Source organism: Salinimicrobium terrae DSM 17865 (assembly GCF_000424665.1).
Classification (GTDB): domain Bacteria; phylum Bacteroidota; class Bacteroidia; order Flavobacteriales; family Flavobacteriaceae; genus Salinimicrobium; species Salinimicrobium terrae.
On the sequence record NZ_AUKI01000016.1, the window covers coordinates 288,358 to 346,028 of the forward strand.

At 41.4% G+C, this 57,671-nt stretch carries 54 protein-coding genes (2 of these 54 only partly in view); 28 read left to right on the plus strand and 26 right to left on the minus strand.

The annotated features are described in order from the left end of the window. Nucleotides 1-797 carry the end of a M14 metallopeptidase family protein gene (locus H148_RS0106845; RefSeq protein WP_029034145.1) on the plus strand. The gene continues 1,801 nt to the left of window position 1, outside the view, so 797 of the gene's 2,598 nt are visible here — the last part of the coding sequence; the start codon falls outside the window, past its left edge; its stop codon occupies nucleotides 795-797. A 32-nt stretch (nucleotides 798-829) separates the two neighbouring features. Here the strand turns inward: H148_RS0106845 and H148_RS0106850 are convergent, their stop codons facing one another. Then, a complete protein-coding gene (locus tag H148_RS0106850; RefSeq protein WP_029034146.1) occupies nucleotides 830-1,705 on the minus strand; it encodes an NmrA family NAD(P)-binding protein in 876 nt (291 codons plus the stop codon). 382 nt (nucleotides 1,706-2,087) lie between these two features. Here H148_RS0106850 and nrfH point away from each other — a divergent pair, with 382 nt between their 5' ends. The 3 genes from nrfH (at nucleotide 2,088) to H148_RS0106870 (ending at nucleotide 7,646) form a co-directional block, all read left to right on the plus strand. Then, on the plus strand, nucleotides 2,088-2,753 hold the full coding sequence (gene nrfH / locus H148_RS0106860) for a cytochrome c nitrite reductase small subunit (protein ID WP_029034147.1): 666 nt from the start codon (nucleotides 2,088-2,090) through the stop codon (nucleotides 2,751-2,753). Between the two features lie 39 nt (nucleotides 2,754-2,792). After that, nucleotides 2,793-4,289, plus strand: coding sequence for an ammonia-forming cytochrome c nitrite reductase (gene nrfA / locus H148_RS0106865; protein ID WP_029034148.1), 1,497 nt, complete (start codon nucleotides 2,793-2,795; stop codon nucleotides 4,287-4,289). Between the two features lie 120 nt (nucleotides 4,290-4,409). Beyond that, a complete protein-coding gene (locus H148_RS0106870; protein WP_037324719.1) occupies nucleotides 4,410-7,646 on the plus strand; it encodes a cytochrome c biogenesis protein in 3,237 nt (1,078 codons plus the stop codon). Nucleotides 7,647-7,696: 50 nt separating this feature from the next. On the opposite strand, the gene H148_RS18590 is transcribed toward H148_RS0106870, so the two are convergent. Together H148_RS18590 and H148_RS17385 are read right to left on the minus strand one after the other, a co-directional pair. Further along, entirely contained in the window at nucleotides 7,697-7,888 is a 192-nt protein-coding gene (locus tag H148_RS18590) for a hypothetical protein (RefSeq protein ID WP_156877219.1), read from the minus strand. An 833-nt stretch (nucleotides 7,889-8,721) separates the two neighbouring features. Then, entirely contained in the window at nucleotides 8,722-9,117 is a 396-nt protein-coding gene (locus H148_RS17385; protein WP_051286255.1) for a hypothetical protein, read from the minus strand. A 173-nt stretch (nucleotides 9,118-9,290) separates the two neighbouring features. Between H148_RS17385 and H148_RS18820 the strand changes: the two genes are divergently transcribed. The 8 genes from H148_RS18820 (at nucleotide 9,291) to H148_RS0106925 (ending at nucleotide 18,668) form a co-directional block, all read left to right on the plus strand. Continuing rightward, nucleotides 9,291-10,106, plus strand: coding sequence for an OFA family MFS transporter (locus H148_RS18820; protein WP_245583394.1), 816 nt, complete (start codon nucleotides 9,291-9,293; stop codon nucleotides 10,104-10,106). A 9-nt stretch (nucleotides 10,107-10,115) separates the two neighbouring features. Further along, nucleotides 10,116-10,586, plus strand: a complete 471-nt coding sequence (locus tag H148_RS18825) for an MFS transporter (protein WP_245583395.1) — start codon at nucleotides 10,116-10,118, stop codon at nucleotides 10,584-10,586. A 297-nt stretch (nucleotides 10,587-10,883) separates the two neighbouring features. Then, nucleotides 10,884-13,121 (plus strand): formate C-acetyltransferase, encoded by a 2,238-nt coding sequence (pflB, locus tag H148_RS0106900; RefSeq protein WP_029034150.1) that lies wholly within the window; start codon nucleotides 10,884-10,886, stop codon nucleotides 13,119-13,121. 100 nt (nucleotides 13,122-13,221) lie between these two features. Beyond that, entirely contained in the window at nucleotides 13,222-14,010 is a 789-nt protein-coding gene (gene pflA / locus H148_RS0106905) for a pyruvate formate-lyase-activating protein (protein ID WP_083961603.1), read from the plus strand. Nucleotides 14,011-14,143: 133 nt separating this feature from the next. Further along, nucleotides 14,144-15,766 carry an aspartate:alanine exchanger family transporter gene (locus tag H148_RS0106910; protein WP_029034152.1) on the plus strand — a complete coding sequence of 541 codons (1,623 nt, stop codon included), beginning with the start codon at nucleotides 14,144-14,146 and terminating at the stop codon, nucleotides 15,764-15,766. A 290-nt stretch (nucleotides 15,767-16,056) separates the two neighbouring features. Then, nucleotides 16,057-16,446 carry a DUF4383 domain-containing protein gene (locus H148_RS0106915; protein WP_029034153.1) on the plus strand — a complete coding sequence of 130 codons (390 nt, stop codon included), beginning with the start codon at nucleotides 16,057-16,059 and terminating at the stop codon, nucleotides 16,444-16,446. 9 nt (nucleotides 16,447-16,455) lie between these two features. Continuing rightward, nucleotides 16,456-17,805 carry a serine hydrolase domain-containing protein gene (locus H148_RS0106920; protein WP_029034154.1) on the plus strand — a complete coding sequence of 450 codons (1,350 nt, stop codon included), beginning with the start codon at nucleotides 16,456-16,458 and terminating at the stop codon, nucleotides 17,803-17,805. Nucleotides 17,806-17,897: 92 nt separating this feature from the next. Further along, the gene (locus tag H148_RS0106925) at nucleotides 17,898-18,668 is read left to right on the plus strand and encodes a PepSY-like domain-containing protein (protein ID WP_029034155.1); all 771 of its coding nucleotides are present in this window, start codon (nucleotides 17,898-17,900) and stop codon (nucleotides 18,666-18,668) included. A 461-nt stretch (nucleotides 18,669-19,129) separates the two neighbouring features. Here H148_RS0106925 and H148_RS0106930 read toward each other — a convergent pair whose 3' ends face one another. The 5 genes from H148_RS0106930 to H148_RS0106950 form a co-directional block, all read right to left on the minus strand. Further along, on the minus strand, nucleotides 19,130-19,711 hold the full coding sequence (locus tag H148_RS0106930) for a DUF1989 domain-containing protein (protein ID WP_029034156.1): 582 nt from the start codon (nucleotides 19,709-19,711) through the stop codon (nucleotides 19,130-19,132). Further along, nucleotides 19,695-20,306: an FMN-binding negative transcriptional regulator gene (locus H148_RS0106935; protein WP_029034157.1), complete on the minus strand. Its 612-nt coding sequence runs from the start codon at nucleotides 20,304-20,306 to the stop codon at nucleotides 19,695-19,697. The genes H148_RS0106930 and H148_RS0106935 overlap by 17 nt, the downstream gene beginning before the upstream one ends. A gap of 2 nt (nucleotides 20,307-20,308) precedes the next feature. Next, nucleotides 20,309-20,989, minus strand: a complete 681-nt coding sequence (gntA, locus tag H148_RS0106940; RefSeq protein ID WP_029034158.1) for a guanitoxin biosynthesis heme-dependent pre-guanitoxin N-hydroxylase GntA — start codon at nucleotides 20,987-20,989, stop codon at nucleotides 20,309-20,311. 105 nt (nucleotides 20,990-21,094) lie between these two features. Next, nucleotides 21,095-21,361, minus strand: coding sequence for a SemiSWEET family sugar transporter (locus tag H148_RS0106945; protein WP_037324721.1), 267 nt, complete (start codon nucleotides 21,359-21,361; stop codon nucleotides 21,095-21,097). Continuing rightward, the gene (locus H148_RS0106950; protein WP_029034160.1) at nucleotides 21,362-22,219 is read right to left on the minus strand and encodes an SDR family oxidoreductase; all 858 of its coding nucleotides are present in this window, start codon (nucleotides 22,217-22,219) and stop codon (nucleotides 21,362-21,364) included. Between the two features lie 136 nt (nucleotides 22,220-22,355). Between H148_RS0106950 and H148_RS0106955 the strand changes: the two genes are divergently transcribed. Next, on the plus strand, nucleotides 22,356-23,582 hold the full coding sequence (locus H148_RS0106955) for a BaiN/RdsA family NAD(P)/FAD-dependent oxidoreductase (RefSeq protein WP_037324724.1): 1,227 nt from the start codon (nucleotides 22,356-22,358) through the stop codon (nucleotides 23,580-23,582). Here the strand turns inward: H148_RS0106955 and H148_RS0106960 are convergent. Further along, the gene (locus H148_RS0106960) at nucleotides 23,557-24,378 is read right to left on the minus strand and encodes an SDR family oxidoreductase (RefSeq protein WP_029034162.1); all 822 of its coding nucleotides are present in this window, start codon (nucleotides 24,376-24,378) and stop codon (nucleotides 23,557-23,559) included. The two genes, H148_RS0106955 and H148_RS0106960, sit on opposite strands and share 26 nt — an antisense overlap. A 95-nt stretch (nucleotides 24,379-24,473) precedes the next feature. On the opposite strand from H148_RS0106960, the gene H148_RS0106965 reads away from it, so the two are divergent. The 9 genes from H148_RS0106965 to H148_RS0107005 all read left to right on the plus strand — a co-directional run bounded on the left by H148_RS0106965 (nucleotide 24,474) and on the right by H148_RS0107005 (nucleotide 32,964). Further along, nucleotides 24,474-25,559 carry a diphosphomevalonate decarboxylase gene (locus H148_RS0106965; RefSeq protein ID WP_029034163.1) on the plus strand — a complete coding sequence of 362 codons (1,086 nt, stop codon included), beginning with the start codon at nucleotides 24,474-24,476 and terminating at the stop codon, nucleotides 25,557-25,559. A gap of 77 nt (nucleotides 25,560-25,636) precedes the next feature. After that, nucleotides 25,637-25,783: a DUF4160 domain-containing protein gene (locus H148_RS19030; protein ID WP_083961595.1), complete on the plus strand. Its 147-nt coding sequence runs from the start codon at nucleotides 25,637-25,639 to the stop codon at nucleotides 25,781-25,783. Nucleotides 25,784-25,865: 82 nt separating this feature from the next. Then, a complete protein-coding gene (locus tag H148_RS0106975) occupies nucleotides 25,866-26,126 on the plus strand; it encodes a DUF2442 domain-containing protein (RefSeq protein ID WP_029034164.1) in 261 nt (86 codons plus the stop codon). Continuing rightward, nucleotides 26,123-27,061, plus strand: coding sequence for a mevalonate kinase family protein (locus H148_RS0106980; RefSeq protein WP_029034165.1), 939 nt, complete (start codon nucleotides 26,123-26,125; stop codon nucleotides 27,059-27,061). The genes H148_RS0106975 and H148_RS0106980 overlap by 4 nt, the downstream gene beginning before the upstream one ends. 11 nt (nucleotides 27,062-27,072) lie before the next feature. Beyond that, nucleotides 27,073-27,978, plus strand: a complete 906-nt coding sequence (locus H148_RS0106985; protein WP_029034166.1) for a geranylgeranylglycerol-phosphate geranylgeranyltransferase — start codon at nucleotides 27,073-27,075, stop codon at nucleotides 27,976-27,978. Between the two features lie 515 nt (nucleotides 27,979-28,493). After that, entirely contained in the window at nucleotides 28,494-29,396 is a 903-nt protein-coding gene (locus H148_RS0106990) for a pseudouridine synthase (RefSeq protein WP_029034167.1), read from the plus strand. Nucleotides 29,397-29,656: 260 nt separating this feature from the next. Continuing rightward, nucleotides 29,657-31,054, plus strand: a complete 1,398-nt coding sequence (locus H148_RS0106995) for a type III PLP-dependent enzyme domain-containing protein (protein ID WP_029034168.1) — start codon at nucleotides 29,657-29,659, stop codon at nucleotides 31,052-31,054. Between the two features lie 64 nt (nucleotides 31,055-31,118). Continuing rightward, entirely contained in the window at nucleotides 31,119-31,994 is an 876-nt protein-coding gene (gene speB, locus H148_RS0107000) for an agmatinase (RefSeq protein ID WP_029034169.1), read from the plus strand. Continuing rightward, the gene (locus H148_RS0107005) at nucleotides 31,987-32,964 is read left to right on the plus strand and encodes a deoxyhypusine synthase family protein (RefSeq protein WP_029034170.1); all 978 of its coding nucleotides are present in this window, start codon (nucleotides 31,987-31,989) and stop codon (nucleotides 32,962-32,964) included. The genes speB and H148_RS0107005 overlap by 8 nt, the downstream gene beginning before the upstream one ends. A 382-nt stretch (nucleotides 32,965-33,346) precedes the next feature. On the opposite strand, the gene H148_RS0107010 is transcribed toward H148_RS0107005, so the two are convergent. The 12 genes from H148_RS0107010 to H148_RS0107065 form a co-directional block, all read right to left on the minus strand. Then, complete coding sequence (locus H148_RS0107010; RefSeq protein WP_029034171.1) at nucleotides 33,347-34,702, minus strand: MptA/MptB family glycosyltransferase; 1,356 nt, start codon at nucleotides 34,700-34,702, stop codon at nucleotides 33,347-33,349. Nucleotides 34,703-34,714: 12 nt separating this feature from the next. Continuing rightward, nucleotides 34,715-36,217: a cellulose synthase family protein gene (locus tag H148_RS17395; protein ID WP_051286257.1), complete on the minus strand. Its 1,503-nt coding sequence runs from the start codon at nucleotides 36,215-36,217 to the stop codon at nucleotides 34,715-34,717. Next, a complete protein-coding gene (locus tag H148_RS0107020; RefSeq protein WP_029034172.1) occupies nucleotides 36,217-36,906 on the minus strand; it encodes a glycosyltransferase family 2 protein in 690 nt (229 codons plus the stop codon). The genes H148_RS17395 and H148_RS0107020 overlap by 1 nt, the downstream gene beginning before the upstream one ends. A gap of 30 nt (nucleotides 36,907-36,936) precedes the next feature. Further along, on the minus strand, nucleotides 36,937-38,535 hold the full coding sequence (locus H148_RS17400; RefSeq protein WP_051286259.1) for a 4Fe-4S binding protein: 1,599 nt from the start codon (nucleotides 38,533-38,535) through the stop codon (nucleotides 36,937-36,939). 6 nt (nucleotides 38,536-38,541) lie between these two features. Continuing rightward, nucleotides 38,542-39,840, minus strand: a complete 1,299-nt coding sequence (locus H148_RS0107030) for an NAD(P)/FAD-dependent oxidoreductase (protein WP_037324727.1) — start codon at nucleotides 39,838-39,840, stop codon at nucleotides 38,542-38,544. After that, nucleotides 39,840-40,670 carry a purine-nucleoside phosphorylase gene (locus tag H148_RS0107035; RefSeq protein WP_029034174.1) on the minus strand — a complete coding sequence of 277 codons (831 nt, stop codon included), beginning with the start codon at nucleotides 40,668-40,670 and terminating at the stop codon, nucleotides 39,840-39,842. The genes H148_RS0107030 and H148_RS0107035 overlap by 1 nt, the downstream gene beginning before the upstream one ends. A 13-nt stretch (nucleotides 40,671-40,683) precedes the next feature. Further along, nucleotides 40,684-41,244 (minus strand): peptide-methionine (R)-S-oxide reductase MsrB, encoded by a 561-nt coding sequence (msrB, locus tag H148_RS0107040; protein ID WP_211222979.1) that lies wholly within the window; start codon nucleotides 41,242-41,244, stop codon nucleotides 40,684-40,686. Between the two features lie 8 nt (nucleotides 41,245-41,252). Further along, complete coding sequence (locus tag H148_RS17405) at nucleotides 41,253-41,876, minus strand: TIGR04282 family arsenosugar biosynthesis glycosyltransferase (RefSeq protein WP_037324731.1); 624 nt, start codon at nucleotides 41,874-41,876, stop codon at nucleotides 41,253-41,255. A gap of 1 nt (nucleotide 41,877) precedes the next feature. Continuing rightward, nucleotides 41,878-42,933 (minus strand): arsenosugar biosynthesis radical SAM (seleno)protein ArsS, encoded by a 1,056-nt coding sequence (gene arsS, locus H148_RS0107050; protein WP_029034176.1) that lies wholly within the window; start codon nucleotides 42,931-42,933, stop codon nucleotides 41,878-41,880. A gap of 220 nt (nucleotides 42,934-43,153) precedes the next feature. Next, the gene (locus H148_RS0107055; protein ID WP_029034177.1) at nucleotides 43,154-43,489 is read right to left on the minus strand and encodes an arsenosugar biosynthesis-associated peroxidase-like protein; all 336 of its coding nucleotides are present in this window, start codon (nucleotides 43,487-43,489) and stop codon (nucleotides 43,154-43,156) included. Nucleotides 43,490-43,581: 92 nt separating this feature from the next. Beyond that, on the minus strand, nucleotides 43,582-43,770 hold the full coding sequence (locus tag H148_RS0107060) for a hypothetical protein (RefSeq protein ID WP_029034178.1): 189 nt from the start codon (nucleotides 43,768-43,770) through the stop codon (nucleotides 43,582-43,584). Nucleotides 43,771-43,870: 100 nt separating this feature from the next. After that, nucleotides 43,871-44,764, minus strand: a complete 894-nt coding sequence (locus tag H148_RS0107065) for a sulfotransferase domain-containing protein (protein WP_029034179.1) — start codon at nucleotides 44,762-44,764, stop codon at nucleotides 43,871-43,873. 142 nt (nucleotides 44,765-44,906) lie between these two features. On the opposite strand from H148_RS0107065, the gene H148_RS0107070 reads away from it, so the two are divergent. From H148_RS0107070 to H148_RS0107080, 3 genes are all read left to right on the plus strand, one after another. Then, complete coding sequence (locus H148_RS0107070) at nucleotides 44,907-45,377, plus strand: DUF4168 domain-containing protein (protein WP_029034180.1); 471 nt, start codon at nucleotides 44,907-44,909, stop codon at nucleotides 45,375-45,377. A gap of 225 nt (nucleotides 45,378-45,602) precedes the next feature. Then, nucleotides 45,603-46,757 carry a zinc-dependent alcohol dehydrogenase gene (locus tag H148_RS0107075; protein WP_029034181.1) on the plus strand — a complete coding sequence of 385 codons (1,155 nt, stop codon included), beginning with the start codon at nucleotides 45,603-45,605 and terminating at the stop codon, nucleotides 46,755-46,757. Between the two features lie 29 nt (nucleotides 46,758-46,786). After that, on the plus strand, nucleotides 46,787-47,305 hold the full coding sequence (locus tag H148_RS0107080) for a hypothetical protein (protein ID WP_029034182.1): 519 nt from the start codon (nucleotides 46,787-46,789) through the stop codon (nucleotides 47,303-47,305). 116 nt (nucleotides 47,306-47,421) lie between these two features. Here the strand turns inward: H148_RS0107080 and thrC are convergent, their stop codons facing one another. The 3 genes from thrC to thrA are packed head-to-tail and all read right to left on the minus strand — an operon-like array spanning nucleotide 47,422 to nucleotide 52,088. Continuing rightward, on the minus strand, nucleotides 47,422-48,717 hold the full coding sequence (gene thrC / locus H148_RS0107085; RefSeq protein WP_029034183.1) for a threonine synthase: 1,296 nt from the start codon (nucleotides 48,715-48,717) through the stop codon (nucleotides 47,422-47,424). Beyond that, nucleotides 48,714-49,637 (minus strand): homoserine kinase, encoded by a 924-nt coding sequence (locus H148_RS0107090; protein WP_029034184.1) that lies wholly within the window; start codon nucleotides 49,635-49,637, stop codon nucleotides 48,714-48,716. The genes thrC and H148_RS0107090 overlap by 4 nt, the downstream gene beginning before the upstream one ends. A gap of 3 nt (nucleotides 49,638-49,640) precedes the next feature. Then, nucleotides 49,641-52,088: a bifunctional aspartate kinase/homoserine dehydrogenase I gene (gene thrA, locus H148_RS0107095; RefSeq protein WP_029034185.1), complete on the minus strand. Its 2,448-nt coding sequence runs from the start codon at nucleotides 52,086-52,088 to the stop codon at nucleotides 49,641-49,643. A 528-nt stretch (nucleotides 52,089-52,616) separates the two neighbouring features. Between thrA and H148_RS18300 the strand changes: the two genes are divergently transcribed. After that, entirely contained in the window at nucleotides 52,617-53,426 is an 810-nt protein-coding gene (locus H148_RS18300; protein WP_051286261.1) for a DUF7282 domain-containing protein, read from the plus strand. A 231-nt stretch (nucleotides 53,427-53,657) separates the two neighbouring features. Next, the gene (locus H148_RS0107110) at nucleotides 53,658-54,752 is read left to right on the plus strand and encodes an alanine racemase (RefSeq protein ID WP_029034186.1); all 1,095 of its coding nucleotides are present in this window, start codon (nucleotides 53,658-53,660) and stop codon (nucleotides 54,750-54,752) included. Nucleotides 54,753-54,775: 23 nt separating this feature from the next. On the opposite strand, the gene H148_RS17415 is transcribed toward H148_RS0107110, so the two are convergent. Further along, nucleotides 54,776-56,029, minus strand: a complete 1,254-nt coding sequence (locus H148_RS17415; protein WP_051286263.1) for a DUF418 domain-containing protein — start codon at nucleotides 56,027-56,029, stop codon at nucleotides 54,776-54,778. A gap of 195 nt (nucleotides 56,030-56,224) precedes the next feature. Then, nucleotides 56,225-57,100 (minus strand): DUF808 domain-containing protein, encoded by an 876-nt coding sequence (locus tag H148_RS0107120; RefSeq protein ID WP_029034187.1) that lies wholly within the window; start codon nucleotides 57,098-57,100, stop codon nucleotides 56,225-56,227. Between the two features lie 219 nt (nucleotides 57,101-57,319). On the opposite strand from H148_RS0107120, the gene H148_RS17420 reads away from it, so the two are divergent. Then, a protein-coding gene (locus H148_RS17420; protein ID WP_051286265.1) for an amidohydrolase family protein crosses the window boundary here: on the plus strand, nucleotides 57,320-57,671 show its 5' end (the start). 947 nt of this gene lie beyond the right edge of the window; the window shows 352 of its 1,299 coding nt (coding positions 1-352); it begins with the start codon at nucleotides 57,320-57,322; its stop codon lies off the right edge, out of view.

Sequence of the window (57,671 nt, forward strand, 5' to 3'; positions counted from 1 at the left end):
TCAGCAGCACCGGAATTGATTTGGGCAGCGGGAATTTTGAAAAAATTATAAAACCCAAACCTTTAATGCTCGTTGGGGAAGGAGTTTCCCTTTATGAAGCGGGAGAAGTATGGCACCTGCTGGACAGCAAATTGAACATGCCGCTTCCAAAGGTCGACTTACTGGATTTCAATCGTATAAAACTTCAGAATTACAATGAATTGATCATGGTCAACGGAAGTTACGGCCTGCTGAAGGAAAAAGAGGTAGAAAAGATCAAGACCTGGGTAGAGCAGGGAGGAACGCTGATTGTTCAGAAAGGCGCCGTTAAATGGGCTGCGGAAAAAGGCCTGCTTCCCGAAGATCTTATCATTAAAAAAGACAGCCTTGCTAAGGAGGAAATAAAAAAGCAACGGTTTGACTTCGCCAGTGCAGCCGAAAGAGAAGGTTCTAAATTAATTGGAGGATCCATTTACCGCACAGATCTGGATACAAGTCATCCCCTCGGTTTTGGATATAAAGACAGGGAACTTCTCGTTTACCGCAACAGCAACCTGTTCGTTAATCCGGCGGAAAATCCTTACAGCACAGTGGCGGTGTATAAAGGAAACCCGTTGGTGAGCGGATACATTTCAGAAGAGAACCTGGAGAAATTACCGGGTACGGCCTCCATTTTTGTTCATGGTCTGGGTGCGGGAAGAGTGATCTCTTTTGTTGATAATCCTAACTTCAGGGGGACCTGGTATGGTACAAACAAACTGTTTTTTAATGCGCTGTTCTTTGGGCCGCTTATCGATGTTCCAAATTTGGTGGAGTAAATAACTGCAGAAAAGGGCTTTTTTGAGATGCCTCAGGATTTTTCGAAAAGCCCCTTTTCTCTCTCTATAAAATCCTCAAGCTTCGTCGGTTTCCTGCCTGTGAGCTGCTCATAGACATTGGAGATTGGCGGTTCTTTCTGAAAGCGGGGCAGAAAATGCAGCATGATCATTACCAGGATCATTCCCGTTGGCATTCCCTCTCTTTTTTTAACCCTGAAGAATTTCAGCGGATTCACATTCCTGTAGCTAATGGGGTGATTTAGATTATTGTTCATTATAGAACTTATCTCTTTAAAATTCAGATTCTCCTTTCCGGTGATCTCCAGAATTCTGTTTTTATAATTCTGGAAATTATCCAGTACAATGGCTCCCACCTCAGCTATATTATCAATATCGATCCAGTTGAATTTCGCATCTCCTGCAGGCAGAATAATCTCCCGCTTTTGTTGAATGTCATCAAGAAGGGTGGTGGTAAGGTTCTGCATAAAATAGGAGGGGCGGAGGAAGATGTAGTTAAGGCCGTTTTCTATGATTAGCCGTTCCATCTTGTTATGCGGAATAACTTTACTTTTTTCAGCTCCCTGAACTGATAAAAATACGATCTCCAAAATACCCTTTTTGAGCATCAAATTAATTAAAGGTCTGAAGTGTTTATCTACATTAGAGAGGTGTGGCGGGCGCAAGAGGAAGACCCTGTCAATTCCGGTAAGAGCATTATCAAAAGTTTCGGGGTCTTCAAAATCAAAGGGAACGTAATCGAGTTGCGGGTATTTCTGAAAGATCCTTTTGGCCCTGTCGATATTCCGCACCCCTGCAATGATCCTGTTTTGGGTGTTTTGCTCAAAGAGATACCGGATGACTTCAGAACCTATATTTCCGGTGGCTCCTGTAATTAAAATATTGCTCATTTGTAAGTGCTTTACAGGTAATTAACTTTCCTCAATATGGCAGGAAAAGCTTCCCGGTACTTCGTGTAAAATTAAATAAAAATTGTTCCTGGGGGTTTTTCAGAAAGCAGAGCTTCCGCAGAAGCGGTGCCAAAAGTGGCACTATTAAGAGGTATTTTTTCTTTGTTGCTGCACACTTCCGGAGTTATCATTCTGTTCTTCGCGGTAATTCCTTATCTGTATAAATCGGCTTCAGATTGTATCTGCAGTTAAATTGTGAGGCTTCTTTTAATACTCATAGAAAAGAACATTAAAAAATTTCAGAATTCTTTTCGGAATATGACAAGTATCATGTTATAAATTTTGAGTTGAATATACTTTTACATGGTAAAATAGTGAGGTTATGACCAAACCTTCCAGAAAGAAGTCTTTATTCCGTCGTCTTTTGCCTCCCAAAAAGTGGGGGTTAGCTGCGGCCTTATCAATGGGGGCTTTCCTTGGCCTCGGGTTTTACGTGTTAAAGCTTAGTAATGCCACTTCTTACCTTTCCGATGATCCAAAAGCCTGTATTAACTGTCATGTGATGGTGCCTCAATACCTCACCTGGAACAAAAGTTCTCACCGGGAGGTAGCCAGCTGCAACGATTGTCACGTGCCGCAGGACAATGTCTTTAACCAATATTATTTCAAGGCCATGGATGGCCTTTATCATTCTACCATTTTTACCCTTAGAGCAGAACCTGAAGTGATCGTAGCCAGGGAAACTTCTGCAGAAGTGATTCAGAACAACTGTATTCGCTGCCATGATACACGTATTACAGATCCTAAGCTCATGGCAACGGTAGACAATCACGATTTTCACAGGACAGACCGCACCTGCTGGGAATGTCACCGGGAGGTGCCTCACGGCCGCGTAAAGAGCCTTTCGGCAGTAGGATACCAGATAGAACCTGTAGAGATGCATGTGCCCGAAGACAGGGATGTAATTCCTTCCTGGCTCAAGGATTACATAGCCGAAGAGGAGGAGCAGGATACTGTTCCTTCATTACAACCAACCACTCCCAATTGATATTAATCGCCTTTATGTTTAGATACTAACCTTAGACTTATGAAAAACTGGATCATTTTTATAGTAACTGTTATAGCCGTTTTCCTCCTGGCGATGCTTGAATATACCATCATGGACAGGAGAGCTGAAGCACGTTTTGCTTATCAGCCAAAGGTAGAGATTGAGGGTATTGAACCCCGGGATTCTGTGTGGGGACTTAATTATCCACGACAGTACCAATCCTATAAAAAAACAGCCGATACCACATTTAGGGGGTTGTACAGTACCAGTGGTTTTGCCGATGTTCTGGATGATCAACCCGAACTTGTGATCCTTTGGGCAGGATATGCTTTTGGTAAGGATTATAATCAGCCACGGGGTCATGCGCACGCTTTAACAGACATACGGGCTACTGCCAGAATTGGTTCTCCATGGGATAAAGGCGAAGGTCCCATGCCCAGCACTTGCTGGACCTGTAAAAGTACAGATGTGCCAAGGCTTATGGATGAAATAGGTGTAACTGAATTTTACAGCCATAAATTGTCCGATTTTGGGAGTGAAATGATCAACCCAATTGGTTGTGCAGACTGCCATGATAGTGAAACCATGAACCTTACCATTACCCGCCCGGCTCTTGTTGAGGCTTTTGAGGCAATGGATAAAAATATTAGTGATGTCTCACATCAGGAAATGCGTTCCCTTGTTTGTGCACAATGCCACGTGGAATATTACTTCGCTAAGGATTTACCCGGCAAAGAAGGAGCAGCTTACCTTAAGTTTCCATGGGACGGTGGGCTAACAGTAGAAGCCATGGAAGAATATTACGACAATATCGAATTTGCAGATTGGGTACACCCATTAAGCAGGACACCTATGATAAAAGCTCAGCACCCCGATTATGAAATTTTCTCAATGGGAGTACATGCCAAAAGAGGAGTGTCCTGTGCAGATTGTCATATGCCGTACAAAACGGAAGGCGGTCAAAAATTCACAGACCACCATATAGGTTCTCCCCTTTCTAATGTTGAAAATTCATGTTTTGTGTGTCACCGGGAAGATAAAGAAGACTTAATTACCGATGTTTATGAGCGTCAACGTAAGATCAAGGAAGGAACGGGGTATTTGCAAATACAGCTTGCAAAGGCACATATAGAAGCAAAAAGAGCCTGGGAACTTGGAGCTACAGAAGAACAAATGGAAGATATCCTCCTTAAAATAAGACATGCCCAGTGGCGTTGGGACTTCTCTGTAGCCTCTCACGGAGCAGCTTTTCATGCGCCGCTTGAAACCAGCAGGATTGTTACTTCTGCTACCGGAAAGATCCAGCAGGCTCGTATTGAACTCACACGAGTACTCGCGGAACTTGGGCAAATTGAACCTGTTGACATGCCCAATCTAAATGATAAGGATATACTTCAAAACTACATAGGATTAGATATGCCTGAAGAACTGGAAACCAAGGAGAAATTTTTACGGGAAGTAATTCCTCACTGGATCAAGGAAGGTAAGGAAAGGGAAGCTAAAACCTTGCCCGTAAAGAGGGTAAGTAGTAGATAAATATAAAGTTTGTAGTTGCCGGCCGGCCTGAAGATAACAGTTACCGGAATTTTCAGGCCGGCCTTTTTTATGAAAATTTTTGGCAGTTCCTCTGCCGTTGATATTTAAAAATTGCCTGTGATGAAAATAGGAAAAATTCTGTTGTCCACGAAAGTGTCTTTTTTACTCATTATTGCTTTTGCAGGTGCAATGGCAGCAGCCACTTTCATTGAAAATGATCATGGTACGTCCGTAGCCCGCGAACTTGTATATGAAGCCTGGTGGTTTGAAGTAATTATGGTATGGCTTGCCATAAATTTTATTGCCCATATTGGGAAATACAAATTATTTACAAAAAAACGCTGGCCTCTGGGGGTATTTCACATTGCTTTTGTGCTCATGATCCTGGGCGCCGGAGTTACCAGGTACTTCAGTAATGAGGGGATTATCCATATTAGGGAAGGAGAAACAAAACACACCTATTTCTCGGCAGATAAGTATCTGCAGTTAAGTGAAGCCAAAATGGAAGGACACAATCTGCGGTTTGAGAAACCTCTTGAAATAAGTTCCTATGATTTTGAACCTCAAACGGTAACTGCTACTCTTAATGATAAAACTTTTAAGGTTTCTCTCGATAGATATGTCAAAGGAGCACGGGAAGAATATCTTCCCGGAAAAGATACCCTGGTAGATATTGCCCTTGCATTTGGGGCAGACCGGGAAGATCACCTCATTCCGGTGGGAGAAGATCTTCCGTTTGGAAAAATGATGCTGTCTACTTCCAAGGAGGGACCGGGAAATATAAAAGTTTTTAAGGAAAATGGGGAATGGATGATCTCCAGTGAAGGCAATATGCATGTGGTAGAGATGACCACCCAGGCTATGGGAGTGCTAAGAGCGGGAGAGGTTTCTCCGCTTCAAATAAGACATCTTTATCAGGCAGACAGTTCGGCATTTTTAATCCAAGGGATCTATGAGGGCAGGCAGCTTGTGTACTTTGCCGAAGAGGATGAAGCGATAGCAGAAGAGCTTCCAAGTATGGTAAGGTTAGAAGTGGAAGATGGAAATGGAAAAGAATTGTTGAGCACTTATACCCCTATAGTAAACAGAGAAACACAAAAGCACGTATTCTTTGCAGAAGGGGAGAAATATACACTTGCTTTTGGTCCCAGAGAAGAGGTTTTACCCTTTGCACTAAAACTTCGCGCCTTTGAACTGGAAAGATATCCCGGTAGCCAGAGTCCTTCCAGCTATGCCAGTGAATTGCAGGTGATTAATGAGGCCTCAAGTTTTCCATACAGGGTCTATATGAATAATGTACTTGATCATAAAGGCTACCGCTTTTACCAGGCTTCTTATGATACCGATGAAAAAGGAACAGTGCTTTCCGTGAGTCAGGATCGTCCCGGGACTTACATCACCTATTTATCCTATACTTTGCTCACCATTGGAATGTTCTTTACCTTCTTCGTGAAGGGCAGTAGATTTAGTATTCTTAACCGCAGGATCAAAACGCTGAACGAAAAAGGGCCGAAATTACCTGGTGGTATTAAAACTTCTGAAGAAAAGTCTGTCCCGGAAAATGAAGTGATGCCCGGCTTTAGGATTCCAAAAGCAACTGCTCTTACGCTACTGGCCATACTCCTTTCTCTTTTTTTGGGGGTAAGTGTCTACGGACACGGGCAGGTGCCCGATGTAAGACAGGCAGTAGTGCCACTTTCACAGGCCGAGGCTTATGGTAATCTTGTGGTTCAGGATCTGGATGGACGAATGAAGCCTCTCAATACTCTGGCTAATGAGATCACCAGGAAATTAAGTGGCCGTTCTACCATCAGCATTGAACAACCGGAAGGAGAGATCACCCTTACCGCCGAACAATTTTTACTTGCCGTGCAGCTTGATCCCGGTAGATTTAGTGCGCTACCATTGATCAAGGTAGATGAGAAAAAGGGGGCAGCGATTTTTGAAACCCTGGGACATGCTCCGGTACAAAGTATTAGTTTTCAGGAATTAATTGATCCCGATGGGAAATATCGCCTGCAGGGAATGGTAGAGGAGGCTAACAGGCTCAAACCTTCAGAAAGGAATGAGGCAGATAAAGAATTATTAAAGGTGGACGAACGCTTTAATATTTTCTATGCCATACTGAGAGGGGATTTCCTCAAGCTATTTCCCAACAGGCTGGACGAAAATAATACCTGGTTTGCCGCCAACCAGCACAACATGGGATTTGATGAAGAGGATGCGCTGTTCGTAAGAAGTATAACGCCCATATACCTGTCTGCACTCAATAAAGGGATCGCTTCGGGAAATTATGGAGAAGCAAGTGAAGTGCTTTCTTATATACGTTTGTTTCAGGAAAAGGCGGGAGCAGAGGTTCATCCTGGAGAGGATAAATTAAATATTGAAATCTTATATAACAAACTGAATCTTGGAAACCGACTCTTTGGAATATTCTGGATCCTTGGAACGGTCATGTTAATACTGGCAATCATAAAATTATTTTCCCAGCCAAAATGGGTACGCTATACCTGGATTGGAGGTCTCGCGGTGGCGTGGGCCGGATTGGCCCTGTTTACCATTCATCTTGGACTGCGCTGGTACATCGCAGGCCGTGCTCCCTGGAGTGACGGCTTTGAGATGCTGGTTTTTGTCGCCTGGTGTATTCTCCTCTTCGGATTGATCTTTGAGAAAAAATCACATTTTACAGTACCGCTCGGAATCTTGTTCTCCGGGACCCTGCTCTTTGTGGCCTTCCTGGATTGGCTTAATCCCGAGATCACGAACCTTATGCCTGTATTACATTCATACTGGCTAAAGATACATGTGGCAGTAATTGTAAGCGGATACGCCCCGCTGGCACTGGCAGCTTTACTGGCACTTTTAAGTTTACTATTGTTGATTTTCAAACCTCTGAAACCTTCAGCAAAATGGTGGAAAAGTATGCAGGAATTGAGCATGGTGAACGAAATGTCCATTACTATAGGGCTATTCCTTTTAGCAGTAGGAACCTTTTTAGGAGGAGTTTGGGCGAACGAAAGCTGGGGCCGCTATTGGGCATGGGATCCAAAAGAAACCTGGGCCTTGATTTCAATCATGGTTTATGCTTTTGTTTTACACCTGAGGCTTATTCCCAAATTAAAAAATTCCCTGGTGCTAAACATCGCAAGTCTATGGGCTTTTTCATCAATTATTATGACCTCCTTTGGTGTAAATTATTATCTCTCTGGCTTACATTCTTATGCTTCGGGAGATCCTGTTCCTATTCCGCAATGGGTTTACTGGATGACCGGAATTCTGCTGGCCATAACTGTAATTGCCATTGTACGTTATTATAAAATGTCAAAGCAGGAGCGAAAGAATTTATTAGCTGTCTAAAATGGCACTTTTGAAAAGAACAAACCTTCCATACGGGAAGGTTTTTTCTTTTAGTATTTGAAGATATCCTGCTCTTCTTCGTCTGCTTCATCTTCATCCTGCCTTTCGGTCTTGGTTTCGATGCGGTCTTCCTTTCTCGCTACAGGGATGGGAATTCCACCGCCAATACTAACGCCTATAGCCGCCAGCAGCATGAATGTCAGCAGCGAGAAAAGCCGCAGCATCCTCTTAAAGTTGCTCATTTATTCTGAATTGAAGGTTTATCCGCTGCCGGGTTGTTCAGCGGAAATCGTTTCTTCTAAACCGGTTCAGAAAAAAGAGGAACTTCAGTAGAAATTTTTATAAGTGCCCTAAAATGGCATTTTTGGAGAGAATTTTTGTAATTGGTGTAGTTGAAATTCTGAAGATTTTGTCTCAGCTGCAGCAGTTGTTCCTCCGATTTAAGTATTACAGAAAAATCAGAAGCGATGTAGCGGGACCTCTGGAAATCTGCACCTGAAAAGAATGCCAAAAAAACCTGCTGTTTTCCCCTTTTTTGGTGTCGATTTCTCTCCTACCCATTCGGTTTGAGCAATAGCAGCAACGGTGTCCGGATAATAAGGCTGAAAGGATACGGAAGCCAGGAGGAGCAACAGCCTCAGTAAGGGCTTAAAAAAGCACATGGTCTCTTTGTTGGACCTCATGTTTTAAAATTAAGCTTATTTTTTCAGTTTAAATAATGCAGGTCTTATAAAAGGTTTCACACAAAACATAAAGAGACAAAAGAAGAGCATTAAGAAAAGTGTTGTGAAAATCTCATGATGGGCTATGAAATTTTATGCAAGGACGGACCGCCAATGTTTCGTCAAGACCGTGAAGAAGATCTAATTGAAAAAGTTTCCCGCAGATTCCGCTGATCATCGCAGAACAACCATTTTCACTTACCTTTTTGGAATTTGGTGCTTGTAAATTGGAATTTTTTTTGCGCTAGCAGGAATGGATTTGTATTGAGAAAACCAATCACGAAAGAACTATCTGGAACCTCTTTGGGTAAAAAATCGTGTAGCCACTGATCACTGACCACTAACCACTAACTTCACATGCTTCCCATCAGCAACATGAAAAACACCAAAGCAATTCCCACCGAAATTAAAATGGGCTTGATCCAGCTTTTCTTTTTATAGGGAAAGTCGCTCCCAATAAATTTATTCCAGAAGAACTCATTTAAAATAGCGGCACCAATAACATTTGCTATAATGGTCATGGAGGGGGAGAGGCTAAAAGCCTGCATTACTAGTGCAGTGGCAATAATATACACAATCCCAAACAGCAATACCCATCCGGCTTCTTTTTTCTTTCCAAGGATCCTGAGATTTACGACCAGAAGAGCAGCTGCAAAAATGGTGGAGAAAAGAATGGCAAAAATAAGAATTAAGGTTTTTGAGTATAAGCCAGGTAATTTATGATCGTGATTCTCTTCCTCTGGGATCATTATTGTGGTTTTGATTAAAGACGGTAAATTTAAAGGTTTTTCACTGAAAAGCTTTTAAAAGGAACTATTTCTGCCATTATTTAGAGCATTTTTCTCTAACTGACGTTCATCATATTTTTCCTCATGCGGGTAGTATTATTTTGTCTTTTCTAATTACTTCAAATCTTTCTCTCATGGGAAAAATAAAAAACAGGTGGCTTATAGCCGCATCTGCAGTTGGTATCCATATTTCCATTGGTTCTGTTTATGCCTGGAGTGTTTTTACAAAACCTTTGATCCAGCAATTTGGATGGGAACTTGCCGATACTCAATTCACTTTTAGTCTCGCAATTTTCTTTTTGGGAATTTCAGCGGCTTTCCTTGGGCATTATCTTGAAAAGAAAGGTCCACGAAAATCTGGGCTGTTAGCTGCAATCTTCTTTGGGATCGGTATCGCCGGTTCCGGTTTGGCTATTTATCTTGAATCTATTTACCTGCTCTATCTTTTTTATGGCGTCTTTGGAGGTATAGGTCTTGGGTTAGGATATATTACCCCGGTATCCACCCTGGTAAAATGGTTCCCCGATAAACGTGGACTGGCTACAGGTCTTGCCATAATGGGCTTTGGTTTTGCTGCGCTTATTAGTAGTCCGGTGATAGTTTATCTTATAGATGTAGTAGGAATCGCCAATACGTTCTTTATCATGGGAAGCGTTTATTTCATCATCATACTTCTTTCCTCTTTATATCTTGCGCCGCCACCTAAAGGGTGGGTACCGGAAGGTTTTCATGCTGCCGCAGCTTCAGGGAAGAAAAAGGTGCAACAGGATCTTTCTCAGTTAACAGCAAATGAAGCTGTGAAGACAAAGCGCTTCTGGTATTTGTGGCTTATGCTTTTCATCAATATTTCCTGCGGAATTGCAATTATCTCTGTTGCTTCCCCTATGGCGCAGGAATATGCAGGCATGACAGTTGTAGCAGCGGCAACAATGGTGGGGATTATGGGATAGTTTAATGGAGTGGGACGCATTGGGTGGGCGAGCTTATCAGATTTTATTGGAAGACCCATGATGTACACCATCTTTTTCTCCATTCAGGTGGTAGCTTTCTTTTTGCTTCCCACTGTTTCAAATGCACTTGTTTTCCAGGGGCTCATATTTCTAATCCTATCCTGTTACGGAGGTGGGTTCGCTACTATCCCTGCCTATATTGGTGATGTCTTTGGGACCAAACAGCTCGGAGCTATTCATGGCTACATTCTAACTGCATGGGCAGCAGCAGGAATGGCAGGTCCATTGTTTGCAGCCTGGACCCGAACAATATCCGATAACTACAATGTTACTTTATACTTTTTTGCCGGCTTGCTTGTCGTTGCTTTGATCTTTTCTTTCCTCATCCGGATTGATATCAAAAAGCTTAGAGAATTCAATACAAACAAGAGTATTTCGGCAGAGCCGGCCTCTCCCATTTTGGAACCTGTGGAAACCTAACTGTTCAATAAATAAATTACCTAAAGGAGCGGGAAACCGCTCCTTTTTTTGCTCTTTTTCACAAGTATAATTTCCTGGTGAGAGCTCTTTAATTCTGTGGTCAAAACCTTCAGGATCAATCTTTGAAAGTTATTTATTAACTAAAACGTTTGAAAATATTTCTTAGGTTCTGGCCGGCGTAAATTATGATTTTCGTCATGTTAACAGATGGATTTCTGTCGGTAATTTGCGTAGAAATTAAACAGAAGAGAATCTTTTAATATACTGGAGAATTCTCTTCAGCTAAAAACAAAAACTATGCTTAACCTATCTCAAGAAGTACTTGCGCTTCGCGAAGGAGCCTGGAACAAAACGATCGATGTCAGGGATTTTGTGACATTAAATGTAAGTCCATATTACGGAGACGCTTCTTTCCTTGTTGGGGCCACAGAAAGAACAAAAGAACTGTGGAGAATATGCCTTCAGGCTATGAAAGAGGAGAGGGATAGGAATGGCTGTAGAGCTATTGACACAGAAACGATTTCAGGTATTACCAGTCATGGGCCTGGATATATTAATAAGGACCTCGAGGTAATTGTAGGTTTGCAAACCGATGAGCTTTTAAAAAGAGCCATGAAGCCTTTTGGCGGAATTCGTGTGGTAGAAGGAGCTGTGGCCGAAAAAGGTCAGCAGGTAACACAGCGTGTTAAGGAGATCTTTGATTATACCAAAGACCATAACAACGCTGTGTTTGCTGCATACGATGACGAGATAAGAAATTATCGTTCCCAGGGAATACTTACCGGCTTACCCGATAATTATGCCCGCGGAAGGATCATTGGAGATTACCGCCGTCTCGCCCTCTACGGAATTGATCGTCTTATCGAAGCTAAAGAAGAGGATAAACGACTGGTGGACGGCGAAATGACAGAACACAAAATTCGTCTTCGTGAAGAGATCACAGACCAGATCATTGCTCTTAAAGACATCAAAAAAATGGGCAGCATGTACGGGCTCGATCTTAGCAGGCCGGCACAAAATTCCCGTGAAGCTGTACAATGGGTTTACATGGCCTATCTTGCCGCGGTTAAAGAGCAGGATGGAGCAGCCATGTCTCTTGGGAATGTTTCTTCCTTCCTGGATATCTTTATCGAAAGAGATCTTGCTGAAGGTTTTATTACCGAAGAGGAGGCCCAGGAATTCATTGACCAGTTCGTAATGAAACTTAGAATGGTACGCCACCTTCGTCCTGAAGCTTATGATGAGATCTTTGGGGGAGACCCTACCTGGGTGACCGAAGCTATTGGCGGACAATTCAACGATGGAAGAACAAAAGTATCTAAAACCTCTTTCAGATTTCTGCAAACGCTTTATAACCTTGGTGCTTCACCGGAACCCAACCTTACGGTGCTATGGTCACAGGACCTGCCTGAAGGTTTCAAGGAATTCTGTGCACAGGTTTCCATAGACACTTCTTCCATTCAGTACGAAAATGATGACTTAATGAGGCTCGTAAGAGGCTCTGATGACTACGGAATTGCATGTTGTGTTTCTTACCAGGAACTTGGGAAACGTATCCAGTTCTTTGGAGCAAGGGTGAACCTGCCAAAGACCCTTTTAATGGCTCTTAATGAAGGGCGGGAAGAGAACTCTGGTCAGACTTTACTGGAAGGTATTCCTTCTATGGAAGATGAATATTTGAATTACGATGAGGTAATGTCAAATTTTAAAAAGTCAATGGTTGAAGTGGCCAGGGTATACTCCAAAACCATGAACATCATTCACTACATGCACGACAAATATTACTATGAGAAAGCACAACTTGCATTTGTAGATTCAGATCCGGGGATTGAAATGGCTTATGGAATTGCAGGAATTTCTATCATTGCCGATTCCCTTTCAGCAATAAAATACGGAAAAGTCAAAGCCATCCGAAACGAAGAAGGTCTTACTGTAGACTTTGAAGTGGAAGGAGATTATCCCAAGTTTGGAAATGACGATGAGAGAGTAGATGAAATAGCCCGTGAGATTACCCGTTTCTTTTCACAGGAACTGGCTAAACACAAATGTTATAAGAATGCCTTCTCTACACTTTCTCTGCTCACCATCACCTCCAATGTGATGTACGGCAAGAAAACCGGAGCCACCCCCGATGGCAGAAAAGCAGGCGAAGCTTTTGCTCCCGGAGCAAACCCAATGCACGGCCGCGATGAACATGGAGCTATAGCCTCCATGAACTCTGTAGCAAAACTGGATTACCGGGATGCGCAGGACGGAATTTCCAATACTTTCTCTATTGTTCCAAAATCTCTTGGTAGTGACAGGGAAGCACAAGTCGAGAACCTGGTAGGTTTACTGGATGCGTATTTTGGACTAGCCGGGCATCATCTCAACGTTAACGTGCTAAATCGTGAAACTTTAATGGATGCCTATGAACATCCCGAAAATTATCCTCAGTTGACTATAAGAGTTTCAGGTTACGCGGTGAATTTCATCAGGCTCTCAAAAGCACACCAGCTGGAAGTGATCGCAAGGACCTTCCACGAAAGAATGTAGATTTGAGTTTTTGTTTTTAATTGAGCATCAGGAGATTTTCGCCTTCCCCCAAACGAGATCTCCTGATGTTTTTTTATTAATTTTCATAAAAGAATTTGACATGATAAAGGACGGTTTATTGATCCCTCAGGAAGTAGCACAGTTGAATTCCCCAACTTCCCAACAGCTTAGGGTACATTCCATAGAATCTTTCGGAACTCATGACGGTCCCGGAATAAGAATGGTGATCTTCGTACAGGGATGTCAGTTTCGATGCCTTTATTGCGCCAATCCCGATACTATGGATGTTAGGGGAGGCCATTTCCTGGATATCGAAGAATTAGTAAACCGTGCTGTAAAACAGAAGCCTTATTTCAGGAAAGCCGGGGGAGTAACAGTTTCGGGTGGAGAACCCCTTTTACAGCGTACAATTCTTAAAAAACTGTTTGACAGGCTGCACGAGGAAGGAATAAACACTGTACTCGATTCTAACGGCCGACTTATAGATCAACATGCAAAAGACCTGCTGGAGGTGACAGACCTGCTAATGCTGGATGTAAAGCATTTCAATAATGAATGGCACAAAAAGCTCACCGGATTATCAAATACCAGCACCTTTAAGGTTGCCGCACACCGGGAATCTACAGGAAAGCCTATGTGGTTAAGGTATGTTCTCGTTCCCGGCTGGAGTGACCAGGAGGAACATCTCCATGAACTTGGAAACCATTTCAAGAATTATAAAACCATTGAGCGTGTGGAAATCCTGCCTTATCACCAATTAGGCGTTCATAAGTGGGAAGCTCTTGGCATGGAATACAAGCTGAAGGATGTAAATCCACCCAATGCCCAAAAACTGGAAAAAACTGCTTCGATCTTCCGCAGTTACTTTAAGGATGTGCGGGTGAATTAATAGATTTATTTCGTAGGTCTTCATGAGATATACTTTTAAATAAGTAATCTTTGCAACGGCAAATTACTTCCGAAAAATGCCATTTTTGAAAGATTTTTTGTAGCTGATAAATTAATTAAATTTAGATATTTAAATGTCTTCACTTCTCGACTTCCTAAGCATTGATTATGTTGCTCTTTTTATAATCATTGGGTTAGGAATCATCCTGGGAAAGGTTTCTTATAAAGGCATGTCTCTGGATTCTTCTGCCGTAATTTTTGTGGCGATGTTCTATGGATACATGATGTTTTCCCAAGGGGTGGAGTTTGCCCTCCCTGGAATTATTCAGCAAACGGGACTGTTACTTTTTATTTTCACCATAGGAATGCAGGCCGGACCCACTTTTTTTGAGGTTTATAAATCCCAGGGCATGAAACTAATAAGTATGGCATTTTTGACGGTGCTGGTGGGTGCCATTTCCACCTTTGTTCTGGCAAATATTTTCGATGTTGACCACAGAATCTCTGTAGGATTGTTTGCAGGAGCTTTGACCAGCACTCCCGGTCTTGCCGCTGCTATTGAAGCTACCGGTTCCTCCCTGGCATCTATTGGATATGGTATAGCTTATCCCTTTGGAGTTGTAGGGGTAATTCTTTTTGTAAGGCTGGCACCTAAAATCTTTGCTACCAACATGGCTAAAGAAGAACAAAAATATACAGAAGAAACCCAGATCAAGATCCCGGAGGTAAGCCATCGAAATTTTATTGTAACCAATGAAAATGCCGATGGAAAAACTATTAAAGAATTAGACATTAGACTTATGACCAAGGCGAATATTTCCCGGGTGATGAGAGCAAATGAAACTTCTATCCCTCCGGCAGCAGATCTTGTGCTGCGCAAGGGTGACCTGGTAAGGGCTGTGGGCACAAAGAAAGCACTTAAAAGAGTGGAGTTGCTTCTGGGGAAACCAACGGATATCGATATCCCCGAAAGCGGGATGTTTGAGGTAAGATGGTATGTGATCTCCAAGCGAAACGTAGTAAACAGAACTTTGGGGGAATTGAATTTAAGGGAGAATTATAGAGCAACTGTTACAAGAATTCGGAGAGCAGGTATTGATCTACCTGCCAGGCCGTCGGTTAAACTGAGATTTGGAGATCGTCTATTAGTTTCATCAACTAAAGGAAATGTCAATGGTCTCAGTTTACTTTTCGGCGATAGTATGAAGGAAGTGGAAACAACAAGTTTTTTACCTGTGGCGCTGGGAATTGTAATAGGATTGATCCTGGGCGCGATTGAAATACCACTTCCCGGAGGCACTAATTTTTCCCTGGGGATCACAGGAGGTGTATTACTGGCGGCCCTTGTATTAAGCAGAATCGGAAAAACAGGACCAATCCTGTGGAATCTTCCCGGTACCGGCAATCACATCCTCCGGCAGTTTGGGCTTCTGCTCTTTTTAATTCCGGTGGGCCTGGCAGCCGGGAGCCAACTGGGACCTACTATTCAGGAATATGGTCTGAGCCTATTTGCCATTGGGGCGGGAATTACCCTGATTCCTATGATCACCGTGGTCCTGGTAGCGAGAATTCTTCTTAAAATGAACTTTCTGTCAGTATTAGGATCTTTGACGGGCGGAATGTCGAGTACTCCCGGGCTGAGTGCTGTTGATTCTATGACCAGTAGTGAAGGTCCGCAGGTAGCTTATGCTACTGTTTATCCATTTGCATTGGTTGCAATAATTATTTTTACTCAAATCCTGGGCTACATTTTGTAAAAACCGGTGCAAAAGGATTTTTTGGCCGTCGGTGGATTTTATAAATAGAGGAATTTAATTTAAGAATCCAATTCTTTGTTACTGGATTTTTGTGCTCCAGGTGGGGGTATTAGTCATCTTTGATAACCTTCTTATTTCCTGTTAGAAACCGGCCAGGAAATCCTGCAGCAGATCCTTTAACACGATTATGATGAAGAGGATAAACATGAATTGCTACAAGTATATTAGAATTAAGAGGAAAAATTCCTACATTTAAAAACCTGCAGTATTGACAAATCAAAATATTGAATATGACAAGACCTTTCAACACCGTAGATATGTTTGCTCTTTTGGTGGGTTTTCTTTTTTTAATACAGGGCATATGGAATTTAATTGATCCTCCGTTCCTTGAAATTTTTACATCAAACCTGCTGCATGCGATAATTCATGTTGTGTTGGGGATCATTGGTATCTGGACCGGTTTAAGAAGTGGTGCGTATATTTTTCTTTTATTCCTGGGAATACTTTTACTTACATTAGGTATTCTATATTTCCTTGAGCCCGCAAAGGAACTTCTTATCGAGCTTTTCAACGTCAATGTGGCAGTAGCCTGGCTCAACATAGGGGTAGGAGGATTATCTCTATTAGCCGTTATGGTGGGAGGAAAACCTCCTCAAAAAGTAAGTCCACGCAGTTACTAAATCTTTCACATGAAAAAGTCCCTCGGTATAATTGGGTTTCTGCTCGTGTTGGCCTTAGGAGTCATTATTTATATTTATTATCCCCGGCTCAATTTGATCACAGGTTTTGCAGCAAAGAACATTTGTTCCTGTGTCTATGAAGCAGAACGGGAGCCAGAATCTGTAGCTGCGCAGGATAATAATTTTGATCCTGTGAACCTTAGTGAATTTGAGGTGATGCCGAAAAAATTGGCTGCATCGGCCACTGTTTTTGGATTAAAGGAACGCACCGCTGTTTTTAATCCCGGATTGGGTTGTACTTTGCTTCCTCCGGGTGCGACCGTGAATGACCTGCCGGAAGAAGAACCACAACGGTTCAAAAATTCCAACTCAGATCCCTATCCATATGGTCACGGAACACCTTTAGATACTACATTTTCTGAGGTCAATTATGACCAACTGGAATTAGCTCTGCAAAATGCTTTTTTAGAGGATCATAATACCAGGGCTGTTGTGATCCTTCACAAGGATCATCTTTTAGCAGAAAAGTACAGCGGGGAATTTTCAGAAACCACTAAACTTTTGGGTTGGTCCATGACCAAAAGTGTAACTAGTGCAATGCTTGGGGTGCTTGAGAAACAGGGAAGGATTTCCCTGGAAGAAGATCACTTGTTCCCCGAGTGGCATGAAGATGCACGGTCACAAATAACCATCAACAATCTCCTGCACATGAACAGCGGATTAGCCTGGGAGGAAGATTACACAAAAATTTCTGATGTTACCAAAATGCTCTTTCTTGCCGAAGATATGTCCCAGGTGCAGCTTCATAAACCTCTTAAAGGGGAACCGGGCATTATCTGGAAGTATTCTTCCGGGACATCCAATCTTCTGTCGGGTTTAATTCGGGATCAGTTTGAAACTTATCAGGAGTACCTGGATTTTTGGTACAGGGAGTTGATCGATAAAATAGGAATGCATTCCATGACTCTTGAAGCAGATCTTGCAGGTAATTATGTTGCTTCATCCTACTCCTGGGCCACAGCGAGGGACTGGGCAAAATTTGGATTGCTTTATCTCAATAGAGGACGCTGGAAGGGAGAACAGATCCTTAATGAGGATTGGATTGATTATACTCTACAACCTGTTGAAGGCTCAAACGGTGAATATGGTGCCCACTTTTGGCTCAATGCAGGAGGAATATATCCCGATGTGCCCCGCGATTTATTTTCGGCAAACGGATACCAGGGGCAGTATGTTTTTGTAATTCCGTCTAAAGACCTGGTAGTAGTTCGTTTTGGACTTGCAGAGCATCCCGAATTTGATGTCAACGTTTTTCTCCGGGAAGTGATCGCAGCTGTAAATTCTGGTGCTGAGTTATAATGTACTGCTAAAGTTCTGCTAAATTTTCGCACTCTGGAAATTTTCAGATGAATACCACGTTTTAAAGCACATAACATTCTAAACTAACTGCTATGAAAAAATTAAAAATTCTTAGTCTGGCATTTGTGGCCATACTTACATTTAATTCCTGTTCCGGTGATGATGATACCGAAGATCCAGGAACAGATGTAGATCTCAACCTAACAGCAGAGCTCTCTGATGATTATATAAATGCCGCAGCTTTGCCACAGGCCGTTCTTGGTTACATTAGCGAAAATTATCCCGATAATACCATTCATGAAGCTGAAATTGAAGACAATGGTAATTATGAGGTAGAACTTAACAGTGGGACAGAATTGGTTTTTGATTCACAGGGGAATTTCCTGGGAATTGATGACGACGACGATGATAATTTTGGTGATGAGGATATTTCTCCGGGAGATCTTTCTGAAAAAATTCAGGATTTCATTAGCACTCACTTCCCCGGAACCACGATTGAAGAGGCTGAAATGGAGAACAACGGTAATTATGAAATAGAACTCTCTAATGATGTGGAACTCATTTTTGACGCAAATGGAAATTTCCTTGGCCGTGCAGATGATGATGATAATGATGACAGAGATGACGATGACATAGCGGTTTCAGAATTGCCGCAGGGGATTCTCGATTATATCGCTGCAAATTATCCGGACAACGACATCATTGAGGCAGAAAGAGAGGATGATAATACTTATGAAGTTACATTGGACAACGGAGTTGAACTAGAGTTTGATGCCGACGGAAATTTCATGAGTGCAGAGGATCATAATGGAGATGACGATGATGATGATGACGACGATAATGATGACGACAGCAACGACTAATTGTGAAATAGAATAGAATAAGAAAAGCTGCAGAAATTCTGCAGCTTTTTTTATGTTAGGATATTATATTGTGAAATCCACTCTTCATTAGTGAAAAATAATATTCGGGTTAGAAAGCACTCCTTTCCCCATTAGGTATGATCCTATTGGTTGTCAATTATTAAGAGCAGCAGCTAAATTTTTGTTAAGACTAATGGGATAAAAAATGTAATTTATACATTTAAGATCTTAGAGATCTAAAATGAAATTTAAAATTAATAAAGCTGTTCTACTTTCTGTTCTTGTTTTTGGTATGATAACAGTGATCTGTTTGAGCTATTTGTTTTCGCATATTTAACACGAGTCTTTAAATAATTTGTATGAAAAATCCGGAGGTTTCTCCGGATTTTTTATTTCGGAGGCTAAACTCCCTATGGTCTAATTTCCTTATTTAAAATTATGAGAAACCTGGAATCTGGCAATTATTCCATTATCTCGTAATGAATGGGCTTAAAGGTTCCATTGTTACTGTCTTCGGCAGAACAGGCCGTTAAAGCTACTATAAGATCCATTTCGGCCTCAAAGAGCACGTAATCTCCGGCTTTACTCATCGGCGGGTCCACGCTCAGTCTTCCCTGCTCATCGAACTGAACATTCATGAAGATATTGAACGCGGTGGGAACATCATCGGGTTCTATTCCGAAGGGAGCAAGATTAGTGTAAAGGTTTTCAAAGCAGCTGGGGTGATATTCGGGATTGTTATACATGATCCTGAAGGTTTCCGGACTACAAGGCGCCAGTAGAAAATCATTTCGTCCGTTTGTATCTTCCAGGATCTTCATCATTTTATTGCTTCGGTTGCTCCACAGCCAATCTTCTTTTGTGATCAGAATGCTCTCCTCAAAATCCAGGGTTTTTCCGGAAGAGATCTTTTCACGGGGATCTTCTGCATTGAACAACACCATATCACTTACCTGCTCGCCCTGTGGATCAATCACCTTCAGTTTTTGCCCTTTTTGAAGCTTAAAGGCTGCGCCGCTTTGTTTTTTAATGATCTGTACCATGTTCTTTTATAATATTTTTACTAAGGCTTAGGTCCTGTCGTTCTTCCAGGTGCCGGCATACAGAATGCACATCCTGTTTATCAAATCCCTGATGTAATTTTGCAATGGCCTGCACTTTTACCGGTTCACACCAAAATCCCGTGATTAAAGGAAGATGGTCTTCCAACATATCCCTTGGCAGGTCATTGTAATAAATTGGATTTTGCTGATCTTTCTCAAATGTTTTAACCAGATCTTGCAGGCTCTCTTCCAGCTCTTTTCGCGATTGAAGTTTCAGTTTGACATTTACGTGGACTGCCGAATAGTCCCAGGTGCTAATATTGATATCCTTATACCAGGAAGAAGAAACATAACCTTGTGCCCCATGGAAAATTAGAAGGGCTTCAATACCATTTTTGAGATATTTGTATTGTTCACTGGCTTCGGCTATGTGGCCGTATAGAAAGAATTTTTCCGGAGTACCTTTTAGAAGCACGGGAATGTGAGTAGCAAGAAGATCTTCCCCATTCAAAACAAAGGTTGCGAAGGGGTGATGTTGAATAAAATCGAAAATATATTGAGGATCCTGTTTAAGGTATTTCTGCTGCCGGAACATGTTTATTTTTTGTGGTTAAGAAAAGGACATTTCCATTCTTCTCCAACTTTTCTTCCACTATACTGACGTGCTTCGCTCCGTTCCCCGAAATCTTCCAACATTGGATTCATATTTCCCTGTAATGCAGTATCCCGTTCCCTGATTTTGTCTCTAACGGTGTAATAGGTGTTCATTTCCCTTAGTTTCTCAAACTGCCAGTGAAGATTAAAAGCAATAGCTGGATAAGGTGCCTGCCTCGCCTTTCTTGAACTGTTGGGATGTAAACCCACAATATAAAATGCCTTGCCCCCGAGACTAAAACTGAAATTTTTACTTTCAGGATCGGGGCTTACCGCTTCGTCCCATTTTACGTCGTCGATCTCATGCAAATGCTGTAGTTGCTCCCAGAGTGTCTTTTCAAATTCTTTTTCGGTATAATTCTGTTTTCCTTTAAATCCAGCTAAAAAAGTTAAAAATTCATTGGACTCAAAATCATAAGCAGCAATGTATTTCTTCAGGTCGGTCATAATAGCCTTTGCGGTTTCCCTGCTTCCGAAGTTATCGTATTCATGAAAGTCCACCTTGTCCATGCTGAATACGGTTTGGGCCATAATACACGGATGATCTTTAGCTATGATAAAATCTTCAAATTGAGATTTGGAGGCTGAAGCCTGGTCAACCTCGGGGGATGAAATTCGGGACATAAATTTGATTTGTGTAAAAATAAACCCTAAAAGTCTAATTCGCTCTTCGTTTAAGAATCCCTTAATTGAGATTTAAGTAAGATTAACAGCTTAATGGGGAATGAGTTACTTTTTCTCCCGATAGCGGTAAATTAGAAAGAGCATAAAACTGTTTAGCATAAATGCGACACCATTTGTAGCAATTATGGGGATGTCTTTTGTAATTATCCCATATACCACCCAAAGAGCCAACCCAGTAATGAGCACGAAAAACATCCCGGGAGAAACGTCATCCACCTCCTTTGTTTTCCAGGCTTTCCAAATTTGAGGAGTAACTGCCGCAGTTGTAAATACACCAGCGAAAAGACCCAAAATCTCTGTCCATCCTATCATTTAAGCTCCTACTACTTCGCCTCCGTTCACATGTAACACCTGTCCCGTCACATAACTGGCATCCTTACTGGCAAGAAAAACATAGGCCGGTCCTACTTCGCTCGGCTGGCCGGCTCTTCCCATGGGCACTTTTTTACCGAATTCAGCTACATGATCGGCATCGAAGCTGGCGGGGATCAATGGGGTCCAGATAGGTCCCGGCGCTACTCCGTTAACTCTGATATTCTTCTCGGCCAGCATTTTGGAAAGGGAACGGGTGTAAGCCGTAATGGCTCCTTTGGTACTCGAATAATCCAGCAAATGTTCACTGCCTCTGTAGGCTGTGACTGATGTAGTATTGATAATACTATCCCCGTCGGTAAGGTGTTTCAGAGCTTCTGTTACAGTATAGAAATAAGGATAAATATTTGTTTCAAAAGTTTTCCTCACCTGGTCTGAAGAGACTTGTTCCGGTTTTTCCTTGGGGAATTGCATCGCAGCATTGTTTACCAGGATATTCAAGCCACCAAATTTATCTACCGTCTTCTGCACTATTTCCCGGCAAAAAGCTTCATCCTTTAAATCTCCTTTTATGGTGAGACATTCCGAACCGGCTTTTTCAATCATCTCCTTTGTCTCTTCGGCATCTTTGTCTTCAGAAAGATAAACTATAGCCACTTTTGCACCTTCTTTGGCAAAATGAACGGCCACACTTTGGCCAATTCCGCTATCACCACCGGTAATGAGGGCAACTTTCCCTTTCAGTTTGTCGCTACCCTTATAATCTTTCCTGATCACTTCGGGCTCAGGTTGCATTTTTTGCTGTTTTCCGGGTTGTTTTTCCTGCTTTTGCTTCGGAAGGTCTTTTGGTTTACTCATGATTTCAACTTTTTGAAACTTAAAGTTATAGAACACTTTTAAGGTTGCGGAAGGTTTAAGAAAGATTTAGTGCAGGTTTAAACAAAAAATAACGTCTTATAGAAATCTCTACCTTTGCCGCTGAAAAATAACATTTTTGGAACCTCTTTCTTACGACATAATAATCATTGGTGGCGGTGCAGCCGGATTCTTTGCAGCCATCAATGCTGCGGAAATTGCGCCTGAAGCAAAAATCTGTTTACTCGAAAGAGGAAAGGAGGTACTTACCAAAGTTCGTGTCTCGGGCGGAGGCCGCTGCAATGTCACTCACGCCGAATTCCTTCCGAAAGAGCTTACTCGGAATTATCCAAGAGGAGAAAAGGAACTGCGCGGACCTTTCCACAGCTTTATGACCGGAGATACGATCGAATGGTTCGAGAAAAGAGGCGTACCGTTGAAGATCGAAGAAGACGGGCGAATGTTCCCTGAATCTAATTCTTCGGAAACTATCATTGATCTGTTTTTAGAGGAGTCAAAAAGGTTAAAAATAGACGTGCTTACAAAACAGGCGGTACAAAGCCTGAAGCAGAATAATGAGCTTTGGGAATTATCCACTTCTCAGGAAAATTTTACCGCAGAAAAGGTTCTTGTCGCAACCGGAAGCAACTCAAAAATGTGGGAGTTACTGAAGGAACTTGGCCATACCATTGTTCCCGGTGTACCTTCCTTATTCACTTTCAAAATTACCGATCAAAGAATTAAAGATCTCCCCGGGGTAGCTACAAATGCGGTAGTTAGGCTCAAAGGTGAAAAGCTGGAAACAAGTGGGCCGCTATTGATCACGCACTGGGGCATGAGCGGTCCGGCAATTTTGAAACTTTCAGCTTGGGGTGCGAGGGAACTCAGCGACAGGAAAAATTTCGAGATTGAAGTTAATTGGCTTCCTAAGCTTTCTTCCGAAGAAATTGTCGAAGAACTGCAGCGTCTAAAAAAAGAGAATGCAAAGCAGCATCCGCAGAAATATACACAATTTGATCTTCCAAAGAGATTGTGGCAAAGTTTAGTTCATGCTTCAGGAATTGGTGCTGAGGTTCGATGGGCCGATCTCAACAAGCAGCAGCTTGAAGAACTTACTATTCAGCTCACTTCGGGCATTTTTCAGGTGCATGGGAAAAGCACATTTAAGGAGGAATTTGTGACTGCAGGAGGTGTAGAGCTTAAAGAAGTAAACTTTAAAACTTTTGAAAGCAAGATCTGTAAAAACCTGTTTTTGGCAGGTGAAGTCTTAAATATTGATGCCATCACCGGCGGCTTCAATTTTCAGAATGCCTGGACCGGCGGATTTCTCGCAGCCAGAGCTATGAGTTCCGATTCTGCTGTTTGAAAACCATCTTGTTGAACCAGGAAGTGGGCAGGATCTTTCGGGCTAAAAGAACCACTCCGGCTCCCTTTCCCGTAGGATAACGCAGTTTTTGGCTTCCATCTGTGACAGCTTTGAAAACTGTTTTTGCAACTACCTCAGGACCGGGTGCTTTTTCATTCCTTTTCTTCATTCCGCTGAGAATGTTTCTCTCCATTTTTTCGTAACCTTTCACGTCATCATTTTCAAAGGTTTTTAGAGAACGGCCATGGAAATCGGTTTTGATAGCTGCGGGTTCAATTAATTTTACCTTAATGTTGAATTGCCTTAGCTCATATTGCAGGGCCTCGGTAAAACCTTCAAGTGCCCATTTACTGGAACAGTAAAGACTGTACAACGGAATGGTAAATCTTCCCACAACCGATGAGGTGTTGATGATCATTCCTTCACCTTTATTCTTAAAATAAGGGATAAATTCCCGGATAAGTTCCATGACTCCAAATACATTGACTTTGAACTGCTGCAACACCTCTTCTTCCGAGGATTTTTCGAAAGCACCTACAGCACCGAAACCGGCGTTGTTGAACAAAACATTTATACCCGGAAAATCCTTTTCGACTTCAGAAATTATATTTTTTAAATGTTCTTTCTTGGTGACATCCAGCTTGTAAAGTTTCAGGTTCGAAAGTTCCTTTAACTCGGTTTCCTCTTCAGGGGAACGCATTGTGGCTGCCACATTCCAACCTTTTTCGGCAAAAAGTTTAGCCGTTGCCCTTCCGATTCCGCTTGAGGCACCTGTGATAAGAATAGTTTTACTCATAAAATTTTTTTTGTTCTCTCGCCAAGATAGAAAATTAATGAGTTCGACAGGAGAAGGCTTTATCAGGAAAATCTATCTTTGTGTAAACTGCACACATGACCGAAAAAGATTTCATTCCGCAGCCCTATTCTGCAGTAGTGGAGGAGGGAGAGGTGACCTGGCAAAGCCCCAGCAATATTGCCCTCGTTAAATACTGGGGGAAACTGGAAAACCAGCTTCCGGCGAACCCTTCAATTAGTTTTACGCTAAATAATTGCCGTACCACTACCACTCTAAAATTTCAGAAAAGAGAAAAATCAGATTCAGGATTTGATTTTGAGCTGTTGTTTGAGGGGGAGAAAAAAGATTCTTTTCGTCCCAAGATCCAGGAGTTTCTGAAAAGAGTAGAGCCTTTTTTGCCATTTTTGAAAGATTATAAATTCAGAATTGAAACTTCAAATTCTTTTCCACACAGTAGTGGGATTGCGTCCTCGGCCAGCGGAATGAGTGCTTTATCCCTTTGCCTCATGAGTCTGGAAAAGCAACTCGACCCTGAAATGAAGGAAGATTATTTTATTCGAAAAAGTTCATTTTTGGCAAGGCTGGGATCGGGCAGTGCCTGCCGCAGCATTGAAGGGGATCTCGTAGTCTGGGGGATGCACAACAGCATTTATCAAAGCAGTGACCTGTATGGAGTGCCTTATAGAGGTGAAGTACACGACAATTTTAAAAATTACAGGGATACAATTTTGCTCGTTGATAAGGGAGAAAAACAGGTGAGCAGTACTTTAGGACATGGACTTATGAATGACCATCCTTATGCCGAAACTCGTTTTAGGCAGGCACACGACAACCTGGATAAGCTGAAAAAGATCTTTCGCAGTGGAGATTTGGAGGGTTTTATTAAAATAGTGGAAAGTGAAGCGCTTACTCTGCATGCTATGATGATGACGAGTCAGCCATACTTTCTCCTGATGAAGCCCAACACTCTCGCGATAATTAATAAGGTTTTTGAATTCCGTCAGGAAACCGGGCTGCATCTTTGTTTCACCCTGGATGCCGGAGCCAATGTGCACCTGCTGTATCCCGACAGTGAAAAAGAGGAAACTTTAATGTTCATCAAAACAGATTTATCGAAGTACTGCCAGGGCGAGCAGTATATAGAGGATCATGTGGGTAACGGAGCAAAGAAATTGGCCTGAAAATTGACTTAGATCATATCATGTAATGAATTACATTTCAGTTAAATGTATATCTTTGCTAGGTTAAGGGAATTGAAATGCCGACTGTACTTGTTGAGAGAGGTTTTAGGTTCTTTTTTTACTCTAACGAGCATTTACCAAAACACATACACGTTGAGGGAAAAGGAGGAGAAGTAAAAATTGATCTGGAATCGCTAAATTTAATGTACAATTATAATTATTAAAGACAGGATTTAAATGCTGTTTTGAAAATTATAAAACAAAATCGGTTCTATTTTCTTAGAAAATGGGATGAGTTTCACGGAAATGAAAACAGTTAAGACTGACATAAAAATTAGGGATGTGTTCTTCAGGGATGAGAAAGTTTTCTTTTCTTTAGAAGATGGTCGTGAAATTGGCGCTCCTTTAGAGTGGTATCCCAGACTTTACAAAGCTTCTAAAGAAGAATTGTTGGATTTTTCAATTTCCCCAGGTGGTTATGGGGTGCATTGGAACCGTGTGGACGAAGATCTTTCTGCCTACGGAATGTTAACTCATAACCAGGAAAAAAATACCCAGTCACTATGAAAGGACCTTTATTTTATTCAAAAATCTTACTCTTCGGAGAATATGGGATCATCAAAGACTCCAAAGGTTTATCTATTCCATATAATTTTTATAACGGGGCTTTAAAGGTGGATGAAAATCCTTCAGAAGAGGCACAGAAATCGAATGAAAGCCTTAAAAGGTTTGCAGACTATCTCAAAACGCTTCAGCAGGAAAAGCCGGAGTTGGTGCAATTTAACCTTGAAGAGCTAAAAACGGATATAGAGAAAGGCATGTATTTCGATTCCAGCATTCCGCAGGGCTACGGAGTGGGAAGTAGCGGCGCTTTGGTGGCTGCAATTTATGATGAATACGCAGTTGAGAAAATCACCGTTCTTGAAAACCTTACCCGGGAAAAACTTCTAAAGCTAAAAAAGATCTTTGGAGAAATGGAATCCTTCTTCCATGGGAAATCTTCGGGCCTTGACCCTTTAAATTCCTATTTAAGCATTCCGATTCTTATAAATTCAAAAGACAATATTGAACCTGCCGGTATTCCATCACAAACTCAGGATGGAAAAGGTGCAGTGTTCCTTCTCGACAGTGGATCTGTAGGGGAAACTGCTCCCATGGTAAACATTTTCATGGAAAACATGAAACAGGAGCCTTTTAGATTAATGCTTAAAGATCAATTTGTGAAACACACAGATGCCTGTGTGGATGACTTTTTAAAGGGGGACGTAAAATCCCTTTTTGGGAACATGAAGAAATTGTCACATGTTGTACTTGACAACTTTAAACCAATGATCCCTGCTCAATTTCATAAACTCTGGAAGAATGGTATTGATACTAATGATTACTACCTGAAACTTTGTGGATCTGGCGGCGGCGGTTACATTCTTGGGTTTACAGAAGACATTGAAAAGGCAAGAAAAGCATTGAAGGATTATCGTCTGGAAGTAGTCTACAACTTCTAAAGGACTCGTCCATGGCTTCGATTTCCAAAAAGCGGCTTCTGCTCAAGATTCTCAGCTTTATTTCGGTCATTAGAGGCTACAATATCCTGGTGCTGGTAATTGCCCAGTATCTTACTTCCATTTTCATTCTTGCGCCCGATCTCCCAATGAGACAGGTTCTTTTTGATCCCAATCTTTTTTTCATGGTTCTGGCTACTGCATCGGTTGTGGCTTCTGGCTACATCATCAACAATTTTTACGATAGCGAAAAAGATCTCATCAACCGTCCTCAAAAAACAATGCTGGACAGGTTTGTGAGTCAGCGAACCAAACTTTCAGTTTATTTTATACTCAATTTGGCGGGAATTTTTTTTGCAAGCTACATTTCGTTTAGAGCTGTGGTTTTCTTTTCCATTTACATTTTCGTAATCTGGTTCTATTCCCACCGGCTTAAAAAGATATTGTTTTTAAATAATTTACTGGCATCGGTTATCACTATCACACCATTCTTTGCCGTTTTTCTTTACTACAAGAATTTTGACACAGTTATCCTGGTCCATGCTTCTTTTCTATATCTCATAATTCTTATGCGGGAAATGGTAAAAGATCTGGAGAACATGAAAGGGGATCTGGTCCAGGGATACAGGACCATTCCCATTGTGTACAGCGAAAATTTGAGTAAAATGCTGCTTACTGTGCTGGCATTCCTTTCCATGATTCCCGTTTATTTCCTGATTTACGAATTTGAGATTGGCAAAATGGATTACTTCTTTTACGGAGCTGTGGTTTTACTGCTGGTTTTCCTCCTTATTCTTTACTTCAGTAAGGCGAAATGGCAGTATTTGCTGTTACACAATCTGCTGAAGTTCATCATCGTTGCAGGGGTTTTTAGTATTCTGCTTATCGATGTTGACGCGTTGTTGAGTAGAGTTTTTTGAGACTTTATAATTTATTATTTTTTTTAAACAAAAGATTTTCCCTTCGGTCATTAGAAATTCGTTTTAATTCATATTTGTTCATTTTTTTGCTTGTCCAAAAATACGAACCAAAAAAAGGACACTTTTTTGATAGGTGTTTCCAATTTTGCTCCCGCAAAATTAAAACCGCGCTCCCCCTGCTAAATTTTCTCCAAGGCTTCAAAAATTTTTAACGCCGGTGTAGCACTACACTTACAAAAAAGACACTTTAAAAGAATAATTTTGGTAGAAGTAATTGGTTTTGGGGTCCGGTAAAAAGAAGTTTTAAGATGTACATAAAAGATTCAGACTTTGGAATTTGGTGCTTGTATTTTGGAATTTAATTTTCCTCATCTTCAAATCTTCAAATCTTCACATCCTCGAATTACATTTTTGGTACTTGGAATTTATTTGAAAAATTACTCTGATAAATCAGATTTTTGACACCCGATGTTATTGTTAAACAAACTAGTATCTTTGCACAAAATTATTTTGATATGAGTAGAAACGAAAGGTCATCCGGAAGCAGGGGAGACCGTTCCTCCGGGAAATCTTCCGGAAGACAGGGTGGCGGGGAGCGTACAAAATCTCATGCCCGCGGAAATGCTCCGGTAAACCGGAATGAAAAGGATCCTAAAAATATGTCGCGTGGTAATGCTCCTCTTAAGAAAAAACAGGGAGCAGCTAAAGAAGACGGGATTAGACTGAATAAATATATTGCGAATTCAGGAGTATGTTCCAGAAGGGACGCCGATATTTATATTGCCGCAGGAAGCGTGACAGTGAACGGGCAGGTGATTACAGAAATGGGTCATAAAGTGCAACTGAAAGATGAAGTTAAATTTGATGGTCGCCGTATTAATCCCGAAAAACCCGAATACATCCTTCTTAACAAACCAAAAGGATTTTTCGTGACAGGTAGTCTGGAGAACAAGAACAGGACTGTTATGGATCTCATTGCCGGCGCTTCAAAGTCTAAACTTGATCCTGTTGGCAAACTGGAAACCCAGTCCACAGGTTTATTGCTTTTTACGAACGATGGGAGATTGGCAAAGAATCTTGCCAATCCAAAGAATGGAATAAGACAAATCTACCATATAGAACTGGATAAGGATCTGGCTTATGATGATCTTCAAAAAATTAAGGAAGGTGTGAAGCTGGAAGACGGAACTGCTAAAGTCACCGAAGTAAGTTATGTGGAGAACAAACCGAAGCGGGAGGTTGGTATCGAAATAAAAAGCACAAAATCTCATATTGTACAGCGTATCTTTAAAAGTCTTGGATACGAAATTGTGAAGCTGGATCGCGTGGTTTATGGCGGACTTACTAAAAAGGATCTCACCCGTGGGCACTGGAGAGTGTTGAGTAAACAGGAGGTGATCAACCTTACAAACATTTAATATTGTTTAAAAAATACATGTAAGATCAAGCCGAAAATCTGTACAGGGAGAAATGAAAAAATTCCTTTGACTTTCCGCCTTTTTAAAACATTTGTTTTAGCTTAGCTAATATGATGAAAGAAACACAACTGGGGCTCTCCCATTGGTTGTTAGTATATTCCATTCCGGGCTGTTTTGGCCTTAACAAACTTTTATCACCTTAATTTTTTAGCATTGGCTTATAATTTCTACTTTTTAACCTCTAAAAATATTAGTAAAAATTGAATACGAAGTACATCGATTTAATCGACCAGACATACTATTTCCCTCAGGAAGAATTTAAGGTTGAAGAAGGTGAGTTACAGTTCCATGGTATAGACCTTATGGAGCTTGTCAAGGAATACGGGGCCCCGTTAAAATTCACCTACCTCCCAAAAATTTCAGAAAATATAAATAAAGCCAAAAAGTGGTTTGCCGATGCTCTGGAAAAGCATGAATACCCTGGCAGTTACAACTACTGCTACTGTACTAAAAGCTCTCATTTTGAGCATGTTCTTAACGAGGCTCTAAAGAATGATATTCACATCGAAACTTCGGCTTCCGTAGATATTAATATTGTTGAGAATCTTAAGAAAAATGGTAAGATCACCAATGACACCTATGTTATTTGCAATGGTTTCAAAAGGAATGGTTATATCACCAATATTGCGAATCTCATCAATAACGGCCATAAAAACTGCATCCCCATTATAGACAATTATGAAGAGATCGATTTGCTCTCTGAAGCTATTGACGGGAAATACAAGATCGGGATAAGAATTGCTTCGGAAGAGGAGCCGAAATTTGAATTTTATACTTCAAGGTTAGGAATTGGTTACAAAAATATTGTTCCTTTCTTTAATAAACAAGTGAAGGATAATGAACAGGTGGAGCTGAAAATGTTACATTTTTTTATCAATACCGGAATTCGGGACACTGCTTATTACTGGAATGAATTGCTGAAATGTCTTAGAGTTTATATAAACCTCAAGCGTATTTGTCCTTCCCTCGATAGCCTGAATATTGGTGGTGGATTTCCGGTAAAAAATTCACTTCACTTCGAGTATGACTATAAATATATGGTCGAGGAGATCGTAAACCAGATCAAGATCGCCTGCGACGAAGCTGATGTCGAGCCACCTCATATTTTTACAGAATTCGGTTCCTTTACAGTAGGGGAGAGCGGCGGAGCGATCTACGAAATCTTATACCAGAAACAGCAGAATGACAGGGAGAAATGGAATATGATCAACTCATCATTCATTACAACATTGCCCGATACCTGGGCAATTAGCAAGAAATTTGTTATGCTGGCAGTAAACCGATGGAATGATGAGTATGAGCGGGTTTTATTGGGCGGATTGACTTGTGACAGTGACGATTATTATAACTCGGAGCAGAATACCAATGCTATTTATTTACCTAAATACAAACGCGATAAACCGCTGTACATAGGGTTTTTCAATACAGGTGCCTACCAGGATACTATTGGCGGCTTTGGTGGATTACAACATTGTTTGATTCCGCAGCCGAGACAGATTTTAATAAACAAGGACGAAGACGGAAATCTTGAAACTACCTTATTCAGCGATCAGCAGGAGCCTCAGGACTTTCTAAAAATACTCGGCTACGAGAAATAATTTAATTTTATTTTTTTTAAGTTTAACTAACAGAAGCAATTAGAACACAACAATCGCTAATAAAATGAGTAAAAAGAATTACGCCGGCATCCCGGACAAGTATGCACGTTTAGATGACGCAAAAGTAGTTTTGATCCCGGTTCCCTATGATGGAACAAGTACATGGGGTAAGGGTGCCGACAAAGGACCTGATGCTTTTTTGGAAGCTTCAGAAAATATGGAGCTTTTCGATATCGAAACCCGTACCGAAGTCTACAAAAAAGGAGTATATCTTGCCCCGCCGGTGACCGAAGATGCCTCTCCGGAAAAAATGGTGGAAGCGGTTCATAAGACCGTAAAGAACTATATCAAACAGGATAAATTCGTTACAATTTTTGGAGGCGAACATTCTGTTTCAATAGGAACAATCCGTGCTTTTAATGAAAGTTTTGAAGACCTTACCGTTGTACAGATAGACGCTCATGCCGACCTTCGTCCTGAATATGAAGGTTCAAGTTGCAACCACGCCTGTGCCGTGCATGAGGCAAGTAAAACAACGAACTTACTGCAGGTGGGAATACGTTCCATGGATATTTCTGAATTGGATCATATGGACGAGAATCAGGTTTATTGGGCTCATGATCTTTATGAAGACTGGATGGATGATGCGATTGGACAAATGACTCCAAATGTTTTCATTACAATTGATCTTGATGCATTTGATCCTTCGATCCTGCCATCCACAGGAACGCCTGAGCCCGGTGGAATGTTCTGGTATGAAACTCTGGAATTTTTAAAGTTGATGTTCAAAAAGAAGAACGTAGTAGGTTTCGACATCGTAGAGCTTAATCCGAATAAAGATGAAAGATCATCAGACTTTTTAGCGGCCAAGCTTTATTACAAAATGTTGAGCTATAAGTTCAAATATTTAAATCATAACGACGAAGACGAAGATGAGTAAAGGAAACGGAGCAATAACACAATTTTTAGATACACATTTCAAACACTTTAATGCCGCGGCTCTTGTTGATGCCGCAAAAGGATATAGAGAGCAACTGGACAAAGGAAACAAGATGCTCGTCACCATGGCGGGAGCCATGAGTACCGCCGAAATCGGGAAAAGTTTTGCTGAAATGATCCGTCAGGACAAGGTGCATTTTATCTCCTGTACAGGGGCGAACCTGGAAGAGGATGTGATGAACCTTGTGGCACACACACATTATGAAAGATTACCACATTATCGGGATCTTACTGCGCAGGATGAATGGGATCTACTTGAACGCGGATTAAACCGTGTTACCGATACGGCCATTCCTGAAGAAGAAGCTTTTAGAAGAATTCAGAAACATATTGTGAAGATCTGGAAGGATGCCGAAGCCGCGGGAGAAAGATATTTTCCACATGAATTCATGTACAAGCTTTTGCTTAGCGGCGTGATGGAAGAACATTACGAAATAGATCTTAAGGATTCATGGATGTATGCAGCAGCTGAGAAGAACCTGCCAATGGTAGTTCCCGGTTGGGAAGATAGTACCATGGGGAACATATTTGCTTCTTATGTAATGAAAGGTGAACTAAAAGCCAGCACTATGAAATCCGGTATCGAATACATGGGCTTCATAGCTGATTATTACATGAAAAATACCGACAAAGGAATTGGTTTTTTCCAGATTGGTGGAGGTATTGCAGGAGATTTCCCAATTTGTGTGGTCCCTATGTTGTACCAGGATATGGAGATGCATGAAATTCCTTTCTGGAGCTATTTCTGTCAGATCTCCGACTCTACCACCAGCTACGGAAGTTATTCCGGAGCGGTACCAAATGAGAAGATCACCTGGGGTAAACTGGATAAAGACACACCAAAATTTGTAATTGAAAGTGATGCTACAATCGTGGCGCCGCTGGTTTTCGCGTATATTCTCGGAATGTAAGGAAACATAAAATTTTATAGATCAATCCGGCATCTGCAAAGGTGCCGGATTTTTTTATTCTTTGTGGGGTAAATACTCCGAGGCTTGCCTCGTTAGTAAATATTGTAAAGTTTGAAAAAGTGTTCCACTAAAATGCTCCGTGGGCTTGCCCGCGGAGAAATTTTACTTAGGTATTTTTTGCCACGAATACACGAATAATTTTTAAGCCAAAGGCCCTTGTTTGTTGTTTGTCTCCTCGAGCGGAGTCGAGAGGTCCTCCGCTAATCCTTTATTAAAACGAAACATCTCTTATTCTTATAGAATTTTCTTCGTGATCTTCTTTAAAATCTTAGTAAGCTTTGGGGGAAATGGAACCCGCATTTATCTGCGCACATCTGCAAACTCAGCGGGAAACCTTTGCGCTCTCTGCGGATAATTTTTGGGGCCTTTGCGAGAAAATTTCATAAACCATCACTCCAAAAACAATCACATATTCCAAGGCAATCAGCCACAAATTTTCCCAGTATTCGGGTTGGGAATAAGCAAAATAACTCAGCACCACCAAGAAACTCCACACCTGAACGAATCTGTACCTCGTGAAAACCGAAAGCAACAAGGGGGTGGCCAGATACCACGGATGTACAGTTGTGGCTAAAAACAAATAGATTACCATGGCAAACATCATGCTGGCAAGCAAACCCTTCATTTCAGCATTTCGTTTTAAAGTCGATAACAGCAGTACCGACAAAAATACTACCCCCGCCAATACCGGACCGGCATAGCCAATGATGTTATAACCTTCCACCCGGTAACCAATCCACCTGATGAGGTAATAAATACTGGCATTAAACTCAAACTTTTGAAACCACAAGTTTATACTGGTAAAGAAATTTTCTGCAAAAGCCCCTGAAAGGAACGGCAGAAAAAACAAGAGAAGTAAAATTGCCGTTATTGCATAATATCTCAATGCTTTCTTCCATCCAAGTCTTCTAAAAAGTAATGGTAGAAATATGAGTGGAATTAATTTTACTGCGACTGAACAGGAAAATAAGAGGGCGCTAAAAAGCCATTTTTGACGCTGTAGTAAATAAAAAGCTGCCAGCAGAAAGAACAACATGACTCCTTCAAAATGCAAATTTCCGGTGAGTTCGATAATAATCATCGGATTCAGCAGGTACAGGAAGATATTACTTTTGGGGAGGTTGAGGTTTTTAAGGATTTGGCTTCCGAAGTAAAAGATTCCGATATCGGCAGCGATAATAAAGATCCGGAGCCAGATGACGCTCCCGAGAATACTACTACCGCCGAGGGAAGCGGCCAGGGCAAAGAATATCTGGTTAAGTGGCGGATAGTTAGTTGGATTTCCGGCGCTGAGGCTTCCCATTCCTTCAAACAGTTCCCCGGCTCCCGAAAATGGCAAATTTCCTGAAGCAAAGTATTCAGCCGGAGTAATTAAATAAGGATTAATCCCCTGCAGTAACAGTTTGCCATCCCAGATAAATCTGTAGAAGTCCTGAGACAGATTGGGAATTGCGAACAGGAAAAGCAGCCGGAAAATAACTGCAGCAGCCAGCAGTATCTTTAAGTTATAGCGCTGCATCTGAAAAAACCTCCAACTTAAAAAGAAGAGTCCACCGTAGAGGGTAAAAAGTTTAAAAAAATCGGTCCTCTCCAGGTCGTAGGCGAACGCGAGGTAAAAAGCGCAGCAGCTTAAAAAGATGAGGATTGGAATCTTGTGGAGGTGCAGAAATCTTCTCATATTTTTTGGACCTCACAAATTTTCAAAACCTGTTAAGTCTGATTTTTTATCCGGGAAAATTCCAATGTTCAAAGATGCTAAAATCACATAAGAAAATCCGAAGAACATCATGATGTGGAATGGCAGCAGACTGTAGCTTTCAATTCTAAATGCTGAAAATATCCCGAAGGCGAACAGTAGCATCAATAGTATTTCCAGAACCAATTGAAAGCTGATCTTTACAGGGATTTTGACGGTCGTTTCCGATTTACTGCCCAAATTAAATTTTGGGGTCCTGATGAATTCGCTCTTTTTTCCGAAATGTCCTTCCAAAATAGCAATACTGTTGTGCAGGGAAAGTCCCATGGCAATAGAAAAGAAGGTGATGAATATTCCGATGAATTTAAACAAAGAGAGAGGGTCTTGTTGATGCGCTTCTTTATAAGCTGCATAATAAGTGACAAAGAAAATCACCGGGCTTAAAATGAAGATTATCATTCCGGTGAAGATCCCGGCGTATGCAGGATCATCAAGTAAGAAAAGTACAGGGATGCTAACTATTCCCATTAAAAGCACTACTAAAAAGAAGCTGCTGTTGAGCAGGTGGAAAAAGCTATGGAAACGGGTTCCAAAACTAACATTTGTGTTCCAGAAAACCTTCTTGTAGTTTTTCTGAAAATTCTCTGCCGCTCCTTTATTCCAACGGAATTGCTGGGAACGTGCGGCTGCAATAGTAATGGGTAATTCTGCCGGGGTTTCCACATTTTCAAGATACTTGAATTCCCAGCCTTTGAGTTGCGCCCGGTAGCTGAGATCAAGATCTTCGGTGAGGGTATCACCTTCCCAGTTGCCTGCATCCAGGATGCAGCTTTTTCGCCAAACGCCTGCGGTACCATTGAAGTTGATGAAATGATTCCCATAGTTGCGGCCCGTCTGTTCCAGGATAAAGTGATAATCCAGAAGAAATGCCTGCAATTTGGTAAGCAAAGAATAATCCTTATTGAGATGTCCCCAGCGGGTTTGCACCACGCCAAGATTTTCATTTTTGAAATAGGGGATGGTTTGCTTCAGCCAGTCCGGCTTCGGAAGAAAATCGGAATCAAAAATAGCAATAAATTCGCCCATTGCAGTTTCCAGTCCGGCTTTAAGGGCTCCGGCTTTAAACCCTTTTCGATGGCTTCTGGTGATGTGCTGAATGGGGAAGCCTTCAGCTTGTAATTCAGAAATAATTTCCGCAGTAAGAGCAGCGGAATCATCTGTAGAATCATCCAATACCTGGATTTCCAGCTTTTCCCGAGGATAAGCTGTAAGAGAAATGTTCCGAAGCAGGCGTTCTACCACGGGCTTATCGTTGTAGAGTGGCAGCTGTATTGTGACAAAAGGAATTAGAGAAGGATCTGAAAAATCCCATTTTTGAGAGGAATCTTTTTGTTTCCGGCTTTTGAGGAAATTGATAAGAAGGTGCAACAGGGAAAGGCTGTAGAGAAACACTACGAACATCAACAGTGCAAAAATGATAAGAATTGCTGTTCCCATTACTTGAAACTGTATTTAAAGATCCAGGTGAGGATCTTGACCCCTGCCATAAAAGCACCTTTTACGGTGCCCGAAACTTTGGATTCGCCAATACGATTGCGATAATGCACCGGCACTTCTTCATAGCTGTAGTTCTTTTTTAACGCTTTTAGCTGCATTTCCACCGTCCAGCCGTAGGTTTTATCTTCCATTTCCAGAGCCAGCAACTTATCGTATTTAATAGCTCTAAAAGGTCCAAGATCGGTAAAGCGGGCATTGAATAACAACTTCATCAGGTTTGTTGCCAGCCAGTTCCCGAAAATCTGCGGAAAGGTCATCGCGCCTTTTTCCCGCCAGCGTTTTACCCTTGCTCCAATCACCAGATCTACATCCCGTTGCAGGATCGGCTCTACTATCTTTTCCAGTTCCTGCGGATAATCGCTGTAATCCCCATCTAAAAATACGATAATTTCGGGCTTTTCCGGAAGTTGTGCCACGTAATCCATGCCTTTTAAGCAAGCGTACCCATATCCTTTTCTCGGCTCTCTTAGAACTGTAGCCCCTGCTTTAGCGGCATTTTCCCCGGTGGCATCTGTGGAATTATTGCTCACCACGATCACCTCGTCCACAATTTTGGGTATATCATTTACCACATGACCAATTGAATCAGCTTCATTGTAGGCGGGAATAATGACTTTTATTTGAGGCATTTTCAGCAGGATTTTTTGCTGAGCTAAAGGTCAGGAATTGAAAGGAGAACTGTTGGGATCGCGGCTAGCTTTTTTCTGTTGTTGGATTAGGTCCAGAAGATCTACGTCATTTCCTAATAAAACCGCATCGGAATTGATCCTGCCATCGAGGGAGCCGTTTTCCAGTTTCAAAACTCCTCGCGGACAAACCGCACTGCATATTCCGCAGCCAACACAACTGGAGCGTACGATATTTTCCCCTTTTTGAGCATAAGCCCGCACATCAATTCCCATTTCACAATAGGTGGAGCAGTTTCCGCAGGAGATGCATTGACCTCCGTTAGTAGTGATCCTGAATTTAGAAAACAGCCTCTGCTGCATTCCCAACACTGCCGCCATGGGACAGCCGAAGCGACACCACACCCGGTTTCCAAAAATGGGATAAAAACCAACGCCTATTACTCCCGAAAATGCGGCACCAATTAAGAAGCCATACCACTGCCGAAGAAGGTATCCATAGGTCATTCCGCTGAAGTAGAAAGCGGCAATTATTGCCAGCACAATTACTAAAGAGATAATGGCACCTTTTTTAGCATCACTGGCTAGCCTGTGCCTTTTGAATATCCAGATTACTCCAAACAACAGCACCAAAAAAGCTGCCGAACCGAAAAGAAAAGAATTTTTATCAAGCCAGAAATGTTCCGGATTCTCATTAAGGAAGGAATAAACCACTGCAATAGTCATAACTACAACCAGTACCAGAATGGTGTGAATTATATATCGTTCAAATTTCCAGGAGGCGCGGCTTTTGTCAGACAAATGACGGTAAGGATCTCCTGCAGTTTCAGCGAGTCCGCCACAGCCGCAGACCCAGGAGCAGTACCATCTTTTTCCATAGAAGTAGGTGAGAATGGGGGTGATCACAAAAATTGAGGCAATTCCGAAGAAGAGCATTAGCAGGCCGATATTTCCTGCTGTAAAAAATTCTGATAGTCTATATCCTGCAAAAAGGTCATAATTGAGTGGCCAGATGTTCACCGGGTTAAAGTACGGCTGGTTGAGGCGAATGAGGAGCTCCGGGATAAGAAATGCAAAACCTAGCTGGAAAAACATTACAGAATAGGTTCGGAGGACTTCGTACTTATTATGTCGGTATTTTAGCAGAAATTTGTAGCCAAACGCCAGGATCGCCAGAGTGTAAAGAGTTCCGTAAACAAACCACTGGCTGGCAGGTTGTCCGCTTACCAACCTGCTTAAAGGGTCAAAAAGAGCTACGAGACCGCCGTTAGGACCGTCTGGGTTATATCCCAAATATAGAGGGAACCAATAAAGCACAATATAGAACAGGGTAAGCATGATCCCGGTTCCCCAGGCGAGAATGCCACGGGCGGTCATTGACCTGAACCAAATACCGTCGTTCTTAATTCCTGCGGACTTGCCAATGTATTGGTCATTAGCAAAAATGATCACTCCCAGTGCTATGAGCGCAATAGCTCCCCATAAAAAAAATGAAGGAAGTTGCAGGTTAAACAGTGCCAGGACCAAGATGAATATTCCTGTCCAGCCAATTCCCGTAGCTACCTTTTGAGTAGTAGATAGCTTCGCGGGTGGTTCTCCCGTGAGGGACATGTTATGTTGGGTTGTGGACATCGAGGGTTAGGTCTGGCTGTGCATCATATTCTGCTTAAAACTACTAAAAATCTCCTTTTCGTGGCGAGCGTAAAATTCGGGATCAAAGTTCGCCTGGCAAAGGTTTTTTAAAACATATTCCAGATCCCGTTCCTCGGTTAGCCACCGATCAAAGACTTCGTGTTGCATTCTTATTCCAAATGTATTGATCCCAAAAAACCTGAAAGTCTCTGGATGATAAGCTATTGTTATAGCCTTTGTTCCATTGATATTTTCCCAGTGGAGGTGCTTCTCATTTTCTCCAGGATTTGCACTTACGTAACCGTAAGTCTGAAATTCAATATCAAAAAACTTGGCGCTGTTGAACCAGTGGCCGGGATTGAATTTGAAGGGTTTTCCGCAGATGGTCTGCGCCACAGTTTCCCCCATCATCCGGGCGGTGTACCAAACGGCTTCAATGTCCTTCCGTCCTTTAATGGAAGTTCTTCTCTGTGCGCAGTCTCCAATGGCATAGACCTCCGGAATGTTGGTTTGCAGGTATTCATCTACCAGAATTCCCTGGTCAGTTTCAATTCCTGAACCTTCCAAAAAATCAATATTCGGTGTTACACCCACAGAAATTCCAAGGAGATTACAGTTGATCTCTTCTCCCGAATTAGTTTCTATGGAACTTACTCTTTCCTTGGTGCCATGGATCTCTTTTAATTCTGTTTCGTGCTTTAACATGATACTGTGGCTCTCGATGTGCCGGGAAATCAATTGCGCATCTTCCAATGGTAGCACGTTCTGCCAAAACGCTTTTTCCCTGATGAGCATAGTCACAGAAATATTTCTGGTATGCAGCATTTCAGCAAGTTCTACTCCTATAAGTCCGCCGCCGACAATTACAGCGCTTTTGCAGTTCATCGTATTCTTTTCCAGAAGTTCCAGGTCCTGTTTTGTAACCAGTCCCTGTACGCCCTGGAGATCTTCGCCCTTTATTCCAAGGAAACTGGACACAGATCCGGTAGCCAGAACTAGCTTGTCGTAAGACATCTTTTCCTCACCTCTCAAAAAGAGCATTTTTGAAGCGGATTCTATTTTATCGACAAAAGCATTTTTTAATTCAATGCGATTCTCCTCCCAAAACCAGTCTTCATAAGGCTTGAGGTGTTCCCAATTCATGTGACCCATGTACACATACATCAGCGCGGTACGTGAAAAGAAATAATCACTTTCCGCAGAGATCACGGTGATTTTCTTATCAGAAATCCGTCGAATATGTCGTGCGGCTGTGATCCCTGCGATCCCGTTACCAATAATCACCACATGTTCAGGGGCTGACATTATTCCGCAGGTTTTAGTTCAATACGTTTGATAAGTTCTCGAAAAAGAGTGATCATTTGGGGTTCAGCTTTACCGGCAGTTTCAATAATATCCTGAATATTTACCGGTTGCAGATCATCTGGATTACCTTCATCTGTAAGGACAGAGACTGCAGCAATCGGAATTTTAAGGTGATTAGCCACAATTACTTCAGGTACTGTACTCATCCCAACCGCATCGGCACCTATAGTGCGTAAAAAGCGGTATTCTGCTCTTGTTTCCAATTGGGGTCCAACTACAGATACGTACACGCCTTTGTGAAGGGGAAAACCGTGTTCTTTTGCGATCTCCTGTAGGATTCGGCCGCTTTGTTGATCGTAGGGTGCGCTCATGTCGGTAAACCTTGTTCCAAGCTGCTCCACACCTCTAAAGGCCAGGGGAGAACCGCCCTGCAGATTGATGTGATCATCTATAAGCATGATCTCTCCCTTTTTAAATTCAGGGTTTAAAGAACCTGCAGCATTGGAAATAAGAAGTTTTTTAATTCCCAGACGTTTCATAACCCTCACAGGAAATGTCACATCCCACAGGGAATAGCCTTCATAAATATGAAAGCGCCCTTGCATTACCACCACTTTTTTATTCTCAAGTTTTCCAAAAATGAGCTTTCCCTTATGAAATTCTACAGTGGCAGTGGGGAAGCCGGGGATGTGGTTGTAGCTTACTTCGGCAATGACTTCCAGTTCATCAATAAGTTTCCCGAGTCCGGTACCAAGGATGATCCCAATTTCAGATTTGTCGAAGCCTCTTGCTTCAAGGAATTCAGTAGTATCTTGTAACGACTTTAGCATTTACTTTTTTGTTTTAAATATCCATTTGTTTGAAGTCCAGGGCCAGGGAATTTAGACAATGCCGCTCCTCTGTAGGCACTCCTTCGTAAGGAAAGATATGTCCCAGGTGAGAATCACATTGAGCGCAGACAACTTCCACGCGCTCCATGCCATAGCGGTTATCCATCTTGCGTTCTACAAGTTTAGGATCTATTGGAGCATAAAAACTTGGCCAGCCAGTACCCGAATCAAATTTAGTATTAGAACTGTATAATGGTATACCACAGGCACCGCAATAATACACTCCTTCTTTTTTATTATCATAGTAAGCGTTTCGAAATGCGGGCTCTGTCCCTGCCTCGCGTAAAATGTGAAATTCTTCTGGAGTCAGGATCTCTTTCCATTCCTCTTTAGATTTAGTGACATTGCCAACCTCTATAGTATCGGCTTTTACAGGGTCATGCACCTCTGTTTGAACCGGTACTTCTTCCGCCTCGGTCATCACGGTAGTACCTCTTACTTCCTTTTTTTCGTCGTTACAGGCAAACATTAAAGTTACCACAACTAAAAAACTCAACATTCTCATCTTCTTCATAATCTATCTTATTTAATTAATTTCATTAGTTCCGAATGGGATCTCATATCTTCAAAAGTATCAATATCATTGCGCACTGGCAACAGTTTTAGCTTTTCATGCGACAGGTCTTGCAGGGTTAGATCCAGTACTTTTTCTGTGCTCCATTCCTTATTTATAAATAATTTGGGGGTATGTTTAGTCATTCCCAGAAGATAATATCCTCCATCCTGTGCCGGTCCTATAACATAATCGGAATCATTAAGTGTAAAAAATGCCATTTTTAAATCTTCTTCTGAAAGATCATATAAATCACTTCCGATAATTACCAACTTGTGATAGCCTGCCTTAAATGCTTCGGAAAAGGCTTTCTCCATACGTTCTCCCAGATCTCTTCCCTGCTGAAGTTTTTTGCTGAAATTCTCTGTTTCCCAGATATCTTCCTCCGGAATTTCTTCCGAATAGCAAACCCATTTCGTTACCTGAAGGTTCCTTGTAATTTCAGCCGTATGCTGCAGTAAATACTTATAGATCTTCAACGCTGCTTCGTCGCCAATTCCAACTGCAAGTCGTTTTTTTACCTTTCCGAGTTCAGGATTTCTGGTAAAAATAAGTAGTAGATCTTTGCTTTTGTCAAGTTGATTTTTCTTCATATTAAGTTACACTTCCCTGGCAGCTGCTCCCTGCACCTGCTGTGCAGCCGTAGCAATGTTGTGAAACACGTATCTCTCTGTCCTGAAGCAGTTCAGGTTCAAAATCCTTCAAATGCTGTACCCTGGACTCCACTTTTAATCCCAGCATCTGGTTAAAGTCGCAATCATATAACCAGCCGTCCCAACTTACAGAAATTGTGTTGGTGCACATCACATTCTGCACCGCTGCAGGATTAAATGCCTCCACTAATCCGGTCATGTAGTCCTCATAATTTTCAGATGCGATTAAATACTCCAGAAAGCGGCTAATTGGAAGATTGGTAATACAAAATAGTTCATTGAAGTCAATATCGAAATCCTCTTTTAAAGCACTCTTAAAATCCCGTTCCAAAGCCTGCTGATTTGCCGGTAAAAATGCCCCGGCGGGATTATAGACCAGGTCGAGTTTGAGTCCGCTGCCTTCCCGACCGTACCCTACAGCATTGAGCATCTTTAAAGCTTCAATGGATTTATCGAAGACTCCGCTGCCGCGCTGTCTGTCTGTTTTCTCCTTTTTATAAAACGGAAGAGAAGAAACCACATGTACATTGTGTTTTTTAAAGAACTGTGGCAGGTCGTAATATTTCTTATTAGCTACAATAATTGTGAGGTTGGAACGAACAATAAAGTCCTTAATTCCGGCTTTGGAAGCTTCCTCTACAAACCATCTAAAATCGGGGTTCATCTCTGGTGCGCCACCGGTAAGGTCCAGCGTATGTGCTCCCGACTTTTTAATTACTCCCAGGCAAAGCTGCATGGTTTCCCGGGTCATAATCTCCTTGCGGTCGGGACCGGCATCCACGTGGCAATGAGAACAAACCTGGTTGCACATATAACCAAGATTGAGCTGCAGGATCTCAAGCTTTTTTGGCTTCAAAGGATATGCTCCCCCACCGGCAATCTTATCCTTAAATAGCGGTAATTCCCCATCCCCAAAAATCCCGTTGCTAAGATATTTGAGCTGCTCCTCCGGGTCGGAGAGGTTGTTTTTTCGGGATAAGAGAGATTTTGTGGGCATGTTATTTTATTATTGTTGTTATAGGAACGCAGAGATGGCATGTCTGGTGGAGGATAAGTCTATCCACCTCAGCCGTTCCGGCTTCCCTGGATCTGAGATCCTTCCTTTGTCGGGATGAGCGACTCCTACGTCAGCCGTTCCGGCTTCCCTGGATCTGAGATCCCTCCTTTGTCGGGATGAGCGACTCCTACGTCAGCCGTTCCGGCTTCCTGGGATCTGCTCACATTGACAACTTGTCGTACTTATTCATCATCTGGACCCCGTGGACCAGAGTGGCACCACCTTTTATTGCAGCACCTACGTGGATGGCTTCCATCATTTCTTCTTTTTCTATTCCGCGTTGGAGTCCGTCTTTTGTGTAGGCATCAATACAATAAGGGCACTGTACCACGTGGGAAACTGCAAGTGCTATTAAAGATTTTTCCCGGGCGGTTAAGGCTCCTTCTTCGAAAACACTGTTGTAGTACTCAAAGAACTTGCTGCCTAGTTCCTCATCCCATTCAGATATACTCCCGAATTTCTTAAGGTCGGCGGGATCGTAATATGTTTTTGACATAGCTTTATTTTTGAGCCCCTAAGATAAGAAGTGCCGGAGAACCATGAAGCTTCAAAAAATAAAACCTTTCAAAAATGCCATTTTAGAGAAGCCTATGCAAAAAGATCTGAGAAGAACAGCAGCCCCAGCACCACTATGGCAATGATCACAATGATCGCGATCAAACCGAGATTACCACCTTGTTTTTCCTCGGTTGACTGATTGACATGATATTTTTTATCAGTTTTTTTATTCTCTACGGGAGTGGATTTTTTATTTTCTGTACGATCGTTAGTTTCCATAATAAAGGCTTTAAAACATTAAGGTACAAAAATGCTCTTAGATACTGCGTTTATGAATATACGGAGTGACAGAATTATGAAAAGTTTAGAAGTTGCAGCCTTAGTGTAGCTTTCGCCATTTAATTTTTTCCAGAACTTTCTTAAGTTGTTGCTCAGGAATTTCCTTAGGGACATGAGGTTGTTTTTCTAAACCTTCAGGAGTAAACGGGTATCCAAAAATGTCCATTAGCGCTCCTGCTTTTTCTGAAGCTGTATGAATTTCTTCCGAAGAAAACTTATCCACCCATTTCATACTTTTTCCTTTACTCAGATGTCGCGGACTGTCTTCCTTCATGCTGGAAAAACTCACCTCCTCGGCTATTTTTTCTTTTTCTTCAGTAGAAAGTTTTATACCCAGATTCTTAAGAAGGGAATTATATTCATTATGGAAATCCTTCAGCAAATTTTCATAGAAAACGAAGTGAAGATCCAGGTCATTTTTGTGAAGCAGGTAATTTCCGTAGAACCAAACCCACTGTTCCAGAAGACGCTCATATTCCGCAGAGAAGTATTCTTCAACCGAGTTATATGAAGAAGGATAATGCTGCTTCATATATGGCGTAAAGGCGAATTTAGCGGCAGAAAGAGCTGTATCACGGGGATCCCTTACGATGCATACTTTCCTGTCAAAAAAGCTGAAGACTTCGGAAGTTTTATTGCACCAGGTGGAGTGTGTCCAGGCGAGAGTGGCTTTTTTTGAATATGCAGATATATTCGGCACCGGTTCCTTCAGGAGGGAACTTACTCTAAAATATACTCCGTTTTCCTCAATGTCCAGCATATCTGTTCCCGCCTGATCTTTAAAGCTGAGGCTTTCTTTCTTAAGGTGTTCATACTCTGGTCTCGACTTTATGTAGTAGGAGATATGATCTCCTTTTTGTTCAAGAGTTTTCCTGAGAATTGTGTTGAGCCAGAAGCTTCCGGATTTTGGCGCGCTTACCTGCAGAATGTTCATGTTATTATTTTGGAGTGAGAAGTTAAACAAATAATTGTAAAACTTATATGTCCTTTGCTGTAGCCATAAGGGAAATTTAAATTGATTTCGTGGGGATGGCACGGTACTTGGGTTTCAATAGCCAAACGATAAAATTTTAATTATGATAAGAATTAACAAATTGGCAGGACTTGTAATGGCTTTTATGATGTTAGGTAGTACTGCCGTATTTGCACAACAGCTGCCACAGCAACAACAGCAACAAACTGAAATATCTGATGCTGAATTGACGAAATTTGTAAAAGCACTACAAGGCATACAAGTGGTTACACAGCAGGCACAACAAAAGATGATGGAGATGGTGCAGGAAGAAGGAATGGAAATTCCCCGCTTTAATGAACTACACCAGGCTACGGTGAATCCTGAGGTTGAGGTAGTGGCTACTCCTGAAGAAAAAGCTGCTCATAAAAAGATTATAGGAGAACTTGAAGGCATGCAGGCAGGAGTTCAGGAACAACTGGAGAATTTGATCACTGAACAGGGACTTTCCCTAGAAAGATATGAGCAAATTGCCATGAGACTTCAATCTGATACTCAACTTCAACAGAGAATTCAGCAAATGCTACAGGGATAATTTATCTCCTGAATATTATGAAGCGGCAGTACTGCCGCTTTTTTTTTTGTCCTGATATTTTTGCTTGTTTGTTAGCAGCATCCCAAAAATAAACTATGTGCCTATAAAGTATAGTTAAATACTTTTGCCGGACCATTGCTTTATTTAATTTTAATGAACAGTAAATCAGGATAGTATAGTATTTTTCTGAATTATTGGTGCTTTAAAAAAGAAAAACTTACCAGTATGTTAGCAATGAATTTTCGTGGTCCCCGTAGGGTCCGTGCCGACCGAGATCGTCCCTTTCCAGAAATAGAACATCCTGAAGATGCAATTGTAAGAGTGCTAAGGAGCTGTATATGTGGCTCTGACATTCACCTGTATAATGGTCTTGTGCCCGATACAAGAGTGGGCAGCACCTTCGGACATGAATTTATTGGAGAAGTTGTCGAGCTGGGATCGGCAGTACAAAATCTTAAAATAGGGGATAGGGTATCTGTTCCATTTAATATTGCCTGTGGTAAATGTGCTTTTTGTAAACAAGAGGCCTATGCCCTATGCCACGAGGCAAATCCACAAGCAACTGCTGTGGGAGGGGTATTTGGATATTCCCACACCGCAGGAGGATATAATGGCGGGCAGGCAGAATATGCCAGAGTACCTTATGCCGATGTAGGCCCTACAGTAATTCCCGATTGGATGGATCTCGATGACGCTGTATTGCTTACCGATGTGGTACCCACCGGTTACCAAGCTGCAGAAATGGGTGGTATTCAAAAAGGTGATACCGTGGTAGTTTTTGGAGCCGGACCTATTGGAATTATGGCTGCAAAATGCTCCTGGCTCTTTGGAGCGGGCAGGGTGATCGTTATTGATGAGCTCGATTACCGATTGGAATTTGTAAAGGAATTTGCTCAATGCGAAGTGTATAATTTTAAGTCCCTGGAAGATCCTGTCGTATTTATCAAGAAGATTACAGATTCTTTAGGAGCCGATGTTTGTATTGACGCAGTAGGAGCAGATGCTTCGGGAAATGCCTGGAATTCTCTACTGGGAAGGAAATTAATGTTACAGGGTGGAAGTACTACGGCGCTTCACTGGGCGATTAATGCTGTCAAAAAAGGAGGTATTGTTTCTATTGTAGGGGTGTATGGTCCTATTGATGCATTGGTGCCAATTGGCAATGTGCTGAACAAAGGAATTACCATAAGGGCAAGCCAGTGTTCTGTGAAAAGACTGGTACCAAGATTGATCGACCACATTAAAAATGGAGTTATTGATCCCAAACAAATGATCACTCACAGAATTCCTTTGGAGGAAGTTGCAGAAGGATATCACATTTTCTCCAATAAGCTTGACAATTGTATCAAACCTGTGCTTATCCCACCTTCAGCTCAGTAAAAAATATTTAAGAATTAAAAACAGAAGATATGTCAGACGAAACACGGCCTGCTACTTTCAGAAATGACAGGGGAGGCGACCATAGTCATATAAAAGGATGGGGAATCGATGCAGATCCTGCAAATGACCCTACTTATCCTATGAAGAGAAGAACAGACGAAGAGATTGAGGGCTATTCATGGGACCGCCCTGAACAACAACCTGTAGATATAGAAGTGCTTCATTCCATAGAACGACCAAATGTTACTGCCGTTTTTGGCACCTCAGTTCCACCCTCAGGATTAAGTGGGATGATAAGAAGAGAAGCTTTTAAATATAGTGAGAGCAGTTATGGACACTGGCTGCCTTTGGTGCTGGCAGATAGGATTGGAGAAGTAGAAGGGATTATCGATGATCTTAAAAAAGGTCATATCCCTAATTTTTTTGCAGAAAAAGGTTTGAAGTCCGAATGGAAATATAATCGTAAGAACTTTGTCTTAAAATCGGCTGTCGTGGCAGCTGCACTCGCGGGAGCTTATCTCTACCTGAATCGGGACAAGGAAGATTAATATCAATTATATTATTAATAAAAATCCCGGTTTGATCCGGGATTTTTATTTTAAAAGAAGTTGTAAAAATAGCATTTTTGACACCATACCATAAAAGGTGCTTCTGCGGTTTCCGGCTAATCCCTGAGGAAACTCTTTAACTGGTCATAATTGCTTATCTCTATTGATCTTTTTTCTTTTTGATTTAAATTTTCGATTTCCGGCGGCAGCTGAATTTTTTTATTAAGGACAGCTTCAACTGTTTCAAGAAATTTGACTGGATGAGCTGTTTCAAGAAAGACTCCGAAATAGTCGTCATGCTTTTCCAGAAATTTTTTGAGTCCTAAATAACCTACAGCACCGTGTGGATCTAAAATATACCCGGTTTTATCATGCACATCTTTTATAGCTTCTCTGGTGTGTCCATCGCTGAAACTATAAGATGATAAGCTCTTCTGAAGATCACTAAAATTGTTGCTGAAAATTTCTAAAACCCGAATAAAATTGCTTGGATCACCAACATCCATAGCATTAGAAATGGTTTGAACGCTGGTTGCCGGCTCATATTTCTGAGTTTTCAGGAAACGCGTTACCACGTCATTCTCATTATTAGCGGCTACAAAATGGTGAATCGGGAGACCCATTTCTTTAGCCAGGAGTCCGGCGCAAATATTTCCGAAGTTGCCACTGGGTACCGAAAATACTAATTTTTGATCTTCCTTTTTCACTTGTTGGTATGCAAGAAAGTAGTAAAACATCTGCGGCAACCAGCGCGCTACATTGATAGAATTTGCAGAAGTAAGTTTCCTTTGCCGGGTAATTTCAGGATCCAAAAATGCCGTTTTTACCATTGTTTGACAATCATCAAACGAACCATCCACTTCTAATGCCTTGATATTTTGTCCGAGCGTTGTAAGTTGTTTCTCCTGGATCTCACTCACTTTGCCTTTCGGATACAGGATAACCACATCAATACCTTCCACTCCTAAAAATCCTCGGGCCACGGCACCTCCCGTGTCGCCGGAAGTCGCTACCAGAACAGTCACTTTTGGAATATTACCCTTTTTAATAAAGTATCCTAGAGTGCCCGCCATAAATCTTGCTCCCACATCCTTAAATGCTAAAGTAGGGCCATGGAACAGCTCCAGAACTGCTAAATTCTCTTCTATTTTTTTTACTGGAAATTCGAAATCCAGGGTTTGTTTTATGATCTTTTCTAACTCGGACGGTGGAATTTCATCTCCTACATAGGGGCTAATGGCTTCCATTGCGATTTCCGTTTTTAGCAGGGAAGAAATTTGTTCAAAGAACTGCTTTGGCAATTTCTTTACTTCCTGAGGAAAATAGAGACCTCTGTCTGGCCCCAGACCATTAAGAACTGCATTTTCAAAATTTGAAGTATGACTTCTATCGTTTAAACTGAAATATTTCATTGGATAACTTTTACGCCTTCATTCCCTATTTTAGAGAGGTGAAGATCAAAATCAATTTCTTTTTCCTGGTAGAACTTTTGAATAGATTGCCTTACATTTTCTGCTGAAATTTCGCCTTTACACAGTGCGAAAACTGAAGGCCCCGAGCCCGATATGCCAAATCCCAGTGCCCCGCTTTCCCGCGCAATTTTTTTCAGTTCGTCAAAAAACGGGATTAAGATTGAGCGCACAGGTTCTACAATTTCATCTTGAAGACTTCTGCCGAGAAGATCGTAGTCATTGGTATATAATGCGCTCACGAGTGCACCTAAATTTCCCCATTGATTTATTGCTTTTTGAAGACTTATACTCTGTTTGATAATGGAGCGGGAGTCTTTTGTTCTTACTTCGATCAAAGGATGCAGAATGACCATCCGAAGATCCGGAGGGTTGGGTAAAGACAAAACTTCCAGGGGCTGGTAACTTTTTATAAGACTAAATCCACCTAAAAGTGCAGGCGCTACATTATCTGCATGTGCATTTCCACTTGCCAATAGTTCCCCTTGCATGGCAAAAGGAAGCAATTCGAGGGGAGAAAATGGTTCGCCCAGGAGTTTATTGGCAGCAAAAACAGCTCCAGCCGAACTTGCTGCACTACTGCCAATTCCGCTTCCCGATTTTATTTTCTTGTAGATCTCCATATCAAAACCCTGTTCAGATTTCAATTCCTTCAGGAGCGCGCGAACGGCCACTCCTGCAACGTTTTTATCCGTTTCCATTGGAAGATCCTGTCCGGTAATTTTGGTGATCTTAATCTCTCCGGAAGAATTTTTCCGAAGCAGCATTTCATCACCTACAGATTCCAGGCAACAGCCTAAAACATCAAATCCGCAGGATAAGTTTGCAACAGTTGCCGGAGCAAATATTTTTATCTCCTCCATGATTTATTTTTTTCCGATCCTAATGATATCGGCGAATATTCCGGAGGCAGTTACATCTGCACCGGCACCTGCTCCTTTTACGATCAATGGCTGCTGGCTGTAGCGATCTGTAAAGAAAAGAACGATGTTGTCACTTCCGCTTAAATTATAGAAAGGATGTTCGGGTCCAACTTCCTGCAGTCCCACAGTGGCGACACCATTTTCTAGTTGAGCAACATATTTTAGCTGGGCATTATTTTTTGCAGCACTTTCATAGATCTCTTTAAATTTTGGCTCATCCTTCTTAAGCACCTCAAAAAATTCTTCGTTTGTGGCCGTGTCCAAACTTTCTTTAGAGAGGAAACTTTCATTACTGATGTCTTCAAGTTCCATCTGCAATCCGCTTTCACGGGAAAGGATTAATATTTTCCTGGCAACATCAACTCCGCTGAGGTCAATCTTCGGATCGGGTTCGGTATAACCTTCTTTCATGGCTTGTTCAACTACTTTATAAAAAGGTTCGCTCGCATCGTAATTGTTGAATACAAAATTGAGACTTCCGGAAAGTACTGCCTGGATTTTGGTGACGCGATCTCCGGAAGCTACCAGGTTCTTGAGCGTGTCAATAATGGGAAGCCCTGCTCCAACATTTGTCTCATATAAAAATGAGGCTCCATACTCCCTCGACAAATTCTGAAGTTTTGAATATCCTGTAAATTCTTGTGAGCACGCAATTTTGTTACAGGTTACTACTGCAATGGAATTCGCCAGGTACTTGTCGTATAAAGATGAGATATCCGGACTGGCTGTGTTATCAACAAAGATGCTGTTGCGAAGATTCAGTTCTTTAACCTTCTCTAAAAAGCCTTTTTTACTCGCTTCTTCCCCATTTTCAATCGAAGTTTTCCAGTTCTCGAGGTCCAGACCGTTCTCGTCAAAAACCATCTTTCGGGAGTTTGACAAACCGATAATCCTCACCTTGAGCCGGAGCTTTTCTAATAAATATTGTTCCTGGTTTTTTAATTGGTTCAGCAGCTTACTGCCAACATTACCAACTCCGGTGATAAATAAATTCAGTTCTTTAGAAGGAACTTCAAAAAATTGTTCATGTAATACATTTAGTGCTTTTGTCACATCTTTTTTAGCAATTACCGCCGATATATTACGCTCTGAAGAACCTTGTGCAATGGCTCTAATGTTAATATTATTATTACCCAAAGCGCTAAACATTTTACCACTCAGGCCGTGATGACTTTTCATGCGGTCGCCTACAAGTGCGACTATAGCAACATTATCTTCAATTTCAATTGTCCTAATCCTTTGGTTTTGAATATCAAGATCAAAAGCTTCATTAAGTGCATTTTTTGCTGCCTGTGCCTCATCTCTTTTTACGGCAATACAAATACTGTGCTCAGAAGAGGCCTGGGTGATCAAAACAACATTGATGTTTTCTTGGAACAGCACTTCAAAACAACGTTTTGAAAATCCAGGAATTCCAACCATCCCGCTCCCTTCAATATTGATTAAGTTTATAGAATCAATATGTGTGATGCCGGTCACCCATCGAAAGTTTTCTTTACTTCCTTTGGATATCACGGTTCCGGTTTCTTCGGGTTTAAAGGTGTTCTTAATATTAATCTGGATTTGTTTTTCCAAAAGAGGCTGAAGGGTTGGAGGATATAAAACTTTTGCACCAAAAGTTGAAAGTTCCATGGCTTCCTCGTAAGAAATATTTTTTAAAGAATAAGCCTGCGGAACTATCTTAGGATTAGCTGTATACATACCGTCGACATCTGTGTACACCAGGAGAGATTTTGCATCCAGTGCGCCGGCAAAAATGGCTGCAGTAAAGTCAGACCCGCCACGTCCTAAAGTGCTGGGTACTCCTTCTTCATTTCGGGCTATAAAACCGGGAGCGACAAACAGTTTGGATTTATTTTGTGCGAAGAAATTTGTAATGTTCTCATACGTCTTCTTATAATTCACCTGAATTTTTTCATTGAGGTTTTTGCAAACGATCAGGTCCCTGGTATCTACAAATTGGACTTCGTCGCCAAGACTTCTGAAGTATGCTGCAATAATTACAGATGATAAGATCTCCCCAAATCCCGATATGACGTGCCGGGTTCGATCCGAAAGCTCATTTAGAAGATAAATTCCTTCGTAGAGTGTCTCCAGGCGATTAAATTCATTTTTTACTCTACTTAAAATGCCGCTTTGATCTTTTACGGGGATAAGTTCTTTTACAGCATTGAGATGCCTTTTTTCATTTTTTTCGAGCAGATCTTTATAAGTAGGATCTTCATTTGCGGCAAGTTCAGCCATCTGTAAGAGCTCATTGGTAACTCCTCCAAAAGCTGAAAATACGACTATAGTATTATTTGACTGGGCGTTTTGCTGAACAATTTTTGCGACGAGTTTTATATTTTCTGGAGAGGCAACAGATGAGCCCCCGAATTTCAGGATATTCATATAATTGGTTTTTGGATAGTAAATGATTTTTGTGTCTTGTAGAAATACAAGAGGATATGCGGACGGAATTATATTAGCTCTCTACCCCAAAGGGGTAATCATTGTAGAAATAATCATCGTAGCAGCAGCCCCTAATGTAGAAGTAGTAATATTAAATATGGACTGTTGGTTGTTCATGTACGATTAACTACTGGTGAATATATTCATTATTGTTAATAAATGAAACAAAAACCAAAATTTTTTGAACAAAAATTAGAAATTTTGTTTTCCATTAGCCTTTTTTAAGGACCAAATCTATAGTAAGTACAGCTTTCGATTATAGAAACAGTTTGCTCTTGATTCCTGAAAGCTTTATTTGATTCCGCGTTCTTGCCGGATTTGTCATAGCAGGAAAATGAGGGTAATATTAAATAGGATAGACTACTAAGGAAATACTAATTAAGCTTTTCATAAGTGTATTTAGTATAGCCTTAACGGAGATTTCATTCTTAACCGCCTACTTTGCTTGAAACAAAAAAATAAAAAATTATGAAATTGAAAAGATTTTACCTTTTAATGTTGCCAATGATCCTAAGTCTTGGATTAGTGGCCTGTAGTGACGATGATGACAACGTAGACCCGGTAATTCCGCCCTCAGGTAGTATAATGGTAGATGATGACCTGATGCTACAGGATGGCACATTGACTATAAATTCTGTTAGCATGAGTGATGCGGGATGGGTAGTAATTCACCGAGACAACGATGGAGCTCCCATGGTTCCTGAAATTATTTCTGTACCAATGATGGTAGAGGAAGGTACAACTGCAAATGTGGTGATTGAACTTGAAGATGGAGAAGTAGTCCAGGACGGAGAAACTCTTTGGGTGATGCTGCACACGGACGACGGACAAATTGGAGTTTATGAATTTAATGGAACTAATGGTTTGGATGCTCCTATAATGAATGAAGCAGGAAATATTGTAACTGAATCTTTTACCGTTACAGTAGATATGCTTACAGTTAGTGATCAGGCTCTTATAGATAATAGTATAACTGTTCAAAATGTTAACCTTGACATGGACGGATGGGTTGTGATTCATGCTTCTAATGAAGCCGGTGACGGACCAATGGTGCCTGAAATTATTTCTGAACCTGAATATGTAGAAGCCGGAAGTAATTCAGATGTTGTTGTAACTTTTTCCGAGGATGCTAATGTTTCTGCAGGAGATACTGTTTGGGTAATGTTACATGAAGATACCGGAACTGAAGGTGTTTATGAATTTGACGGTAGTAACGGCCTGGATCTTCCTATAAGTGATGAGGACGGGGTAGTTGTTGTTCCTGTTACTCTTCAATAGTTAAAATTGAAAATAAAATAAAAAAAGGGCTGCCGATTTGGCAGCCCTTTTTTTATTTTACTCAACATCACTTCCAATGCCCGATTCTTTCGATAGGCAGATCCCCGGCTGAGTAAATTCATGTGTGAAAATTAAATCATTGCATAAAGATTGAAGGTGGTGGCCTTTTCTTCACCTTTTTTGATAATTATTGTAAGCTAATCTTTGTATTTTAACCTGCACAAGTAGTGTATGATGCGATTAACAAAACCCACTTTATTACTGGATCAGAATATCTGTAAAAGGAATATTAGAAAGATGGCCGATAAGGCTAAAAAAAGCCATGTAGAGCTGATCCCTCATTTCAAAACCCATCAATCGGCGACGGTAGGAGAATGGTTCCGGGAGAAGGGAGTGAAAGCAATTACAGTAACTTCAGTAAAAATGGCCGAATATTTTGCCGGCTATGGATGGAATGATATTACTATCGCATTTCCCACAAACATTCTGGAAATTGAAAAAATTAATAAGCTTGCAGAACGGATTGATCTGAAAATTTTTGTGAATAGTGAAGAGACAGCTGTCCTACTAAAGACTGAGTTAAATACTTCGGTGAAATTTTACATAGAAGTAGATGTCGGAGATGGACGGTCTGGAATAAATGCTGAAAATTCCTCAGCAATTTCTAAGATCCTGGAGGTGACTAGGGGTTCTAACTTACTTTTTTTAGGTTTCTATACTCATGCCGGCCACACCTATAATGCCTCTTCGCCACAGGAAGTTGTGAAAATTGCAGAAAAAGTAAATGAAAAACTAAGGTCTCTAAAAAGACATTTCAGGAAGGAATTTCCTCACCTCAAAATTGGTCTGGGGGATACGCCCTCCTGTAGTATACATGAAGACTTTGAAGGTATCGACAGTATTCATCCGGGGAATTTTGTGTACTACGATATTGTTCAGCATAGAATTGGTGCCAGTGCTATTGATGAGATTGCCATATGTCTGGCTGTACCTGTTGTGGCAGTACATCCCGAAAGAAATGAGGTTGTGGTTCACAGCGGCTGGGTGCATCAGGGGAAAGATTCACTTATTGATTCAGAGGGGAAAGCTTTCTATGGGCTGATAGTTCATTTAACAGAGAATAATTGGTCAGCTCCCATTCCCGGGGCGCAGGTAAGTAAAATTTCCCAGGAACATGGCGTGTTTAACCTGCCGGGGGATGTTATGAACGACATAAAAGTAGGAGATGTGCTGGGGATCCTGCCGGTACATGCCTGTGCCACTGCTGTAATGATGGGTGAAATTTATACGCTGGAGGGAGAGAGATTGACAATGATGCCTCGATAATGCAATTGTTTTTTAATTCTAAACTATTTCAGGGGATCCTTCAAAATTGGTCCATATCCTTCTTCGTCTTTTCTTTTTATGGAATTAAATTTAAAATAAGTCAATCCTTTCCACAGCCATTCTACAGGACCTTGCTTAAACCGGATTAACCACCACCGGCTGAACTTGAATTGTAGATAGAATACCCCAACGCCCATAAGAACATTGAGGGCAGGGGAGGATCTGTCGAAAAGTCCTAAGCCAAAATGATAAAATAACAGCAGACCGAAAACGGTTTGCATTAAATAGATCGTCAGTGCCATTCTTCCCATTGCAGCCAAAGGCTCCAGAATTTCTTTAAAATACCTGTTCCTGAACAAAAGAGTAATTCCGGTTATAAAGAAAATAGTAAGGCAGGCATTATAGATGCTGAACAGGAAGCTGGCCGTCCATTGTAATTCGGGTATAACTTTTATTCCAGGAATGGTCACCAGGTCGAAAAGATACATGAGAAGTCCCAGGAAAAGCAGGAAAAGAACAGCTCTTTTTGCGTATTCGTTCCATCTTTTAAATTGAAGAATATGCTTTTCAATGGAGGTGAACAAGCCGGTACGGCCGGCATACAATCCCAGGAGGAAATATCCAAAGGTCATCAACAGTCTGCCACTCTCCACTTGATACTGGATCTTCGCTGGCCATGATCTCCAGTTATCCTTTAGAACTGTGAATAATTCTTCATGTTTGACCAGGCCATAATACCTTTCTGCCTCCCCTGCCATCGGGAACTCAACCTGAGCATTGGCCACTTCAGTTTGAAAAACTTCGTATAGATGAGTGGGCACATTGGTGATTAGAAGCAGGGCAAGAATAAGAATAAACCTGGGAGAAAGATTCCGGAAAAAGATTAATAGAACTCCCAGCACAGCATAGATAGCCAAAATATCTCCCCTCCAAAAGAGGTGATGCACAAGGCCTATTAGAAAAAGCAGGAAAAGACGCCAGATATATATTCCCAAATTGGCCGATCCTGATTCTTTCTTCCTGAAATGCAGGTAAAAACTCAACCCGAACAAAAAAGAGAAAACGGAGAAAAATTTACCAAATACAACAGCTCCAAATATGCCCAAAGCTATTCCATCGGCTGTACTGTCATATTTGGTATAGACATCTGGTGGCAATGCTGCACCTGTGTACCAAATCACCATATGGGCGTAGAGGATACCCGCTAGTGCAAAGCCTCTTAATACATCTATAGTATCAATTCTTTTTTGTGGTCTTGTGCTTTTGGTTCCTCCCATATCCAGCAGCTCTCAAGATAGAAACTTTATATAATTCTGTCTGAACCTTTCACATAGTTTTAATGTGCCGGAATCAAAATTTAGATGTTATAAAAAAGATCATCAAAAATGACATTTTGGAGAGGTTATACTCTAAAAGTTTTTTAAGTTTAAACCGGAGAATATTCCTTAACCTTTAAAAAATTATAAATTGGTTTAGGTGGTGAATTTTTTCCAAAGTCCGGTAATCAGCTTTATGAGCAACAAAACTACAAATCCTACTACAACTCCTGTAATGAATTCCATGAGTATGCCCGGAAGATTTTCAAACAGGTCGTGCAGGTAATGAATATTATGCACAAAAATCCCACCCGAAACCAGGAGCAGAGCTATGGTTCCAATGATCGAGAGACTTTTAATTACTTTAGGCAGCGCACTTACAAGGAACCTCCCAATTTTATCGGAAAAACTATTTTCTCTTTCGTTAAGAGCGATAAGTTTTGCGCCGTATTCATCCATCCTTACAATGAGTGCAACTATACCATAAACTCCTACAGTGGCTATTAAAGCAATAATTGTCACAACCAGGACTTGAGTGAGCAAAGGTTCATTTTCAACGCTTCCAAGGGCAATAATTACTATTTCCACAGAAAGAATAAAATCTGTAAGGATTGCTGATTTAATTTTCTCTTTTTCCCTGCTTAAAACTTCTTCTTCAGAAAGTTTTTCAAGTTTTGGAGCTTCAGCCTTCTTGGCATGAGGGAACAGATATTCATAGACCTTTTCAGCACCCTCGTAGGCCAGATATAATCCTCCGATAATTAAAATAACAGTAATAGCGGCAGGCACAAAGGCACTGAGTAGGAATGCCAGGGGCAGAATAACTACTTTGTTCAGAAATGAGCCTTTAGTGATTGCCCAGAGAACAGGTAGTTCCCTCGAAGACATAAATCCTGATGCCTTTTCTGCATTAACAGCAAGATCATCACCTAACAGACCTGCCGTTTTCTTTCCGGCGACTTTTGACATCATTGCAACATCGTCCATTAAAGTGGCGATATCATCGAGAAGGGCGAAAAATCCAGAGGCCATAGATTTATTTTAGTTCAGGGAGCAAGATAAGTGGTTTTATTAGAAAAAAGATGTATAAATTAAGTAGAGCAGGAGAGTGAAAAATTTCTCTGTGTCAACTGCTTTCAGCAGTGGAGAATCAACAAATGATTCTGGTCTCTATTATTTTTTTACCTTCTTCTTTTTAAAATTGGCATCAGGCTATTAATAAATGTCAATAAAAAATTTCAAATCGCACCTATGAAACCTTTTCACAGTTTTACATTTCTTCTTATATGCTGTACATTTTGTGTATTTAGTCAGGAAAATGAACTTTATCTACAGGCTGGTTCTTTATATGATAGTGAAAGGAATACTATCTTGAAAAATCGGGTCATTCATGTAAAAGACAATAAAATCTTCCAAATTGGTAGTCCGGAAATTCTTCCGGAAAATGCTGTGATTATAGACTTAAGTGAGTTTACTGTACTACCGGGTTTAATAGATGCTCATACTCATGTCTTTTTTTCCCAGGAACCGCAGGAGGATTTTGCCGAGAAAAGTGTAAGTACGCTTACCCTTGAAAGCACCGCGCTTAGAACCCTACGGGGAG

What these genes read in the sequence shown, in the direction of transcription:
- H148_RS0106850 (WP_029034146.1), bottom strand. Translation starts at nt 1,705, where the DNA reads ATGAGCAATATTTTAATTACAGGAGCCACCGGAAATATAGGTTCTGAA.
- nrfH (WP_029034147.1), top strand. Translation starts at nt 2,088, where the DNA reads ATGACCAAACCTTCCAGAAAGAAGTCTTTATTCCGTCGTCTTTTGCCT.
- nrfA (WP_029034148.1), top strand. Translation starts at nt 2,793, where the DNA reads ATGAAAAACTGGATCATTTTTATAGTAACTGTTATAGCCGTTTTCCTC.
- H148_RS0106870 (WP_037324719.1), top strand. Translation starts at nt 4,410, where the DNA reads ATGAAAATAGGAAAAATTCTGTTGTCCACGAAAGTGTCTTTTTTACTC.
- H148_RS18590 (WP_156877219.1), bottom strand. Translation starts at nt 7,888, where the DNA reads ATGAGCAACTTTAAGAGGATGCTGCGGCTTTTCTCGCTGCTGACATTC.
- H148_RS17385 (WP_051286255.1), bottom strand. Translation starts at nt 9,117, where the DNA reads ATGATCCCAGAGGAAGAGAATCACGATCATAAATTACCTGGCTTATAC.
- H148_RS18820 (WP_245583394.1), top strand. Translation starts at nt 9,291, where the DNA reads ATGGGAAAAATAAAAAACAGGTGGCTTATAGCCGCATCTGCAGTTGGT.
- pflB (WP_029034150.1), top strand. Translation starts at nt 10,884, where the DNA reads ATGCTTAACCTATCTCAAGAAGTACTTGCGCTTCGCGAAGGAGCCTGG.
- pflA (WP_083961603.1), top strand. Translation starts at nt 13,222, where the DNA reads ATGATAAAGGACGGTTTATTGATCCCTCAGGAAGTAGCACAGTTGAAT.
- H148_RS0106910 (WP_029034152.1), top strand. Translation starts at nt 14,144, where the DNA reads ATGTCTTCACTTCTCGACTTCCTAAGCATTGATTATGTTGCTCTTTTT.
- H148_RS0106915 (WP_029034153.1), top strand. Translation starts at nt 16,057, where the DNA reads ATGACAAGACCTTTCAACACCGTAGATATGTTTGCTCTTTTGGTGGGT.
- H148_RS0106920 (WP_029034154.1), top strand. Translation starts at nt 16,456, where the DNA reads ATGAAAAAGTCCCTCGGTATAATTGGGTTTCTGCTCGTGTTGGCCTTA.
- H148_RS0106925 (WP_029034155.1), top strand. Translation starts at nt 17,898, where the DNA reads ATGAAAAAATTAAAAATTCTTAGTCTGGCATTTGTGGCCATACTTACA.
- H148_RS0106930 (WP_029034156.1), bottom strand. Translation starts at nt 19,711, where the DNA reads ATGGTACAGATCATTAAAAAACAAAGCGGCGCAGCCTTTAAGCTTCAA.
- H148_RS0106935 (WP_029034157.1), bottom strand. Translation starts at nt 20,306, where the DNA reads ATGTTCCGGCAGCAGAAATACCTTAAACAGGATCCTCAATATATTTTC.
- gntA (WP_029034158.1), bottom strand. Translation starts at nt 20,989, where the DNA reads ATGTCCCGAATTTCATCCCCCGAGGTTGACCAGGCTTCAGCCTCCAAA.
- H148_RS0106945 (WP_037324721.1), bottom strand. Translation starts at nt 21,361, where the DNA reads ATGATAGGATGGACAGAGATTTTGGGTCTTTTCGCTGGTGTATTTACA.
- H148_RS0106950 (WP_029034160.1), bottom strand. Translation starts at nt 22,219, where the DNA reads ATGAGTAAACCAAAAGACCTTCCGAAGCAAAAGCAGGAAAAACAACCC.
- H148_RS0106960 (WP_029034162.1), bottom strand. Translation starts at nt 24,378, where the DNA reads ATGAGTAAAACTATTCTTATCACAGGTGCCTCAAGCGGAATCGGAAGG.
- H148_RS0106965 (WP_029034163.1), top strand. Translation starts at nt 24,474, where the DNA reads ATGACCGAAAAAGATTTCATTCCGCAGCCCTATTCTGCAGTAGTGGAG.
- H148_RS19030 (WP_083961595.1), top strand. Translation starts at nt 25,637, where the DNA reads ATGCCGACTGTACTTGTTGAGAGAGGTTTTAGGTTCTTTTTTTACTCT.
- H148_RS0106975 (WP_029034164.1), top strand. Translation starts at nt 25,866, where the DNA reads ATGAAAACAGTTAAGACTGACATAAAAATTAGGGATGTGTTCTTCAGG.
- H148_RS0106980 (WP_029034165.1), top strand. Translation starts at nt 26,123, where the DNA reads ATGAAAGGACCTTTATTTTATTCAAAAATCTTACTCTTCGGAGAATAT.
- H148_RS0106985 (WP_029034166.1), top strand. Translation starts at nt 27,073, where the DNA reads ATGGCTTCGATTTCCAAAAAGCGGCTTCTGCTCAAGATTCTCAGCTTT.
- H148_RS0106990 (WP_029034167.1), top strand. Translation starts at nt 28,494, where the DNA reads ATGAGTAGAAACGAAAGGTCATCCGGAAGCAGGGGAGACCGTTCCTCC.
- speB (WP_029034169.1), top strand. Translation starts at nt 31,119, where the DNA reads ATGAGTAAAAAGAATTACGCCGGCATCCCGGACAAGTATGCACGTTTA.
- H148_RS0107005 (WP_029034170.1), top strand. Translation starts at nt 31,987, where the DNA reads ATGAGTAAAGGAAACGGAGCAATAACACAATTTTTAGATACACATTTC.
- H148_RS0107010 (WP_029034171.1), bottom strand. Translation starts at nt 34,702, where the DNA reads ATGAGAAGATTTCTGCACCTCCACAAGATTCCAATCCTCATCTTTTTA.
- H148_RS17395 (WP_051286257.1), bottom strand. Translation starts at nt 36,217, where the DNA reads ATGGGAACAGCAATTCTTATCATTTTTGCACTGTTGATGTTCGTAGTG.
- H148_RS0107020 (WP_029034172.1), bottom strand. Translation starts at nt 36,906, where the DNA reads ATGCCTCAAATAAAAGTCATTATTCCCGCCTACAATGAAGCTGATTCA.
- H148_RS17400 (WP_051286259.1), bottom strand. Translation starts at nt 38,535, where the DNA reads ATGTCCACAACCCAACATAACATGTCCCTCACGGGAGAACCACCCGCG.
- H148_RS0107030 (WP_037324727.1), bottom strand. Translation starts at nt 39,840, where the DNA reads ATGTCAGCCCCTGAACATGTGGTGATTATTGGTAACGGGATCGCAGGG.
- H148_RS0107035 (WP_029034174.1), bottom strand. Translation starts at nt 40,670, where the DNA reads ATGCTAAAGTCGTTACAAGATACTACTGAATTCCTTGAAGCAAGAGGC.
- msrB (WP_211222979.1), bottom strand. Translation starts at nt 41,244, where the DNA reads ATGAAGAAGATGAGAATGTTGAGTTTTTTAGTTGTGGTAACTTTAATG.
- H148_RS17405 (WP_037324731.1), bottom strand. Translation starts at nt 41,876, where the DNA reads ATGAAGAAAAATCAACTTGACAAAAGCAAAGATCTACTACTTATTTTT.
- arsS (WP_029034176.1), bottom strand. Translation starts at nt 42,933, where the DNA reads ATGCCCACAAAATCTCTCTTATCCCGAAAAAACAACCTCTCCGACCCG.
- H148_RS0107055 (WP_029034177.1), bottom strand. Translation starts at nt 43,489, where the DNA reads ATGTCAAAAACATATTACGATCCCGCCGACCTTAAGAAATTCGGGAGT.
- H148_RS0107060 (WP_029034178.1), bottom strand. Translation starts at nt 43,770, where the DNA reads ATGGAAACTAACGATCGTACAGAAAATAAAAAATCCACTCCCGTAGAG.
- H148_RS0107065 (WP_029034179.1), bottom strand. Translation starts at nt 44,764, where the DNA reads ATGAACATTCTGCAGGTAAGCGCGCCAAAATCCGGAAGCTTCTGGCTC.
- H148_RS0107070 (WP_029034180.1), top strand. Translation starts at nt 44,907, where the DNA reads ATGATAAGAATTAACAAATTGGCAGGACTTGTAATGGCTTTTATGATG.
- H148_RS0107075 (WP_029034181.1), top strand. Translation starts at nt 45,603, where the DNA reads ATGTTAGCAATGAATTTTCGTGGTCCCCGTAGGGTCCGTGCCGACCGA.
- H148_RS0107080 (WP_029034182.1), top strand. Translation starts at nt 46,787, where the DNA reads ATGTCAGACGAAACACGGCCTGCTACTTTCAGAAATGACAGGGGAGGC.
- thrC (WP_029034183.1), bottom strand. Translation starts at nt 48,717, where the DNA reads ATGAAATATTTCAGTTTAAACGATAGAAGTCATACTTCAAATTTTGAA.
- H148_RS0107090 (WP_029034184.1), bottom strand. Translation starts at nt 49,637, where the DNA reads ATGGAGGAGATAAAAATATTTGCTCCGGCAACTGTTGCAAACTTATCC.
- thrA (WP_029034185.1), bottom strand. Translation starts at nt 52,088, where the DNA reads ATGAATATCCTGAAATTCGGGGGCTCATCTGTTGCCTCTCCAGAAAAT.
- H148_RS18300 (WP_051286261.1), top strand. Translation starts at nt 52,617, where the DNA reads ATGAAATTGAAAAGATTTTACCTTTTAATGTTGCCAATGATCCTAAGT.
- H148_RS0107110 (WP_029034186.1), top strand. Translation starts at nt 53,658, where the DNA reads ATGATGCGATTAACAAAACCCACTTTATTACTGGATCAGAATATCTGT.
- H148_RS17415 (WP_051286263.1), bottom strand. Translation starts at nt 56,029, where the DNA reads ATGGGAGGAACCAAAAGCACAAGACCACAAAAAAGAATTGATACTATA.
- H148_RS0107120 (WP_029034187.1), bottom strand. Translation starts at nt 57,100, where the DNA reads ATGGCCTCTGGATTTTTCGCCCTTCTCGATGATATCGCCACTTTAATG.